Consider the following 55,489-nt stretch of genomic DNA (forward strand, 5'->3'; position numbering starts at 1 on the left):
ATCGCCCACCTTCAACCGGGCCGCGTAGGCCGCGAGTTGCCCGACCAGACGGTCGTACACGCCCCGCTGCGCCAGCACCCGCGTCGGCGCCGTGCAGATCTGGCCGCTGTAGAAGGAGAACGTCGTCCCGATCCCCGCCACCGCCGACCCGATGTCCGCGTCGTCGAAGACGACCGCCGCCCCCTTGCCGCCCAGCTCCATCAGCTGCCGCTTCATCTGCCGCCCGCACACCTCGGCGATGCGCTGCCCCACCGCCGTGGAGCCGGTGAAGCTCACCATGTCGACGTCGGGGGACGCCACGGCCTCCTCGCCGACCTCCACCGCCCGGCCCGAGACCACGTTCACCACCCCGGGCGGGACCCCGGCCGCCTCCAGCGCCTCCGCCATCCGGTAGACGGACAGCGGGTCCTGCGGTGCCGGCTTCACCACCACCGTGTTGCCCATGGCCAGCGCCGGGGCGACCTTTCCGGCCGGGTTCGCCCACGGGTTGTTGTAGGACGTGACGCAGGTGACGACACCGACGGGCTGGCGTATCGCCAGCGCGCCCATCACACCCGCCTTCCCCGCCCCCACTGCCTTAAGGGCGTGGGAGGTACCCCCACCCGCCTCGTTGATCTGCGGCGGGATCGCCCACTCGGCGGGTTCGACCCGCGCGTACCTGCGGAAGCGGGCCGCCGCCACCCCCACCTGCATCCCGCGTGCCGTACCGGTCGTGGCGCCGGTCTCCGCCTGGGCCAGATCCGCGTACGGGAGCAGTTGTCCGCGGATGATGTCCGCGGCCCGCCCGAGCACGGCCGCCCGCTCCTCCGGGGCCGTCCGGGACCACGGGCCGAAGGCCTCGCGGGCCGCGGCGCAGGCCGCGCGCACCTGCTGCCGCGAGGCCTCCGGCGCCAGGCCGACGGTCTCCTCGGTCGCCGGGTCGGTCACCGGGTGGTGACCCGCGTCCGGCTCCACCCAGGCGCCGCCGATGAACAGCCGCTGCCCTTCGGACGGGGAACTCACCGGGTGCTCACCGTCCTCGTGTCCCGCCCGGAGCGCAGCACCTTCCCGGGTACGGCCCGGCTGACCACGTCGTCCCGGATCGCCTCGACGCCGTTGACCCACACGGCCCGCACCCCGATCGCCCGGGAGTCCAGCCGCGGGCTGTCACCCGGCAGGTCGTGCACCAGGGTGGCCTGGCCCGCGTCGATCCGCTCCGGGTCGAACAGCACCAGATCCGCATGCCAGCCCTCCCGGATCCGGCCGCGTTCGCGCAGCCCGAACAGCCGCGCGGGGTCGTCCGTCAGCATCTTCACCGCCTGCTCCAGGCCCAGCAGCCGCCGGCCGCGCAGACAGTCACCGATGAAACGGGTGGTGTACGGCGCTCCGCACATGCGGTCCAGATGCGCGCCCGCGTCCGAGCCGCCGAGCATGACGTCCTCGTGCCGCCAGGTCTCCGCCCTGAGCGCCCAGGAGTCCGGGTCGTTGTCGGTGGGCATGGGCCACAGGACCGTACGGAGTTCGTCGGCGGCGCAGATCTCGACCAGGCAGTGGAAGGGGTCCTGGCCCCGCTCCGCCGCGATGTCGCGGACCACCCGGCCGGTCAGCCCGGCGTTCGCCTCGCTGTAGGTGTCGCCGATGACGTACCGCCCGAAGTTCGCCAGCCGCCGGAAGACGCCGGCCTCCTTCGACCCGGCGTGCCGGAGCAACTCCGCCCGCACGTCCGGGTCACGGAGCCGCGCGATCCGCTCGGGGACGGGGAGACCGAGGACCGGGCCCCACCCGGGGATGAGGTTGAGCGCGCAGAACGTGCCGAGCGACATGTTCATCGGCGTGAGGATCGGCATGGTGAGGGCGACGATCCGCCCGCCCGCCTTCCGCGCCCGCTCGCTCGCCGTCAGCTGCCTGGGCACCCGCTCCGGGACCGCCGCGTCGACCGTGAGGACGTTCCAGTTCAGGGGGCGTCCGGCGGCCGCGCTCATCTCCACGAAGAGATCGATCTCGTCGTCGCTGAACTGGTCCAGGCAGCCCGCGACGATCGCCTCGATCTGCGTGCCCTCGTGCTCCGAGACGGCCTTCGACAGGGCCAGCAGTTCGGCGGGCAGTGCGTGCCTCGACGCCACCGGCTGACCGTCACCGTCCGAGTGGGTCGAGGACTGGGTCGTGGAGAAGCCCCACGCACCCGCGTCCATCGCCTCGTGAAGGAGCCGCAGCATCTCGGCGAGCTGCTCCTGCGTCGGCTGTCCGCCCACCGCGTCCGGCCCCATGACGTACCGCCGCAGCGCGCAGTGCCCCACCATGAAGCCCGCGTTGACGGCGATGCGCCCCTCCAACGCGTCCAGGTAGTCCCCGAAGGTGTGCCAGCTCCAGGGCGCGCCCTCCTCCAGCGCGACCAGGGACATCCCCTCCACCTTGGACATCATGCGGCGGGTGTAGTCGGCGTCCTCGGGCCGGTCCGGATTGAGGGGCGCGAGGGTGAACCCGCAGTTCCCGGCCGCGACGGTCGTCACCCCGTGGTTCAGGGACGGGGTCGCGTACGGATCCCAGAAGAGCTGGGCGTCGTAGTGGGTGTGCGGGTCGACGAAGCCGGGGGCGAGGACGAGTCCGGTGGCGTCCTCGCTGGTCCGGAACTCCTCGGTGACCGTTCCGACGACGGCGATACGACCGTCACGGGTACCGACGTCGGCGGTGAAGGCGGGCACACCGGTCCCGTCGACGACGGTCGCCCCTTTGATGACGTGATCGAGCATGAACCTGGTCTCCTCAAACCTGCGATCCGGTGACCGACCTGCTGTCCTACGCCCCCGCCCCCGCCCGGAACCGCGTGGTCCGATGCACAGGATCCGTGTCGATCTTCGGAATCACGTGCTCCCCGATCAGCCGAATCGTCTGCAGCGTCTCCTCCTTCGGCACCCCCACCGGCAGCCCGAAGCTCAACTGGTCGGCCCCGGCCTGCTCCCACCGCTTGCACTGCCGCAGCACCTCGTCCGGGTCGCCGCAGATCAGCAGCTCCTCCTCGACCAGCAGCTCCACGAACTCCGGCGTGTACTCGGGAAGGGTCTCCGGCCAGACCGGGAAGCCCTCGGGCCGCGGGAACGTGTCGTGGTACCGGAACACCAGCGAGGGCAGATAGTGCAGCCCCCCGGACGCGGCGATCCGGATCGCCTCGTCGTGCGTCGGCGCGCAGATGGCCGTGGTCGTCACCATGACGTTGTCGTTCACGAAGTCCCCGACGGGCTCCGCGTTCACGACGGCGGTCTTGTACTGCTCCAGCACCCACTCCATGTCGGAGACCTTCTGGATGCTGAAGCCGAGGACGCCGAGCCCCTTGCGCGCGGCCATGGCGTACGACGGCGGCGACCCGGCCGCGTACCACATCGCCGGATGCGACTTGCCGTACGGCTTGGGCAGGACCTTCCTGGGCGGCAGCTGCCAGTGCTTGCCCTGGAAGCCGGCGTACTCGTCCTGGAGCCACATCTTGGGGAACTCGGCGATGGTCTCTTCCCAGATCTCCTTGGTGTAGTTCATGTCGGTCACGCCCGGCAGGAAGCCGAGGATCTCGTGACTGCCCGCGCCCCGCCCGCTGCCGAACTCGAAGCGGTTGCCGGAGAGGTGGTCGAGCATGGCGACCTTCTCGGCCACCTTCACCGGGTGGTTGACCTGGGCGAGCGGGTTGAAGATCCCCGAGCCGAGGTGGATGCGTTCGGTGGCGTGGGCCAGGTAGCCGAGGAAGACGTCGTTGGCGGACAGGTGCGAGTACTCGTCCAGGAAGTGGTGCTCGGACGCCCAGGCGTACTTGAAGCCGGACTTGTCCGCCTGGATGACGTACTCGGTCTCCTCCATCAGTGCCTTGTGCTCGGCCAGCGGGTCGGTCTCGGCGCGCTTGCCCACGTATCCCTGTACAAAGAGCCCGAATTCCAAGGCGGTTCACCGTCCCTGTAGTTCTTCGCCTGTTTCTGACACCTCGTCAGATTCAACTAGCGCCTGACTGTGGCACCACGGGGTTGCACCGTCAATAGCTGACGATTAGTCAGATCGTGCGGTCAGATCACACTCACGCCGGCCAGCCATCCGCCGTCGATCACGAACGGCTGCCCGGTGATGTACGAGGAGTCGTCCGAGGTGAGGAAGAGGGCCAGCCGGGCCACCTCCTCCGGCCTGCCGATCCGGCCGAGCGGCACGAGCTTGCGATACAGCTCGTCCAGGGCCCTGGTCATCTCCTCGGGATCGGCGTCCGGGTCGAGCCGGGCCGGGTTGGACATCGCGGTGTCGATGGCGCCCGGACAGATGGCGTTGACCCGGATCCGACGGCCGGCCAGCTCCAGGGCGGCGACCCGGGTGAGCCCCAGGACGGCGTGCTTGGTCGCCGCGTACGTGCCCACGGCCGCCATCCCGGTGAGCGCGGTGTACGAGGCGGTGTTGACGATCGTGCCCCCGTCGGCCATCTCGGGCGCCACGGTCTTCATACCGAGGAAGCAGCCGACCTGGTTGACCTGTATGACCTGCATGAACTCTTCGAGGGGCGTGTCCACCAGGGAGTTGAAGCGCAGGATGCCGGCGTTGTTGACCAGCCCGTCGACGCGGCCGTACGCCTTCTTGGCGGCGGTGAGGGCGCCCCGCCAGTCGGCTTCCTCGCCCACGTCGAGGTGGACGTACAGCGCGCCGAGTTCCTTGGCGAGCTCCTCGCCCCGGTCGTCCAGCACATCGGTCAGGACGACCCTCGCACCCTCCCCGGTGAACAGCCGCGCCTCCTGCTCGCCCTGCCCGCGCGCCGCTCCGGTGACGATCACGACGCGTCCGTCCAGCTTGCCCATGTCCACTCCTCAGCCTGGGTCGAGCCCGGGGGCGACCTCGGCCCCGAAGGCGGTCATCTGGTCGGTGAGCTCCGCGCGGCCGCGGCAGCGGAAGCGCACCTGGATCTGGTGCACGCCCATGGCCCGGTAGGCGCGCAGCGACTCGGCGAGGGCGTCGGGGGTGCCGGACAGGGTCCGGCGCCCGACGTCCCAGGCGGGCGTGCCGACGTACAGGGGCTCGGTAATGGCTCCGACGGTCAGGGGCGCCTCGATGCCCGCCTCGGCCCGCAGCCGCTTCAGCTCGGCGATCTGAGCGGGCAGCCGGTCCCGTGGATCTCCTTGCGGCAGCCAGCCGTCACCCTTGAGCGCGGCCCGGCGCACGGCGGCGGGCGAGGACCCGCCGACCCACACGGGGACCCGGGCCTGGGCGGGCCGGGGAAGCTGCCCGAGCCCTTCGAAGTCGTACAGCTTCCCGTGGTGCTCGGGGAACTCGTCCGGACCCAGCGCCGCCCTCAGCGCGTCGATCGTCTCGTCCAGCACGGCCCCGCGCTGCCGGAAGTCCACCCCGAGCGCCGTGAACTCCTCCTCCACGTGCCCGGCGCCGACCCCGAGGATCAGGCGGCCGCTCGCGAGGTGGTCGAGGGTGGCGTACTGCTTGGCGGTGAGGAGCGGATGCCGCAGGCCCACGATGGCGACATGGCTGAGCAGCCGCACCCGCTCGGTGACGGCGGCGAGATGGGCGAGGGTGGCGACGGGGTCGTACCAGACCGTGCTCATGGCCGCGGCCAGCCGCCGCGGGACGGCGACGTGGTCACAGCAGGCGATGTAGTCGAACCCGGCGCGGTCGGCGGTCCGAGCGATCTCGACGAGGTCGGCCGGGCCGGCGGAGGCCTCCCAGCCCTCGGCGTAGATCGTGCTCTGGGACTGGACGGGGAGCTGGATGCCGTAGGCGAGACTCACACGGACCCCTTCCAGAGTCCGTCGCGCGTGAGCCCCAGCAGCTCGATGGCGTTCCCGCGGACGATCCGCTCGACGACGTCCGCCGGGAGGTGGCCCATCTGGGCCTCGCCGACCTCCCTGGACTTCGGCCAGGTGGAGTCGGAGTGGGGGTAGTCGGTCTCGTACAGCACATTGCCGACACCGATGGAGTCGAGGTTGCGCAGCCCGAAGGCGTCGTCGAAGAAACAGCCGTAGACGTGCTCGGCGAACAGCTCGGAGGGCGGCCGGGGGACCTTGTCGGCGACCCCGCCCCAGCCCCGGTTCTCCTCCCACACCACGTCGGCGCGCTCCAGGATGTACGGGATCCAGCCGATCTGCCCCTCCGCGTACATGACCTTGAGGTTCGGGAAGCGCTCGAACTTCCCGCTCATCAGCCAGTCGACCATCGAGAAGCAGCAGTTGGCGAAGGTGATGGTGGAGCCGACGGCGGGCGGGGCGTCGGCGGAGGTGGAGGGCATACGGCTGCTGGAGCCGATGTGCATGGCGACGACCGTGCCGGTCTCGTCGCAGGCCGCGAGGAAGGGGTCCCAGTCGTCGGTGTGGACGGAGGGGAGCCCGAGGTGCGGGGGTATCTCGGAGAAGGCGACGGCGCGGACGCCACGGGCGGCGTTGCGGCGGACCTCGGCGGCGGCGAGGTGGGCGTCCCAGAGGGGGATGAGGGTGAGGGGTATGAGCCGACCGCGGGCATCCGGCCCGCACCACTCCTCCACCATCCAGTCGTTGTAGGCCTGGACGCAGAGCAGGGCGAGCTCACGGTCCTTGGCCTCGGTGAAGGTCTGGCCGCAGAAGCGGGGGAAGGTGGGGAAGCAGAGGGCGGACTGGACATGGTTGACGTCCATGTCGGCGAGCCGCTGCGGGACGTCGTACGACCCGGCCCGCATCTGCTCGTACGTGATCACCTCCAGCTTGATCTCGTCCCTGCTGTAGCCGACGGCGGTGTCGAGACGGGTGAGGGGCCGGTGCAGGTCTTCATAGACCCACCAGTCGCCGATGGGCCCGTCGTCCCCCTGCTTTCCCATCACGGGCTTGAACCGCCCGCCCAGGAAGGACATGTCCTTGAGCGGGGCGCGGACGATGCGCGGCCCGGTGTCCCGGTACTTGGCCGGCAGCCGGTCCTGCCAGACGTTCGCGGGCTCCACGGTGTGGTCGTCGACGGAGATGATCTCCGGCAGTTCTGTCCGGGTGTCCATGGCGCTCACGGTAGCGCCGATCTGACGACCCGTCAGCTACCGTGCGGGCGTCCGTGATGGTGAGGTGTGTGCGGAACTGTGCGGAGAGCTTGTGAGGGGCTTGTGGACTCCCGTGAGCCGGGCTGTGATCGGCGTCTCGCACGGCTGACGCATCCGCCATGAACAAGGCAAACTGACGGAGTGGTTCGGGATGTCTAGGGGGACGGGCATGGACGGTGTACCGCGGGTACCGGAGCAGCGGCGCCCCGGCTCCTTGGAGGAGCCGGCCGCGCTGCGCTTCAGCGTGCTCGGTCCGGTGCGCGCCTGGCGCGGCGAGGAGCCGCTCAACACCGGCTCACCCCAGCAGCGGGCGCTGCTCGCCGCCCTGTTGCTGCGCGAGGGCAGGACGGCGACCGCGGCCGAGCTGATCGACGCCCTGTGGGGCGCCGAGCCGCCCTCGCAGGCACTGGCGGCGGTACGGACGTACGCCTCACGGCTGCGCAAGGTGCTGGACCCCGGGGTCCTGGTGAGCGAGTCCGGCGGCTACGCGGTCCGTGACCTGGGCGAGGGCGCGCTGGACCTGGCGGCGGCCCAGGACCTGGCGGCGGACGCGGAGAAGGCGCGCGGCGCGGGGGATCTGTGCCATGCGCGGCACGTACTGAACCAGGCGCTGGGGCTGTGGGACGGCGAACCCCTGGCCGGCGTACCCGGCCCGTACGCGGACACCCAGCGCGTCCGCCTGGAGGAGTGGCGGCTCCAACTCCTCGAATCCCGCCTGGACATGGACCTGGAGCAGGGCTGCCACGCGGAGGCGGTGTCGGAGCTGACGGCACTGACGGCGGCGCACCCGCTCCGCGAGCGCCTGCGCGAGCTGCTGATGCTGGCGCTGTACCGCAGCGGGCGCCAGGCGGAGGCACTGGCGGTGTACGCGGACACGCGCCGCCTGCTGGCGGAGGAGCTGGGCGTCGACCCGCGCTCCGGCCTGAAGGAACTCCAGCAGCGGATCCTCCAGGCGGACCCGGCCCTCGCGGAACCCTCCGCTCCGGTGGCCGAGCCCGCGGCGGTCCCGGTACGGCCCGCCCAGCTCCCCGCGACCGTCCCCGACTTCACCGGCCGCGCCTCCTTCGTCTCCGAGCTGAGCGAGGTGCTGGCGTCGGCCGAGGGCCGGGTGATGGCCGTATCGGCGCTGGCGGGGATCGGGGGCGTGGGCAAGACGACGCTGGCGGTGCATGTGGCGCACCAGGCGCGTTCCGCCTTCCCCGACGGGCAGTTGTACGTCGACCTACAGGGCGCGGGCGCGAGGGCGGCGGAGCCGGAGACGGTACTGGGATCGTTCCTGCGCGCACTGGGCACCCCGGACTCCTCCATCCCCGACTCGCTGGCGGAGCGGGCGGCGCTGTACCGCTCGGTGCTGGACGGCCGCCGGGTCCTGGTCCTCCTCGACAACGCGAAGGACGCGGCACAGGTACGGCCACTGCTGCCGGGCACCGAGGGCTGCGCGGCGCTGGTGACGTCACGCGTGCGGATGGTGGACCTGGCGGGCGCCCACCTCGTGGACCTGGACGTGATGTCCCCGGACGAGGCGCTGTCCCTCTTCACGAAGATCGTGGGCGAGGAAAGGGTGAGGTCCGAGCGCGAGGCCGCCCTGGACGTGGTGGCGGCGTGCGGCTTCCTGCCGCTGGCGATCCGCATCGCCGCCTCCCGCCTGGCGGCCCGCCGCACCTGGACGGTCTCGGTCCTGGCGGCCAAGCTCGCGGACGAACGGCGCCGGCTGGACGAACTCCAGGCGGGCGACCTGGCGGTCAAGGCAACGTTCGAACTGGGCTACGGCCAGTTGGAGCCGGCCCAGTCCCGCGCGTTCCGCCTGCTGGGCCTGGCCGACGGCCCGGACATGTCACTGGCGGCGGCTGCGGCGGTCCTGGACCTCCCGCTGGAGGAGACGGAGGACCTCCTGGAGGCCTTGGTCGACACCTCACTGCTGGAATCGGCGGCGCCCGGCCGGTACCGCTTCCATGATCTGGTCCGGCTCTACGCGCGTGCTTGCGCGGAGAGGGACGAGCAGCCGGCGAGTGAGCGGGACGCGGCGATGTCGCGGTTGCTGGACTTCTATCTGGCGACGGCGGCGGGGGTTTACGCGATCGAGCGGCCTGGGGACCGCATGGTCGTCCACTTGGCGCCGACGTCCTACAGGGGCCTTTCGTTCACGGGGCGGGCGGAAGCCCTCGACTGGCTCTTCGCGGAGGCTCAGTGCCTACTGGCCTGTGCCAGGCAGCAGACGACCGGCAGCGGGCTCGGTCGAGCCGTTGATCTGCTGTGGGCCGCGAAGGATCTGGCGGAGTCGGGAGCGAACGCGAAGCAATACGAATCGGCAGCCGTGGCCCTGCGGGACGCCGCGCAGGAAGACACCGATGTCCGAGCGGAAAGCCGTGCCCGGACGGCGCTCTCCAATGTTCACCTGGCCGCCGGACGCTACTCCGAGGCGGACGAAGAGGCTCGCCGTGCCGTCGCGCTGGCCGCCGCAGCGGGAGACGCCGCACCCATCAGCTGGGCCTCCACCGACCGGGGGATCATCGCTCTCAGTCAGGGCCGTTACGAAGAGGCCGAGGAGTTCCTCACCACGGCCAGGGACGGTTATCGAGCGGACGGGAACCGGCCTGGTGAGGCCAGCGCGCTCTGCAACCTGTCGCGGCTCTACGAGCGCATGAACCGCACGTCCGACGCGGTCACTCTGGCGCAGCAGGGCGTCAACATCTTTCAGCAGCTCGGCCTTACTCTGCGCCTCGCAAATGGCCGCTACGCCCTCGGCGTCGCACTCATCCAAGCCGGACGCCTGTCCGAGGGGCTCGTGCAACTGACCGATGCACTGGTGATGTTCGGGAACAACCGGCAACGACTGTGGGAGGGGACGGCGCACTTCCGCATCGCACAGCTTCACCTGGCCGCTCGGCACCCGGCCCAGGCGGCCCAACACGCCGAGCAGGCTCTGGCCATCGGATTCATCGGCGGTGATTTAATCCGAGGCAGCGTGCTGAACACGCTGGGCAAGAGCCTGCACGCACTGGGCCAGTTGGACCGGGCACGGGCCTGCTGGCACGAGGCCCTGCTCCTCCTGGAACAGTCGGGAGCACCCGAGGCCTCCGAAGTACGCCTCCTGCTGGCGCCTCTGGACGCACCGTGAGCTCGCCGCCGTCGGCGTTCATCGAACGTTTATGACCACCTGACAAAGTCGACTCAACGGTTCGTCGTGTCGGGGGACATGAGGGCCGTACCGAGCCCACGGGGGGTGGGTCCGGCTCATGTCCTCTGTCCGGCGATACTCGGGGGAGTCGCCGGACAGAGGCATCTCACCACTTGAACATCACTCCCAGGGGGAGCCTGAACATGAGCAGCAGCGAGAAGCAGACGACGGACGTCACCACGATGGAGAACCACGCGCCCATGCCGCCGGCGCTCGACACGACAGCCACCACGGCAAAGGACACCCAGACGTCCACCCCCTCGACCGACGAGGAGATCACCACTCTCGAGAACCACGCGCCCGTGCCGCCCGCCCTGGACCTCAACGGCAAGTAAGCCTCGCCCCAAGGGGGATCGGCCGCGGCGGTGCGGAGGGGAGGCCGCCGCGGCCGAGGTGCGTCCAGGGGCAGGACCCAACCCCTCCAAGGCAGGTCGGCCGCAGGACCCGCCACTCACTCGGCTTCCGCCAACTCGCACCACACGGTCTTGCCCACCGCCCCCTGCTCCACTCCCCACCGCACCGTCACCGCATCCAGCAGGGTCAGGCCGCGTCCCGTCTCATCGTCAGGCGTGGCCGGCAGAGAGACGGGAAGGGCTCGCCCGGCCGGGTCCGAGACCTCGACGCGAATGCCGTCACCGTCCATGCGGGCCACCCGTACGCGGACGAGGGTGCCCACCCCCACATGCCGGATGACATTGCTGACGAGCTCGGTGACGCAGAGCTGGACGCCGGAACAGGGGGCGCCGAGATACCGGCGTACCGTACGGCGCAGGCCCGGCACCGCCTCGGGTACGGCGAGGAGATCCAGGTCCAGGGGCGGCGGACTCGGCACCCGGCCGTCACCCCACGACAACGCCGCGGTGAGCTTGCGCGCGGTCGCGGTGTTGCAGTTGCCGAGCGCGACCAGGCCCGCGGAAGCCTGAGACGCCGCCGCGAAGCTCGGCAGGTCCACTCGGAGCGAGGGCAGCTTGATGCCGTGGGCGGCGAGGGCGTCGCGCAGTCCCTCCACGCAGAGGGTCGTGTCGTAGACGCCGGAACCAGGGGAGGACGGCTGTGGGGGCACGGTCGCTTACACCTTCCAGTGCGTTCTGTGACGGATCAGTCACACCATGACGTCGAGCCGCGTAACGTTGAAGCCGTTTCGGCTGCGCAAACGCATCTGGCAAACGGCGGTGATGAGTTGTGCCCCCACGCAAAGACCCCGACGCCTCGGCGAACGTCCCCTCCTTCTACGGCGCCGAGTTGCGCTACCAGCGAGAGCTGGCCGGCCTCACGCTCGAACAACTGGCGGAGGGAAGCTTCCGAGGCGTCCCGTTCCTGAGCCAGATCGAACGGGGTGAGCGGCGCATGCCCCTGGATTTGGCACGGCACGTCGACAAGGTGCTGGGGACGGACGGCTTTTTCGAGCGGCGTTGTGAAGATGCGCGCAGGGCACGGCAGTCGGGGCATGCGGAGTACTTCGCAGATGTGGCGGAGATGGAGCAGCATGCGGAGTCCATTGAGGACTGGGCGCCGATGCTTGTGCCTGGGCTGTTGCAAACCCAGGCCTACGCCAAGGCTGTCGTTCGCACGTCACTCCCATGGTTGCCGCCCGAGACGGTCGACAAGCAGGTCCAGGCACGGTTGAAGCGCGCGGAGATCTGGAAACACGAAGAGCAGCCGTCGTTCTGGGCGGTCCTGCATGAGTCCCTCGTGCGCAAGCCGCTCCTGCCGTCGACCGAGATGGCCGTACAACTGGAGCACATCGCTCACGTGATCCGCTCCACGCAGGGCGTTCTGCAGATCCTGCCGGAAGCGGCGCACGCCCACCCGTTCATGATGGGCATGATGCGGGTCATGACCTTCCCGGATGCCCCACCGGTGGCCTACACCGAGGGCCTCCACAATGGCCAACTCATCGACTATCCAGCGCTCGTGAAGGACTACCGCAGGTCGTACGATCTGCTCAGGGCCGCGGCACTCCCGCCAGAGGCGTCCCTGGCCATGGTCGAACAAGCGGCAGAGGACTACCGAGATGGCAAGCACCGGGATTGACCTGAGCACCGCCCAGTGGCGCAAGAGCAGCTACAGCAACGGGAGCGGCGGCGAGTGCGTCGAAGTCTCGATCGCTCACCCCGGCATGGTGATCCCCGTCCGTGACTCGAAGAGGGCCCAGGACGGCCCCGTACTGCTCTTCCGCCCGTCCGCCTGGGCCACGTTCGTCGCCACCCTGAAGGGCTGACGGCACCGGGTTATCCACAGGGGCAAAGCGGCGGATCGCGGATTCTGCGATCTTGGCCGGGTGGAGGGAAAGGACTTAAGGACGCTGGCGGTGAGGGGCATCCTCATCACCGCACGAGCCGTCGAGGCCGACTGGCCCCGGCGGAGCCTCACGCGGGCGCTGCGCGGCGAGGGCTGGACCCTGCTCCGGCTCGGCGCCTGGGTCGAGCCCGGGCGGGACCTGGACCTCCTCACTCGGCTTCGGGCGACGCAACTCCTTGAACCCCGGCTGGTGGTGAGCCACCGGCAACTCATCGGGGCAACAGCCGGACAGCTTGCCCCCCCCCAGCCCCCAGCCACCAGTTCCCTCGCCCCCAGCGCCCGCGCCGCCCCCCTTACCACCCCCGCGCCCCTCCTCACCGCCCCCGCAACTCCCCCTTCACCACCTTCCCCCCGGCATTCCGCGGCAACTCCCCCACGAACTCCACCGCCCTCGGGACCTTGTAGTTGGCCATCTCGCGGCGGGACCAGGCGATCAGGTCGTCCCCGGTGAGCACGGCGCCCGGTCTGCGTACCACGAACGCCTTGCCGACCTCGCCCAGACGGGTGTCCGGGACGCCGATCACCGCTACGTCCGCCACGTCCGGGTGCAGGCCCAGGAGTTGTTCGATCTCCGCCGGGTACGCGTTGAAGCCGCCGACTATGAACATGTCCTTGATACGGTCCGTGATGCGCAGGTTGTCCGCCTCGTCCAGGACTCCCACGTCGCCCGTGCGCAGCCAGCCGTCCGGCGTCATCGTCTCCGTCGTCGCTGTCACGTCCTCGTAGTAGCCCCGCATGACGTTGAAGCCCCGGACCAGGACCTCCCCGGGAACGCCGCGAGGCACCCCCTTGCCCTCGGCGTCCACGACCTTCACCTCCGTGCCCGGTATCGCCCGGCCCGACGTCGACGCGATCACCGTCGGGTCGTCCCCTCGGCGGCACATCGTGACTATGCCGCTTGCCTCGGACAAGCCGTACGCCGTCAGCACCGTGTCCACGCCCAGTTCGCCCCGCAGGCGTTCCACCAGCCGCAACGGCACCACCGCCGCGCCCGTCACCACCAGGCGCAGCGCCGACAGGTCGTGGGCGTCCCGGGCCGGGTGGTCCAGGAGGGACTGGTGCAGGGTGGGTGGGCCGGGCAGGACCGACACCCGCTCCGCCGCGATGTTCGCCAGCACCGTGTCCACGTTGAACACCGGCTGCGGGATCATCGTCGCGCCCCGCATCAGGCACGCGATCATGCCCGCCTTGTAGCCGAAGGTGTGGAAGAAGGGGTTCACGATGAGGTAGCGGTCGCCCCTGATCAGACCCGCCAGGTCCGCCCACACCTCGTACGCCCGCAGCGTCTGCGCATGCGTGATCATCGCGCCCTTCGGCCGGCCCGTCGTACCCGACGTGAAGATGATGTCCGAGAGCGATGAGCCGTTCAGTTCGCCCGCCCGGCGTCGTACCTCCGCCCCTCCCACGCCCTCCCCGGCCGCCAGGAAGTCCTTCCACGTCCGGAAGTCGGCCGGTGCGTCGTCCGAGAGGACCACCACCTGTTCCAGGGCCGGCAGCCCCGGCAAGGGCCCGGCAAGCCCATCTGCATCCCCATCCCCATCCCCATCCCCATCCCCATCCCCAGCCCCTTCACCCGCCGCCCTCCTCAGCGAAGCCACATACGACGTCCCCAGGAACGTTCCCGTCACGAACAGGAGCCGGGTTCCGCTGCGCCGCAGTACGTCCGCCGCCTCCGTGCCCTTGAAGCGGGTGTTGAGGGGGACCAGGACCGCGCCCGCCGAGACCGCTCCCAGCGCCGAGACGATCCAGTCGAGGGAGTTGGGGGCCCAGACGGCCACCCGGTCGCCCACCTCCAGCCCGCTCGCGATGCAGGCCGCCGCCGCGCGTTCCACCCGCGCGCCCAACTCCGCGTAGGAGATCCTCGTACGGCCGTCCACCACCGCCTCGGCGTCCGCGTGCTGCTCCGCCGCCGACCGCACCAGGCCAGGGATGCTGCCCCATTCCACGTCACCGCGCACAACCGGCCTCCCCACGTATAGCTGACTGTCCGTCAGATTAGCTGTAGCCTGACGCCCTGTCAGCAGACGGTGACCGCCCCGGAGGTGTGCGCAGCATGGCTGGTGGATCGGGAGGAGCAGGAGGAGCAAGACGATCAGGAGGGTCTGGCGCATCGGGGATCAAAGACACCACCGCCATCGTCGGCATCGGACAGACCGCCTTCGCCAAGCACCTCCCCGAGGACGAGCGGACCCTCGCCTGCCGTGCCGTCCTCGCCGCCCTCGACGACGCCGGGATCGACCCCGGAGAGGTCGACGCGCTCGCCTCCTTCACCATGGAGGAGACGGACGAGGTCGAGCTCGCCAAGGCCCTCGGGCTCGGGGATCTGACCTTCTTCAGCAAGGTCGGGTACGGAGGGGGCGGCTCCTGTGCCACCGTCGCGCATCTGGCGGCGGCCATCGCGAGCGGACAGGCCACCGTCGGCGTCGCCTGGCGCTCGCGCAAGCGTGGGAGCGGGCCGCGGCCGTGGACAAACACCGCCGTTCAGCTGCCCACGCCCGCCCAGTGGACCCGGCCCTTCGGGCTGCTGAGGCCTGCCGACGAGATCGCCATGCTCGCCCGCCGTTATATGCACGAGTACGGCGCGACCCGGGACCATCTCTTCAACGTCGCCCTCGCCTGCCGCAACCGCGCCAACCAGAACCCCGCCGCGATCATGTACGAGCGGCCCCTGACCCGCGAGATGTACATGACCGCCCGCTGGATCAGCGAGCCGCTCTGTCTCTACGACAACTGCCTGGAGACGGACGGGGCGTTGGCGTGCGTGGTCGTCTCCGCCGAGCGGGCGCGGGACTGCCGGCGGGCGCCCGTGTACGTCCACTCCGCCGCCCAGGGGCTGCCCGCCCAGCACCACGGCATGGTCAACTACTGGAACGACGACCCCCTCACCGGCCCCGCCTGGACCGCCGCCCGCCACCTGTGGAAGCACGCCGACCTCACCCCCGAGGACGTGGACGTCGCCCAGATATACGACGCGTTCACCCCGCTCATACCGCTGTCGCTGGAGGGCTACGGCTTCTGCGGGAAGGGAGAGGGCGGGGCGTTCACCGAAGGGGGTGCCCTGGAGATCGGCGGGCGGCTGCCCCTCAACACGGGGGGAGGCGGGCTCTCCGAGGCGTACGTCCATGGCTTCAACCTCATCAACGAAGGTGTGAAGCAACTGCGCGGAACCAGCACCGCCCAGGTCCCGGGCGCCTCCACCTGCCTGGTCACGGCAGGCGAGGGAGTTCCCACGTCCGCTCTGCTGCTGAGGAGTTGACCTCCCATGCTGTCTCCGGTCACCGATGCCGACGGCGCCCCCTTCTGGGAGTACGCCGCCCGGGGCGAGCTGCGCGTCCAGGCGTGCGCCGACTGCGGTGAGCCCCGCTTCCCGCCCCGGCCCTGCTGCCCGCACTGCCGGTCCTTCGCCTGCGAGTGGCGGCCGACGAGCGGGCGGGGGCGCATCTGGTCGTACGTCCGTCCTCATCCGCCGCTGCTGGCCGGCTACGCGGAGCTGGCGCCCTACAACGTCATCCTCGTCGAGCTCGACGAGCTGCCCCGGATACGGCTCGTCGGGAATCTCGTCAGTGGGGCGGGCGCGTCCATCAACTCCGTTCCGGAGAGCCGGGTTCGGGTCGGGGCTCGGGTGCAGGTCGTCTTCGAGCCCGGGAGTGGTCTTCCGCAGTGGGTCCTGGAGCGGCCATGAGCGGCACCCTCCGGGTCACCACCGACAAGGACACCGGCGTTGCCGTCGTCACCCTCGACCGGCCCCGGAGGCTCAATGCCATCGACCTCGTCATGGCCGCCGAACTCGGGGACACGTGGCGGGCGTTGCGGTTCGACGACTCCGTGCGGGCCGTGGTGCTCACCGGTGCCGGGGAGCGGGCCTTCAGTACGGGGCTGGACCGGGACGCCGTCGTGCCGCAGCCCTCGTCGCCGTACATGCAGGACGATCCGCTGATCGCCATCGGGCCGAAGACGAACGACCTGTGGAAGCCCGTCGTCGCCGCCGTGCGCGGGATGGCCTGCGGGGGTGCCTTCTATCTGCTCGGGGAGTCGGACTTCGTCGTTGCCGACACCAGTGCGTCGTTCTTCGATCCGCACACGACGTACGGCATGGTCAGCGCGTACGAGTCCGTGCTGATGGCGCAGCGCATGCCGTACGGGGAAGTCGCGCGGATGGTGCTGATGGGCAACGCCGAGCGGATCGGGGCCGAGCGGGCGTATGCCATCGGGCTTGTCTCCGAACTCACCGAGCCTGGTGGCGCGTTGGCCGCTGCCGTGCGGTGCGCGACCGTCATCGCCGGGTATCCCGCCGAGGCCGTGCAGGGCACGGTGCGGGCGCTGTGGGCCGCCAAGGAGGCGGCCCGGGAACGTGGGTTCGCGCAGGCCCCGCATCTGATCGCGCTGGGGAATCTGCCGGGCGATCGGCAGGCGGAGCTGTTCGCAGACCGGCGGCCCGGCGGTTTCCGAACGCGGTGACGCGCGGGCCGGCCGGTGCGGCCGCTTCCAGGCCGCTTTCCAGGCCGTTTCCCGGCCGCTTCCAGGTCGCAAGGGTCGACGTGACGGCGACGGCGAACGTGCCCTCGCCGGCTACGTCGTACGGGCGGTGCCCGTCCCCTTCTCCGCGTCCAGGGCGTAGACGCAGCGGTCCTTGCTGCACGCGTACACGACCCCGTCCTTCACGACGGGCGATCCGGTGATCTCGCCGCCGGTCGCCAGCTTCCACCGCAGCCGGCCGTCGTCGGCCTTCAGGGTGTAGAGCAGGTGGTCGGTGGAGCCGAAGTGGATGCGGCCCTCGGCGACCGCGGGGGCGCCCACGATGTCGCCGCCCGACTGGAAGCGCCACTTGGGCGTGCCGGTGACCGCGTCCAGCGTGTACAGGCCCTTGCCGCTGCCGACGTGGACATGGCCCGCGGCCACCAGGACCGGTTCGATGGAGGCGCGGGACTCGGTGGCGATGCGCCAGCGGTCGCGGCCGTCGGTGGCGTCGAGGGCGTAGACCGTGCCGAGGTAGTCGGCGAGGTAGATGCCGCCGCCGGTGACCGCGGGGCCGGGGACGAAGGTGGGTGCGCAGAGGAAGACCGCGGGGGCCTCGAAGTGCCAGCGCACCATGCCGCTCGCCACTTCTATGGCCAGGACTCTGGAACCGGCCGAGACATAGAGGTAGCCGTCGGACGCATGGGTGAGCCGGACCGGGACCCCGCCGCAGGACGCGGCGTCGCCGATCGGGTACGACCAGCGCTCCTCGCCGGTGCGGGCCTCCAGGGCGCGCAGCCGGGCGTCCTGCCAGACGTAGACCGTGCCGTCGTGGACGGCGGGTCCGGCCTCGGGGGACTCGAAGTCGGTCTGGCAGCCGGTGATCTCCCAGAGTTTCTGCCCGTTCGAGGCCTCCCAGGCCTGCACGCCGCCGCCGCGGGTGCCGGTGACGACCGTGCCGCGGTCGGCGTGCAGCGAGTACACCCAGGCCTCGGTGGACAGCCGCCACAGATCGGCGCCCTCGCGGGCCTCCAGGGCGAACAGGGTGGGGCCGTCGGAGGCGTGGATACGGCCGTCCGCGACCGCCATCGACCAGGCCACGTCGCGGGTCTTGAAGCGGCGGCGGCCGGTGGCCACGTCCAGGGCGTGCACCTCGAAGGAGGTGACGTAGACGAGGTCGCCGTCGACGGACGGGGTGCCCCAGACGTCGTTGGACATGCGGAAGCGCCAGGGGCGCCAGCCGGACGCCGTCTCCGGGGGTACAACCGGGGGCGCCGGTACGGCGGGGTCGGCGCCGTTGACGCCGGGGCGGGGGCGGGACCAGTTGGCGACCAGGCCGGCCTCCGGCGGGGGTGCCTTGACGGCGGCGGCGCGGGCGTCGGCGACTCGCGGGCCTGGGCCGATGGGCACCTTGGCGCCGGCCAGCCGGACGGGACCGGCGTCGGGGCCGCCGGCGGGCGCGCCGACCGGGACGGGCGGGGCCGCGATCACCGGGTCGTGCGGCGGCGGGGGCGGCACCCCGGGTCCGCCGGGCAGGGCGGGTGCGGCCCGGCCGCCGCTGCGCGGGCCGGCGGGCGCGGGCTTGGCCGCCGGGCGGCCGCCGCGGCGGGACTCGATCATTGCGACCGCCTTCTCGGGCAGCCACGCCGACGCCGTACCGCTGTCGTCGGAGCCGGAGCCGAAGAGGTGGGGGGCGAGCTGGGCCTGGAGGTCGGCGGGGTTGGGCCGGCCGGTGGCCTCCATCTGCATCAGGGACTCGATCAGCGGGCGCAGCTCGTCCGGGAGCCCCTCCAGGTCGGGGCCCTCGCGCAGCAGCATGAAGACGGTCTCGACGGGGTTGGCGCCGTGGAAGGGCGGGTGTCCGGTGGCGGCGAACACCAGCATCGAGCCGAGCGAGAAGACATCGCTCGCACCGGTGACGCTGCGGGAGTCCTTCGCCTGCTCGGGAGACATGTAGGCGGGTGTACCGACGGCCACGTTCGTCATCGTCAAACGGGTGTTCGAAACACCGGACGCGATACCGAAGTCGATGACGCGGGGACCGTCCTCGACGACGAGCACATTGGAGGGCTTGAGGTCCCGGTGGACCAGCCCGGCGCCGTGGATGGACTGCAGGGCCTCCGCCACGCCCGCCGCCAGCCAGCGCACCGCCTGGGCCGGGAGCGGCCCGCAGTCGTTCACTATTTCTTCGAGGGAGGGCGCAGGCACGTACGCGGTGGCCAGCCAGGGCACGGCGGCGCGCGGGTCGGCGTCCACGACCGCGGCCGTGTAGAAGCCGGAGACCGCGCGGGCCGCCTCCACCTCACGTGTGAAGCGGACGCGGAACAGCTGGTCCTCGGCGAGCTCGGTCCGGACCGTCTTGATCGCCACGCGCCGGCCGGACGCCGAGCGCGCGAGATAGACGAGCCCCATACCGCCGGCACCCAGCCGTCCCAGCACCTCGAACGGCCCGATCCGCCGTGGGTCGTGCTGCGTCAGCTGATCCACCACTTGCCTGCCACCTCCCCGTACGGGCCGCGTCACCCACATATGTACGCGACCCCGTGCAGCGTCTCACCACCGCACCGCCGTGGCGGCACGCACCCCGATTCTTCCTGGCCCGGGCGCAGGTTGCGAACCCGGTGATAAATCGGGGTGTCTCGTGGTAAGTGAGACATTTCAGCGCCGCAACAGCGCGAACGACGCCCCCTGATTGTCGGTGACGACCGTCACTGTGCCGTACGACGTCTCGAATGGCGGAGCCTGCACCCGCCCGCCGAGCCGCCGCACCGCCTCCACCGAGTCCTCCATGTCCTCCACCCCGAAGTGGACGAGGAAGTGCGGCGGCATCTCGGCCGGGAAGACGTCGGAGACCGGAGCGCGGCCGAAGTCGGGCTCGGTGTCCGGGCCGAACAGGGCGTCGTGGAAGAGGTCGGCGTAGAAGTCGTTGGCCGCCCCGGTGTCCCGCGTGTACAGCTGGACCCAGCCGAAGGTGCCCGGGGAGTGCCGCTCCCCGAACCCGGGGTGGCTGCCCGGCTGCCACAGCCCGAAGACGGCGCCCTCGGGGTCGGTGGCGAGGGCGGCCGTACCCAGGTCGTCGACCGGCGTCGGAGCCGTGACCACCCGGCCGCCGGCCGCGAGGATCCGCCGGCACAGCGCCTGCACGTTCGGCGTCGCGAAGTACACCGTCCAGACGGTGGGCATACGGCCGTCCGTCTTGTGCGCGAGCGTGGCGACGGGCGAGCCGTCCTTGCGGGCCCATACGGCGGAGTCGTACGCCGTGGCGCCCTCCTCGAAGGTCCACCCGAAAAGCTCACCGTAGAACCGCTTTCCCGCCTCCACGTCGGGAAGCTGCGCGTCCACCCAGCACGGGACGCCCTCTCCGTACACCGATGCCCTGTTTTCGGCCATGCCGCCAAAGTAGCGGCGCCACGCGCACCCCGCAGACCAGGCACACCACTCTCCACACCCCCATGCACCCCATTTGCAGTCGGCCGAATCGCGCTCCCATCACCCCTCGGTAAGCTGACGGCATGACAGGACAAGTGCGTACCGTCGACGGCCGCGTGGCCGGCCGACGTGGGCAGGCGACCCGGCAGAAGCTGCTCGACTGCCTCAGCGAGATGCTCAGCTCCTCCCCTTACCGGGACGTCAAGGTCATCGATGTCGCCCGGAAGGCGGGCACTTCGCCCGCGACCTTCTACCAGTACTTCCCGGACGTCGAAGGCGCCGTCCTGGAGATCGCCGAGCAAATGGCCGCCGAGGGCGCCGGGTTGACCGCGCTGCTCGAAGGGCGTTCCTGGGTCGGCAAGGCGGGCTGGCAGACCGCCCAGGAACTCGTCGACGGATTCCTGGAGTTCTGGCGCAGGAACGACGCGATCCTGCGCGTCGTCGACCTCGGCGCGGCCGAAGGGGACAAGCGGTTCTACAAGATCCGCATGAAGATCCTGAATTCGGTGAACGACTCCCTTTCGGAATCCATTGCCGAACTCCAGTCCAAGGGCAGGATCGACAAGGACGTGAACCCGGCGGCGATCGCGGGCTCGCTGGTCGCGATGCTCGCGGCGGTGGCCGCGCACCAGAAGGGTTTCCAGACCTGGGGCGTCAAACAGGCCGAACTCAAGCCGAACCTGGCGCTGTTGGTACACCTGGGCGTGACCGGCAAGAAGCCGGCGAAGTAGCCCCGCGCGCCGGCGGACCACATTCCACGGCCCCACGTCCTGTCTGGCGGGCGGTAGTTCACAGAGGTGAGCTGCCGCCCGTTGCGCTGCGCCCCGTTCTTTCTAAGCGGGCAGCGGCCGGTCGCGCACCACGTGCTTCATCACCAGCGTGGACGTCAGCCGCTGCACGCCCGGCAGCGTCGCCAGCCGCTCGTCGTACAGCCGCTGGAAGGCGGCGAGGTCGGCGGTGGCCACCCGCAGCAGATAGTCCGGCTCGCCGAACAGCCGCTGCGCGTCGAGCACGTACTCCACCTCGCTCACCGCCCGCTCGAACTCGGCGACCGTGTCCCGGTCCTCCTGCCGCATGGACACGAAGACCAGCGCCTCGAAGTTCAGCCCGAGGGCGGCCGGGTCCACCACCGCCCGGTACCCCTGAATGGCCCCCGACCGCTCCAGCTCCCGCAGCCGCCGGTGGCACGGCGAGACGCTCAGCCGCACACGCGCGGCCAGCTCGGTCACGGTCAGCCGCCCGTCCTGCTGAAGCTCGGCAAGGATTTTCTGATCCACATCGTCCATGAAGAAGATATTTGCTCAGAACTCGCGATCATGGGCAAATTTCAGCAACACCTTTGGGTCATTCACGCCTAATGTCCCTGCCATGGATGCGGGAGCGTTGATTTCTTTCCTGGCCCTGGACCTGCTGCTGGTCTGTGTGCCGGGCGCCGACTGGGCCTATGTGATCGCGGCGGGCCTGCGCGGCCGCTCGGTGCTGAGCGCGGTGTCCGGCCTGGTCGCCGGGTACGCGCTGCACACGACGCTGGCCGCCGCGGGCCTCGCCGTCCTGGTCGCGGGTTCGCCCCAGCTGCTCACGGCCCTCACCGTGGCCGGCGCCGGGTACCTGGTCCGGCTGGGCTGGGGCGTACTGCGCAGGCCGGCGGCGCCCGAGGCGGCAACGGCGGACGCGCCGGACACCCGCACCTCCCGCGTCTTCCTGCGCGGCGCCACGATCAGCGGTCTCAACCCCAAGGGCCTGCTGCTCTACCTCTCCGTCCTCCCCCAGTTCCTCACCCTCAGGGGCGCCCACCTGCCCGTACCGGCCCAGACGGCCGCCCTGGGCCTCCTCCACATGGCCTGCTGCGCCGCCGTTTACCTGACCGTCGGCGTCCTCTCCCGCGTCCTGCTCTCCGCCCGCCCCACGGCCGCCCGCGCGGTGACCCGCACCTCGGGGGCGGCGATGCTCGGAATCGGCGCGTTCCTGCTGGTGGAACGGCTGGCGACGCTGTGAGGACTACCTCCGTACGATCCTGAAGATCCGGATCTCCCGCGCCACCCGTGCCTGGTACGTCGCATAGGGCGGCCAGAACACCAGCAGCGCCTTCCAGACCGCCGCCCGCTCCTCCCCCGCAAGGAGCCGGGCCGTGACGGGAATGTCCTCACCCTTCCAGCTCACCGTGGCATCGGGATGCGCGAGCAGATTGTGGGTCCAGGCGGGATGGTCGGTCCGCCCGAAGTTGGACCCGACGAGGATCCAGCCGCGCCCGCCCTCCTCGGGCATACAGGCCAGCGGCGTACGGCGCGGCAGCCCGCTGCGGGCACCGGTGGACGTCAGCACGACACCGGGCAGCAGCTGCGCGCTGAGCAGCACCTTGCCCCGGGTGACCCGGTGCACGGCCCGGTCGAGCGCGGGAACGACATGCGGGGCGACCTTCGCGAAGCCCCGGGTGGAGGACACCTTCTGCACCAGGCGCACACCCAGACCGGCCATCAGACCGCCACCTCCGCCCGCTCGAAGAGCCGCGCCGAGTCGGCCGCGCGGGCGCGCAGCCGGTGGACCGGCCCGAACAGCAGCTCGTCCCCCGCGGCCCGCTTGAAATAGAGATGGGCCTCGTGCTCCCAGGTGAACCCGATCCCGCCGTGCAGCTGGATCCCCTCACCGGCGGCCGTCCGCAGCGCCTCCAGTGCCTGCGCGAGAGCGAGCCCGCCCACCCGCTCGCCCCCTCGGACGGCCGTGGCCCAGGCCGCGTAGTAGGCGGCCGAGCGCGCAGCCTGCACCTGCACGTACACATCGGCCAGCCGGTGCTTGACCGCCTGGAAGGACCCGATCAGCCGCCCGAACTGCTCCCGCTGCTTCACGTACTCGACGGTCCGCTCCAGTGCCCGGCCGGCGGCCCCGACGGCCTCGGCGGCGAGCACCGCGGCGGCGGTGTCACCGAGGGCGGAGAGGGCGCCGAGCACGTCGGCGTCGGCCGACCCCAGCAACCGGGCCTCGACGTTGCGCAGTTGTACGCGCCCCTGCGGCCGGGTGGCGTCGAGGGCGGTCTGCCGGGTCCGCACCACACCCGCCGCGTCCCCGTCCACCAGGAAGAGCAAGGTCCGCGACCGGGCGAACCCCCCGGTGTGGGCGGCCACGACCAGCAGCCCGGCGCTGTGCCCGTCGAGCACCTGCGTGACCTCCCCGTACAGCCGCCACCCGTCCCCCGCCCGGATCGCCTGCACACCCCCCGCACGGCCGCCGCCGGCCCACTCCCCGTCGTTGTCGCCGGTCAGGGTGAGTACGGAGGCGAGGGCGTTGCCGGGCACGGCGAGGGCGGCGGTGAGCGCGCCCGAGGCGAGCCGGGGCAGCAGGCCGGCGCGCTGGGCGTCGGTCCCGAGGGCGAGGATCAGCGGCGCGGCGAGCACGGAGGTGGCGAGCAACGGGGTCGGGGCCAGCGCGCGGCCCGTCTCCTCGCAGGCGAGGGCGAGTTCGGTGGCCGAGCAGCCGACCCCGCCGTATGCCTCGGGGAGGGCCAGCCCCGGCAGGCCGAGCTGGTCGGCGAGGGCCGTCCACAGGACGGGGTCGTGTCCGGCGTCGGTGTCGAGGGCGGTGCGCAGTTCCTCCGGGCCGCAGCGTTTGTGGAGCAGTTCGCGCAGGGCGCGGCGGATCTCGTCCTGTTCGGCGGTGAGGCGCGTGTCCATGGCTGTTCCCTCCGGCCCGGTCCGACCGCCCGATCTGACCAATCCGATCTGACGGGCCGTCATGTTAGGGGGAGGAAGCCGGGATGCCCAGAGAGACGACACCTGCCACGCCGGACCGGATCTGATGTACCGTCAGATTCATGTCACCAGGGAGCAGCAGGAACGTGGCCGTGGTGGGCGTAGCCCTCTCCGACTGCGGCCGAGTGGACGAGGCCACCCCCTACGCCCTGCACGCCCAGGCGGCCCGCCGGGCCCTGGCCGACGCGGGCCTGGACCGCACCCATGTGGACGGCTTCGCCTCGGCGGGCCTGGGCACCCTGGCACCGGTGGAGGTGGCCGAGTATCTGGGTCTGCGCCCCACCTGGGTCGACTCCACCTCCGTGGGCGGCTCGACCTGGGAGGTAATGGCGGCGCACGCGGCGGACGCGATAGCGGCGGGCCACGCGAACGCCGTCCTGCTGGCCTACGGCTCGACGGCCCGCGCGGACATCCGGGCGGGCCGCCGCACGGGAAACCTGTCCTTCGGCGCCCGGGGACCGCTCCAGTTCGAGGTCCCGTACGGCCACACGCTGATCGCCAAGTACGCGATGGCGGCCCGCCGCCACATGATCGAGTACGGCACGACGATCGAGCAGCTCGCGGAGGTGGCCGTGCAGGCCAGGGCCAACGCGGCCCTGAACCCGGACGCCATGTACCGCGACCCGGTCACCACCGACGATGTCCTCGCCGGCGAGCTGATCGCCGACCCCTTCACCAAGCTGCACTGCTGCATACGCTCCGACGGCGGCGCGGCGGTGCTGCTGGCGGCGGAGGAATACGTACGGGACTGCCGGACCCCGCCGGTGTGGGTGCTCGGCACCGGGGAGCACGTCTCCCACGCCGCGATGTCCGAGTGGCCCGACTTCACGGTGACACCGGCGGCGGTGAGCGGCCGGCTCGCCTTCGAACGGGCGGGGGTGAGCCCCGGGGAGATCGACTTCGCGGAGATCTACGACGCCTTCACGTACATGACCCTGGTGACCCTGGAGGACCTGGGTTTCTGCGGAAAGGGAGAGGGCGGGGCGTTCGTGGAGAAGGGCCGGCTGCTGGTGCGGGGAGGGGAGCTGCCGGTGAACACGGACGGCGGCGGCCTGTCGGCCCAGCATCCCGGGATGCGGGGCCTGTTCCTGCTGGTGGAGGCGGTACGACAGCTGCGGGGGGAGGCCGGGGAACGCCAAGTGAGACGGCCGGGCGGCGCGTTGCCGCAGCTGGGGGTGGCTTCAGGCACCGGCGGCTGGTTCTGCTCGTCGGGAACGGTGGTGCTGGGCCAGGACTGAGCCCGCCGGCACGGCTCACGGAGCGGTCCGGCTCACGGAGCGTGCACGAGGATGCGTCCCTCCGCGGTGCCGATCATCACGAGCCCGTTCCCCGACACCGCCAGGCACAGGGGCGCGAAGACATGGCCGCCGACGGCGGTCGGGGTGCGGCGGATCTGCTTGCCGTCCTCGATGCGCAGGGTCAGCAGCTCACGTGCCCGGGTCACGGCATGCACCAGCCCCGCGTGCACATCGAGCCCCACGACCTCCGCATCGGCCCGGTGCGCCCACAGCACCTCACCACCGGGAAGGGCCCTCAGCAGCACATGCGGCCCCGTGGAGCCGTGGCAGGCGTGCAGGAGGCCGGGACCGTGGACCCCCGCGTCACCGTCCACGTACACGGCGGGCCCACTGCGCAGATACCCGGTGACGGAGGCGTCCCAGGCAAGCGGAAAGAGTGACTCGACACCGTCCGGCGTGACCTTCGAGACCCACTTGTCGAGAAGCTCCCGACGAGGGCTGTCACCGAGCCCCCGCAGCAGCAGGAGATACGGCGACCTGCGCACACGAAAGCCGTACGAGCCGTCGCACTCCCCCAGCGGGACCTCGGCCAGCCGTCTGCCCGAGGGCGTGAAGACCACGCTGTCGTACGGCGGCCACTGCGGACCGGGAAACAGATCCCGGGAATCGCGGGCGATCCAGGCGCCGTCCGTCCTGTCGACGATGTCGACGGGGAAGTCCAGCTCGCGATTGCCGATCAGGGTCCCGTCGGTGAGGGAGAAGCGCAGCAGCCGCGTACGGCGGTCGGCGCTGTCCCCCACGAAGTAGGGGACCCAGGCGGTCTCCTGGTCCGGAGCCACGTACACCTGCCGTCCGACGTGCCCGTGCTCGTCGGGCACCGGCACCGACCAGAGCGGCTCCCCGTCCCGCGACCAGCACTCCAGGAGGGTGCGGGAGCGCAGGACGGCGAGGACGCGTCCGTCACGCAGGGGTTCCAGGACCGTGACTCCGTCACGCGGGGCCCAGGCGCGGCCGCGACCGGCGGCCAGCTCTGCGAGATGGGCGCGTGCGTCGGGGATACGGGGAAGCCGCTCGGGGGCGTTCCAGTCGACCTCGACGGGTGAGCGCGGGCCGGGGGTCAGGGTCTCGGCGTCGACGACACAGGCGAGGTAGTGATCGAGCCCGTCGTGCTCGCCCTCCGTGTCCGGCACGGAGAGCGTGAGTTCGAGGTTCCGCCCGTCGTCGGTCCAACGGTGGGCGGTGACACCGACGTCGTCGAAGGCCAGGGTCGCGCGGACGCGGGTCTCCGGCTCGTAGAGGATCAGCTGCCCCTGGCGCTCGTACTCGTCGTCCCCCTCCTCCGTCCCGAGGGCCAGGACCGGCCGGCTCGGATGGAAGGCCAGGCACTCCACACCGTGCTCGAACTCCAGCTGCTCCCACAGGGCGAGGTCACTCAGCCGGTACACGACGACACGGCCACCGCCCGAGCCGCTGGCGTGACAGCTGACGGCAAGCCAGTGCCCGTCGGCACTTTCGGTGACCTGGAAGGGGAAACCGAGTTCCGGGAAAGGGGTGTCGGGAATCAGGTGCACTTGAGGAACGCGGTCCAGGTGGTGGGGGTGACGGTGAGGGTGGGGGCGTCGGGGGTGGGGAGGTGCTTGGAGTCTCGGATGTGGATGGCGGTGGGGGTGGTGGCTATTTCGAGGCAGGCGCCGCCCTCGTTGTTGCTGTAGCTCGACTTGCGCCAGATCAGTCCGGTCGTGTTCACAGCTGTGCCGCCTTCCTCCCGATGAGATCCGCGGACTCCCAAGGGTTGAGCGCCTGGGCCCGCAGGATGCCGAAGAGGTCGAAGAGATCCGTCACCTGCAATGGCTCGGAGATCAAGGTAACCGAGCCCTGCGCATCCACGTAGACAAGGCTCTGGCCTTCCTCGGTGACCATCAACTGCATGGGGCCGTTCAGTCCGGCGTGCGTGTGCCGCCGGGTCGGCATCACCTGGAGCATCAGATGGCTGAGCGACCGCGCGCACTCCAGCAGGTGGTCGAGCTGGCCCTTGAGCACCTCCGCCCCGCCCACCGGCCGCTCCAGCACCGACTCCTCGACCACCAGGCCGATACGGGGCGCCGGCTCCCGCCTCAGCAACGCCTGCCGTTCCAGTCGGGCCTGGACGTGCCGCTGGATCTCCTCCTCGCCGAACGCGGGCACGCGCGACTCGTACAGCGCCCGCGCATAGGCCTCGGTCTGAAGCAGCCCGGGAATCAGCATCGTCTCGTACGCACTGATCACCCGCGCCTCCCGCTCCAGCCGGACCCAACCCAGGAACTTGGGCGGGTACTTCTCCCTCTCCATCATCTCGACGCACGCGAGAAGCGCACCCCGCGCATCCAGCCCCTCGTCCGCGTGCTTCAAGAACTCCACGGGCGGAATGCGCTCGGCGCGCTCGTACGACCCGAGGCACGACTCGGAGACATGCAGCCGCTCGGCCGCCTCCTTCTGTGTGAGGCCGAGCCGCACCCGGTGGATGCGCAGCAGATCCCCCACCACGCGCCGAGCCACGGAAACCTCAGCGTTGGCCCCCACGACGACCACCTTCCTCCCCGCAAACGGCAATGTGGACCGCGTCCGTCTGGTGACGCTACGCAGTCACCGGGACCCTCATAGTCATGACGGGCAAACTGCACCCGAACTGGGTCCCTCGAACCGGCCTCCAACTCCGCCTTGCAGGCATCCATTTCGATGCGATCCGAGTCTGCGGGATCCGCGGAGAGGCGGTACTTCACCACTTGTCGACGCTGACGGACGGCCGGCCGGGTCCGGTGGTCCGCGAGCTGAGCGGCTGCCGCTGGACGTACTTCCTCCTGGCGCCCGGGGAGAGCGAGGAGCACGACTGGCCGCCGGGAGTACGGAGGTTCACGAGGTCGACGCGGGACGAGTACATCGGGGTGCCGGCGCCGGAGGGCAACACATATCCGCTGAGCTGGCGGGCCGGGCCGCCCGAGGTGGGCGAGTTCGTGGACGCGGAGCTGCTGCACGGGGTGCTTACGGCGCAGTTCGTCCTGCCGTGCGCGGCACCGGAGTAATACTCACCCCATGGCAGCAACGGATCTCCACGAACTCCTGAGGTCACTGCGGGTATGGGCGCCGGGCGTCACGGAGCTACCCCCTTTCGACCCGGACACGGCACCCCCGACACCCGTCCCGCTCTTCACGAGATGGTTCGCGGAGGCGGTGGCGGCGGGCCAGTACGAGCCGCACACCATGTCGCTGGCGACGACGGACGAGGACGGCCACCCGGACGTACGGATCGTGATGCTGCACGGCGCCGACGAGGACGGCTGGGCCTTCGCGACGCACGCGACGAGCAGCAAGGGCGGCCAGCTGAGGGTCCACCCGTATGCGGCCCTGGCCTTCTACTGGCCGGTGCTGGGCCGCCAGGTCCGGGTCCGGGGGCCGGTCACGTCGGCGCCGTCGGAGGAGAGCCAGGCGGACCTGCACGCCCGTTCGACGGGGGCGCTGGCGGCGGCACTGACGGGGCGCCAGAGCGAGGTCCTGGGGTCGGTGGAGGAGCTGAGGGAGGCGTCGGAGGCAGCGTGGGAGCAGGCACGCGAGAACCCGACGGCCCCGTCCCCGACGTGGACGCTCTACCGGCTCCACCCGAAGGAGGTCGAGTTCTTCCAGGGCGACCCGGACCGGAGACACGTACGCCTGCTGTACCGTCACGAGACGGAAGGCTGGACGAGGGAGTTGCTGTGGCCGTGAGCCACGGGAGACCTCGCCCGCTCAACCCCCCTCGCCCCCGAACCTGTACGCCGCGAAATCGGCAACCTCCCGGTATCCGATCCGCCGGTACAGCGCGTTGCTCGTCGGGTTTGCCAGGTCGGTGAAGAGGAGTACCTCCTTCGCCCCGGCCGCCCGGGCGGCTCTGCTCGCCTCGGCTGTCGCGGCGCCCGCGTATCCGCGTCCGCGGAGGTGTGCGGGGGTGTAGACGGGGCCGATTCTGATCTGCCCGGCGACCTGGCGGGTGACCCCGGCCAGGGAGACGGGTGTGCCGTCGGGGGTTTCCCAGAGGGTGGTGCCGCCGTAGGCGATGCGCGCGTCGGCCCACTCGTCGGGGGCGATGAAGCCGGGTTCTCCGACCGCCTCGGAGAACTCCACGACCCAGCGCCTCAGCAGGTCCCGGTCGGCGGGGCCGACGGACCTCGCCCGTCCCTCCGGCACCGGCTCCGGTACCGCCAGCTCCCCCAGCCTGTAGAGCCGTTGGCTCATGCGCAGTTCGCAGGTCGCGCCCGACCGCCGCTGCCAGGCTGCCACGAACGCCTCTGCCGACTCCCGCTCCGCGGCGACCGCGGGGACGGGGTGGCCGACGTCGAGCAGCCTGGCCGCGAGGGCGTCGGCCTCCTCGGCCGTGAGGGCGGTGAAGTGCAGCTGGTGCGGAGGCGTGTGCAGGAGGGTCGCCCGAACCGTGCCGTTCTCATCCGTCAGCGTGCCGAACAGCGGTGCCCCCTCGCCGTAGACATGCAGTCCACGCGTCCGGAGCACATCCGTCACCGTCAGCTGCACCGTGTGCAGAGCCGGCCGGGAGCGCAGGAAGCCGCCCGCTCGGGAGAGGAAGGCATCCAGGTCTTCGGTGAGCTGCCAGTCGTATGCAGGGGCCATACCTCATGATCCCGGCAAGACCCGCGTCGCGCCCGCAATTAATCCTCGTGCGCCTCGGGATCCGTGGCTATGCGTGCGTGCAGATGCACATCCCGGAACGCGTCGAGCCGCCCCGCCTCGAACATCGCCCCGCGCAGTGTCCCCTCGTACAGGAACCCGCACTTCCGCGCGATCCGGCACGACGCGTCATGCCCGACGGCGTGCCCCAACTCCAGCCGGTGCAGCCCCAGTTCCGTGAACGCCCAGTGTGAGGCGAGGGTCAGCGCCCGCGTCGCCACGCGTCGGCCGCGCGCCTCCGGGAGGACCCAGTAGCCGACACGGGCGGTACGCATGACGCGGTCGATCATGTTGAGGCCGATGTGCCCCAGCGCCGTACCACTGTCCGCGTCCGTGACGCAGAAGTGCGCGCAGTTGCCGTTGGCCTCGTTCTCCGCCTGCTTGTGCAGGGACGCCCTTGCGCCGTCGAGGTCGGCCACCGCCAACAGAGGGGTGTTCCAGCGCCGGAATTCGGGATCGGACCTGCCGCGCAGCCACGTCGCCGCGTCGGAGTCCGCGGTCGCGTCCCATCGGCGAAGGCGCAGGCCGTGGCCATCGAGCTCGGGACGCCGCCGATCGGGGATGCGTTCATTTGCGGTAGCCATGGGCCCATTCAATCGCCCCCGCCAACCCATCGGCCCATCTCACTCAGCGGCAGGCCGGAACCTCACTCACCCGCAGGCCGGAACACCGCGACCCCCTCCCGGAACACGACGGCCAGTTCGGCCCCCGCCCGCAGTGCCCCCGGCTCGCAGCCCACCACCTCGGTCATCATCCGTGGCCCCTCCGCCAGGTCGACCACGGCGGCGACGTACGGTGTGCGGTCCCCGAACGGCGGAAGGTCGTTCCGGTGGACCACCGACCAGGTGTAGAGGGTCGCCCGGCCGCTCGCCTCCTCCCAGGTCACGTCCTCGCCCCAGCAGAACGGGCAGAACTCGCGGGGGTAGTGGTGGGCACGTCCGCAGCCCGGGGCCCGGCAGCGGCGTATCAGCAGCCGGCCCTCCTTCGCCGCCTCCCAGTACGTGCTGGTGAAGGCGTCCACCTCCGGCACGTCGAATCTCGGCGATCCCATCAGAGCCGTCCCACCTCCCCCATCAGAACCATCCCAGCGCCGCGTCCACCGACCACGTCTGCCACGCCATCCCGAACAACCCCACCACCGAGATGAGCGCCATCATCGAGTTCTGCCCCTGCTCCGCCCAGTCGTGGATCATGAGGACGAAGTAGAGGAGGTTCAGGAGCAGGCCGCCGACCAGGGCCACCGGGGTCAGGAAGCCCGTGATCAGGCCGAGTCCCAGGGCCAGCTCCGCGTACGCGACGACGTACGCCATCGCCTTCGGGCGCGGCTTGACCACGACCTCGAAGCCGGAGCGCACCGCGTTCCAGCGGTGCTTCCCGGCTATGTCCGCCGCCCAGGCGATCCCGCTCCCCGTGAACCAGGTCTTCTTGTCCTTGTGCCGCCAGCTCTCCAGCCACCACAGGCCGAGGCCGATACGCAGCACCGCCAGCCACTGCGCGCCACTGAGCCAGATCGCATCCATGAATCTGACGGTACGTCAGATCAGAGGGAAAGCCGAGACCCCGTTGGAAATTGGCCGCGCACCCACAACCCCACCACCCCCACCCACAACCAGCTCGCCTACGTCACCGGTTCCCCCCACTCCTCCTACAGGCGTGATCTATCCGCAACCAATTCCGGTCTTGACCGAGACCCATCAACGTGGGATGTGGTTACGCTCGCGCTCATGGCCGACTCCAGCGACTCCAGCAAGCCCGCGAGATCCCTCCCCCAGTCCACAGCCCAGCCCACCGCACACCCCGCCGACCGCCCCGTCTACGTCATAGGCGGCGGCCCCGGTGGCCTGGCGGTCGCTCACTCGCTGCGGGCCCGGGGCATACGGGCCGTCGTCCTGGAGAAGTCCGACCGGGTGGGTGCCTCGTGGCGGCGCCACTACGACCGGCTCCGTCTGCACACCACCCGGCGGCTGTCCGCCCTGCCGGGGCTGCCGATGCCGCGGCGGTTCGGGCGCTGGGTGTCGCGGGACGACGTGGTGCGGTACCTGGAGAAGTACGCCGAGCACCATGAGCTGGAGATAGTCACCGGTGTCGAGGTCTCGCGCGTGGAGCGCTCGGCCGACGGCACGGGCTGGCTGCTGCACGCCTCCGGCGGGCGTGAGCTGACCGGGGGTGCGGTGGTCGTCGCCACCGGCTTCAATCACTCTCCGCGCGTGCCCGACTGGCCGGGGCGGGACGCGTACGCCGGGGAGTTCCTGCATGCCGGCGAGTACCGGAATGCCAAGCCCTACGCCGAGCGGGACGTGCTGGTCGTCGGGGTGGGCAACACGGGTGCCGAGATCGCCGTGGACCTGGTCGAGGGGGGCGCGTCGCGGGTGCGGCTGAGCGTCCGTACCGCTCCGCACATCGTGCGCCGGTCGACCGCCGGGTGGGCCGCCCAGTACTCGTCCGTGCTGATCCGGCGGCTGCCCGTGGGGCTCGTCGACCGGCTGGCCCGGCCGATGGCCCGGCTCAGTGTGCCGGATCTGTCGGCGCAGGGGCTGCCGCGACCGGACACGGGGCTGTACTCCCGGGCGAAGGAGGGGGCGGTCCCGGTCCTGGACGTCGGCCTCATCGACGCCGTGCGCAAGGGCCGGGTCGAGGTCGTGGCCGCCGTGGAGGCGTTCGAGGACGGCAAGGTCGTCCTGGCCGACGGCAGCCGGGTCTCCCCGGACGCGGTCGTCGCGGCCACCGGGTACGCCCGTGGACTGGAGGGGCTCGTCGGTCACCTCGATGTGCTCGACGGGCGGGGCCGGCCGGTCGTCCACGGCGGCGCCACCCCGAAGAACGCCCCCGGTCTCTACTTCACCGGCTTCACCAACCCCATCAGCGGCATGTTCCGCGAGATGGCGATCGACGCGGAGAAGATCGCGAAGGCCGTCGCCAGGACCTCCGCGGGACGGCTGTCCCGGATCCCGGGCTGATTGCGGGACGTATCAACTCACTTACGTGCACGCCTCGTTACTTGAGAGTCAGATGTGACGGGAGAGCTGTACGACGCCGCCGCACGGGGCCAGAATGTGAGCACTGCTCAACTTTCCAGCTCCACTCCCTCTCGCTCATGACGGAGGATGCACGTGGCACGCGAAAGACAGCTCTCCCGGCGCTCCCTGCTCGGCGGTGCGGCCGCCGGGGCCGTCGGTCTGACCGCCACCGCCGCCGGTACGGCGTCCGCGGCGACCACCCGTACCGTCGACGTGGCCGTCGTCGGCGGCGGGCTCGCGGGGCTCACCGCGGCCCGTGACCTGGTGGCGGGCGGCCGGTCCGTGGTCGTCCTGGAGGCCCGCGACCGGGTCGGCGGGCGGCTGGTGAACCTGAAGCTGGCGAACGGCGGCTTCACCGAGGGCGGCGGCGAGTTCATCGGCCCCACCCAGGACCGCATCAAGGCCCTCGCCGACTCCCTCGGCGTGGCGACCTTCGCCACCTACAACACCGGGAACAACCTCCTCTACAAGGACGGCAAGCGGACCCCGTACGACACGAGCGGGCTGCTCGGTTCCGTCCCGCCGGTGGACGCGGCCGGGCTCGCCAACGCCGCGATCGTGCAGTCAGAGCTCGACAGCATGGCCAAGCAGATACCGGTCGACGCGCCGTGGACCGCGGCCAAGGCCGCCGAGTGGGACAAGCAGACCTTCGAGAGCTGGCTGAACGCCCACGCCGTCATCCCCTCGGCCAAGTTCCTGCTCGACGTGGCCTGTACGTCGGTGTTCTCGGCGCAGCCGCGCGAGCTCTCCCTGCTCTACGTGCTGTACTACATCGCCGCCGCCGGCAACGCCTCCACCGCCGGCACCCTGGAGCGGCTGACCGACACCGCGAACGGCGCCCAGGACTCCCGCTTCGTGGGCGGCTCCCAGCAGGTGCCGATCAAGCTGGCGGCGACGCTCGGGGACCGGGTGGTGCTGGGCGCGCCGGTGCGCTCCATCGCGCGGTCGGGCGGCTCGTACCTGGTCACCGCGGACGGAATCACCGTGACGGCGAGCCGGGTGGTCGTCGCGGTGCCGCCGCCGCTGGCCGCGCGCATCTCGTACGACCCGCTGCTGCCCGCCGAGCGCGACCAGCTGTGCCAGCGGATGCCGATGGGGTCGATCGGGAAGGCGATCGCCGTCTACGACACCCCGTTCTGGCGGGCCGACGGGCTGAACGGGCAGGCGGTGAGCGACTCCGGGGTCGTGCGGTCGACGTTCGACAACTCGCCGCCCGACGCTTCGTACGGCGCGCTGATGGGCTTCATCGAGGCCGACGAGATGCGGGCGTACGACGCGGCGAGCGTGGACGACGTCAGGGCCGCCGTGCTGAAGGACTACGCGAACTACTTCGGGGACAAGGCCAAGTCCCCGACCTCCTTCGTCCTGCAGCGGTGGGACAACGAGGGGTTCTCGCGGGGCGGGCCGGTCGCCTACGCCCCGCCCGGGGTGCTGACCGAGTACGGCGCCGCGCTGCGCAAGCCGGTGGGCGGCATCCACTGGGCTGGGACCGAGACCTCCACGTACTGGAACGGGTACATGGACGGAGCGGTGCGCTCGGGCGAGCGGGCGGCCAAGGAGGTGCTGGAGGCGCTGTAGGGCGGGTACTCGGGCCCGGGGCTGGTCAGGGCGCCGTCGCGGCTGCCGGTGTGGATCGGGGCGAGCCGCTCGCGCCGCGGGAGCGGCCGCCGGCCACCGGGCGCAGGCGCACGGCGGCGTCCAGGCCGGCGCCCGGCGCCGGGCCGAGGGTGATCTCGCCGCCGGAGGCGTTCACCAGATGGCGGACGATGGGCAGACCGAGGCCGGTGCCGTCGTGGTGGGAGTCGGAGGCGCGCCAGAAGCGGTCGAAGGCGCGGGCGCGGTCGGCCTCGGACATGCCGGGGCCCTGGTCGACGACGTGGAGTTCGGCCCCGGCCGCGGTGCCTGGCGACCGGTGCAGGGTGATGGTGGTGCCGGGCGGGGAGACCCGCAGGGCGTTGGCGACCAAGTTGTCGATGACCTGCTCCAGCGCCCCCGGGAGCGCCCACACCCGGCCGGCGGGGCGGCCGGTGACGGCGAGGACCACGAACTGTTCGGCGGCCAGCGACTCCCACATGGCGACGCGGTCGGCGATGACGCTGTCCAGGTCGACCGGTTCCGGGGTGGTGGCGGAGTTCTCCAGGCGGGCCAGGGCGAGCAGGCCCTGCACCATACGGCTGAGGCGTTCGACCTCGCCGACGGATTCCTCCAGGCTGCCGTGGGCGCGAGGATCGAGGTAGGGCTCGAAGTTCTCCAGGCGCATGCGCAGTGCGGTCAGCGGGGTCTTCAGCTGGTGGGAGGCTTCGGAGGCGAACGCCTGCTGGGCCTTGAGGAGTTGTTGCAGCCGGGTCGCCGTGTGGGTGAAGGAGGCGGCGAGGCTGCGGAGTTCGGGCGGGCCGGTGGTGGCGTCCGGCGGGTCGGTGAGCCGGCCGTCGGCCAGCTGGGCGGTGGCGGCCTCCAGCGTGCGCAGGGGGCGGGTGATCCAGCGGGCGAGGGTGAAGGCGACGAGGGCCACGGCGGCCAGGACGCAGGCTCCGGCCAGGGCGAGGGCGCCCCAGATGCGGTGCACGCGGGCGTTGACCTCGGCCATGGGGTAGGTCAGGCGCAGGGTGCCCCGGACGGTGGTGCCGGAGGTGCCCGGCATGGTGGCCGACAGCAGGTCGTCTCCGGTGGCCACGGTCGGCCGGCCGCGCAGGGCACGGGAGATGTCCGGCTGGGCGGCGACGCTGACGCCCGTACGGCCCGACGGGTCGGAGTCGGCCAGCACGATGCCCCGCTTGTCGGTGACGACGACGTGTCCGCCGGTGCGGGTGGCGTAGTCACCGACGACATCGGGCAGGGCGTCGAGGTTGCCCTTCTCGATGTTCTCCTCGGTGACCTCGGCGAGCATCGAGGCGTCGCGTTCGACGCTCTGGGAGGCGCGGGAGACCTCTCCTCGGGCGTAGATCCAGCCGAGTGGTATCTCAAGGCCGGCCAGCACGAGGATCGCCAGGCCGAGATAGCTGAGCAGCAGACGCCGGGTCATCCGGCCGCCCCGGGTTCCGCGTCGTGGCCGGGAACGGTGAGACGGAAGCCGACACCGCGGGCCGTGGTGATCCAGGCCGGGTCGCCGAGCTTGCGGCGCAGCGCGGCGACGTGGGCGTCGAGGGTCTTGGTGGGGCCGAAGAAGTGCGGGTCCCACACCGAGTCCATGATCTGCTGTCGCGAGTGGACCGTGCCGGGGTCGTCGGCGAGGTAGGCGAGCAGGTCGAACTCACGGGGGGTGAGGAGCACTTCGGCTCCGTCGAGGCGGACCTGGCGGGTGCGGCGGTTGATCTCCAGCGAGCCGAGCAGCTGCGGTCCTGGGGGCTCGGGCGCCGCCGGATGCGCCGGCGCGGGGAAGGGCAGCGCGCCGGTGGTGCGCCGGGTGACCGCGCGGATACGGGCCACAAGCTCCCGTACGCCGAAGGGTTTGGCGAGGTAGTCGTCGGCACCCAGCTCCAGGCCGACGATGCGGTCGGCCTCCTCTCCCCTCGCGGTGATCATGATGATCGGGACGGCGGAGCGGGCGCGCAGGCTGCGGCAGACGTCGAGGCCGTCCATGTCGGGCAGGCCGAGGTCGAGCAGGACCAGGTCCGGTGATCCGTCGGTGCCGGCGAGTCCGTCGGCGCCGGTACGGACGTGGTCCACGGTGAAGCCGTACCGCCCGAGCCCTTCGGTGAGCGGGCCGGCGATTCGGTCGTCGTCTTCGATGAGCAGGAGCCGCATGGCGCAAGGCTCGCACAGCTGTGCCACGAGAGTTGGGCTGTTCATGGGAAGCCGCCTGGGACCTGGGTGTCGTGGGGACGGTGGGCCGGCGCGGGTGCCGCCCGGCCGGTCGACACGGGGCCGAGCGGCCGGGCGGCGGGGCGGTGGAGCGGGGCGGTGACGACGCCGACCGTGGGGAGTCAGTCGTCGGCGTGGTCACCGTCCTCGCGTCCCCGCTCCTCCTCCCCGTGGTGGTCGTCACCGCGGTCATCGGTGACGGGCGGCAGAGCGGTCTGCGTCGGCGGGGTGGCCGTGTTCGCGGTGCCGCCGGGCGGTTCGGCGGGGAGCGTCGCGTCCGGCGGGAGGGACGGCGAGCCGGGTGACCTGGGCGCGGAGACCTGGGCGGTGCCGCCGGGGTTCGGGTTGGAGGTGACCGTGTCGCTGACCGTGGACAGCGCGAGGCCGAAGCCACCGAGGAGGACGAGCGTGGCGACGGCCGTCAGGGCCGACCGGTGCCGTACGGCTGTCTGCCGCCACCCGTTCTCGTCCGGCGCCCGGCTCCGCCTGCTCCCGCTCGCCTCCGACTCGGCAACCGTGGTTTCGGCAGTGCCGGTCACGCCGTCGTCGGAGGACCAGGATTGGGAGGGGGAGGGGGAGGGCGAGGGGTAGTCGAACGCATCCTCCTCGAAGCGGTTCCCATACGCGCTCGGCATCTGTTTCTCCCTTCCGGCCGGTCGCCCGTGCGTCTCAGCCGTTGTTCTCCGTCTCCTCCGTGCCTTCCTCCTTGGTGCCGGTCACCTTGAAGGACTTGTCCAGGTACACCTCGACCGAGGTGCCGTCCGCCTTCTTCACCTCCACCGCGTACATGCCGGGCTTCTCCGCGTCCTCCTCGGACTTGATCACGGTGCCCGGGAAGGCGGCGACGGCCGCCGCCTCGGCCTTCTGCTTGATGTCGCCGGTCAGCGGCGGTTCCTTCTTGTCGTCGGTGTCACCGGCGGCCTCGCCCGCCGCGTCGGCACCGCCCGTGCCCTGGGCGGCCTGCTGGGTGTCGGACTTCGAGCTGCCGGAATCGGAGCCGGAGTCGGAACCGCCGCCGCAGGCGGCGAGGGCGAACATCAGCACGGCGGCGGGAGCGGCGAGGAGGGCACGGCGGGGCAGGGCACGCATGGACTGTCTCCAGATTTCGGGGATGCGGTGATCCAGGAGCCGGATCACCGGGGGACGACAACGACCCTAGGAAGACGCTGTCGAGAGCCGGCCCAGCAGACGGAGAGCGCAAGCCCAGCAGTTGTCCAAGGTTTCGCCACCGATGCCAGGACGCCCACGGTCCCCGGCGGCAGCGCGCAGGCCGGGAACCGGCTCGTCGTACCGTTCGTCAACCTTTGCATGCAGGACAGTTCCTGACGCTACGTCAGTTCAGTAATCTGACACTACGTCAGTTAATTGTGCTGTCACACAGGAGCGGGCGGACCGATGCTTGGATCAACCCACGGCACCCTCACCACCGACTCCCGCCGGGCCCGGGTCATCGCCTGCGGTGAGCTGCGTCCCGGGCCCGCAGTCCACGGCCGGGCCGCCGACGTGGACGACCTCGATGTGAGCGGACGGCCGCTGTATGCGGACGTACCGGATCTGGACCGGTTCTTCCGGCCCGAGTCCGTCGCCGTGATCGGTGCCTCCGACACCGAGGGACGGCCCAACACCGGGATCACCCGGCAGCTACTGGCCTGGGCCGAGCGGGTCGGGGCGCGGGTGCACCCGGTGCATCCCACCCGGCCGTCGGTCTTCGGCATCCCCTGCGTCGCCTCCGTCGCCGACCTGCCCGAGCAGGTCGACCTCGGCGTGCTGCTGGTCGCCGATCCGCTGCCGGTGGTCGAGGAACTCGCCGAGGCCAAGGTGAAGTTCGCCGTCGCCTTCGCCTCCGGGTTCGCGGAGACGGGCGAGGAGGGGGCCAAGGCCCAGGAACGGCTCGCGGCAGCCGTCCGGCGCTCGGGGCTCCGGCTGCTCGGGCCGAACACCAACCTCAACGCCTTCGAGCGGTTCCGGGATGGCCTGGAGGGACCGGCGATCGCCCTGATCACCCAGTCCGGGCACCAGGGCCGCCCCGTCTTCGCCCTCCAGGAGCTGGGCATCCGGCTCTCCCACTGGGCCCCGACCGGCAACGAGGCCGATCTGGAGACCGCCGACTTCATCTCCTACTTCGCCGAGCGGCCCGAGGTCGGGGCCATCGCCTGTTACGTGGAGGGCCTCAAGGACGGCCGCGCCTTCCTGCTCGCCGCCGACCGCGCCGCCCGCCGCAAGGTGCCCGTCGTCGCCGTCAAGGTGGGGCGCACGGAGGCCGGGGCCCGTACCGCCGCCTCGCACACCGGCAAGCTCACCGGGGCCGACGACGTAGTGGACGCGGCCATGCGGCAGTTCGGGGTCGTCCGGGTCGACGGGCTCGACGAACTCCAGGACACCGCCGCCCTGCTGGCCCGCGCGCGGGCGCCGCTCGCCGACGGGGTCGTCGTCTACTCCATCTCGGGCGGCACCGGCGCCCACGTCGCCGACCTCGCCGCCGGGGCCGGGCTCAGGCTGCCGGTGTTGTCCGAGGCGCGGCAGGCCGAGCTGCACCAGTGGATACCCGAGTACCTGAGCGTGGCCAACCCGGTGGACAACGGCGGCCATCCGGTCGGGGACTCGCGCGGCCGGAAGATCATCGACTCGATCCTCGACGACCCGGAGGTGGGCGTGCTGATCTGCCCGATCACCGGGCCCTTCCCGCCGCTCAGCGACCGGCTCGTGCGGGACCTGGTCGACGCGGCCGAGGCGAGCGAGAAGCTGGTGTGCGTGGTGTGGGGATCGCCGGTCGGCACCGAACCGGCCTACCGCGAGGTCCTGCTCGGCTCCTCCCGCGTGGCCACCTTCCGCACCGTCGGCAACTGCCTCACCGCCGTCCGCGCCTACCTCGACCACCACCGCTTCGTCCGCTCCTACCGCTCCCCCTTCGACGAGGCACCCCGCACCCCCTCCCCCTCCTTCAAGAAGGCACGGGCGCTGATGCAGCCGGGCCAGCAGCTGAGCGAGCACGCGGCGAAACAGCTGCTGCGCGCGTACGGCATCCGGGTGCCGCGCGAGCAGCTGGTGACCAGCGCGGCGGCCGCCGTACGCGCGGCCGGACAGGTCGGCTACCCCGTGGTCATGAAGGCGTCCGGCGCGCAGATCGCCCACAAGACCGAGCTGGGCCTGGTGAAGATCGGCCTGACCTCCGCCAGCCAGGTCCGGGACGCCTACCGCGAGCTGACCGACATCGCCCGCTACGAGGGCGTCTCGCTGGACGGCGTCCTGGTGTGCCAGATGGTCGAGCGGGGCGTGGAGATGGTCGTCGGCGTCACGCACGACGAGCTGTTCGGGCCGACCGTGGCGGTCGGTCTCGGCGGGGTGCTGGTGGAGGTGCTGCGGGACGCGGCCGTACGCGTGCCGCCGTTCGGCGAGGAGCAGGCCCGGGACATGATCGCGGAACTGCGCGGGCGGGCGCTGCTGGACGGGGTGCGGGGGCGGCCGCCCGCCGATGTCGAAGGGCTCGTCGAGGTCGTGCTGCGGGTGCAGCGCATGGCCCTTGAGCTCGGGGGCGAACTCGCCGAGCTCGACATCAATCCGCTGATGGTGCTGCCCCGTGGGCAGGGCGCGGTGGCGCTGGACGCGCTGGCGGTGTGCCGGTGACGGCCGAGGTGGAGCGGGCGACCGGCGAGGGGGTCTCACGCATCGCGCTCAACCGCCCCGAGGCGCTCAACGCCCTCACCCCGGACATGCGGGAGGGCGTCATCCAGCTGCTGTCGGAGGCGTCCGCCGACCCGGACGTACGGGCCGTCGTCCTGACGGGGACGGGGCGCGGGTTCTGCGCGGGGGCGGATCTGCGGGGCGGGACCGGCGGCGGTGAGCGGAGGGCCGGTGACGTCGCGCGCACGCTGCGCCTCGGGGCCCAGCGGCTGATCGCGGCCGTACTGGACTGCGAGAAGCCGGTTATCGCCGCCGTCAACGGTACGGCGGCCGGCCTCGGCGCGCATCTGGCACTCGCCTGCGATCTCGTCCTGGCCGCGGAATCCGCCCGGTTCATCGAGGTGTTCGTACGGCGCGGACTCGTACCGGACGCCGGCGGCGCCTACCTCCTGCCCCGGCTGATCGGCCCGCAGCGCGCCAAGGAGCTGATGTTCTTCGGCGACGCGCTGACCGCGCCGGATGCGGAGCGGCTGGGCCTCGTCAACCGGGTGGTGCCGGACGGGGAGCTGGACAAGACGGCCCGGGAGTGGGCGGCCCGGCTGGCCACCGGGCCCACCCGGGCGCTCGCCCTGACCAAGCAGCTGGTGAACGCCTCCCTCGACACCGACCGCGCCTCGGCCTTCGCCGCGGAGGCGGCCGCGCAGGAGATCAACATGACGACGGAGGACGCCCGCGACGGGCTCAGGGCCTTCGTGGAACGCAGAAGCCCGGAGTTCCGAGGGCGATGAGCATGCCGCCGCACCCCTTCCAATCTGACGTACCGTCAGCTTCAATGGGCGGTGTGATGGGACACGCAGGGATGGCGGCCGCCGCCGTCCGCTACCTCAGGTCGGTCGACGCCCCGCCCCCGGGGCCCGTCGAGGCGCTGCCGCGCCCGGAGCTGCGGTGCGTCGGGGAGGACGAGCGGGCGCCGGTCGACCAGGGCGAGTTCCGGCGCGTGCTGGGGCACTTCGCGACCGGAGTGACCGTGATCACGGCCCCTGCCGCCGACGGCGAGGACGGCCCCGCGGGCTTCGCCTGCCAGTCCTTCTCCTCCCTCTCCCTCGACCCGCCGCTCGTCGCCTTCATGGTGGGCCGTACGTCGACGACCTGGCCGCGGATCGCCCGCGCGGGCGTCTTCTGCGTGAACGTCCTGGGCGCCCACCAGGGCGAGTTGTGCCGGGGCTTCGCGGTGCGGGGCGCGGACAAGTTCGCGGGCGTCGAATACGGCGCGGCCCCCGTCTCCGGCTCCCCCCGCCTGGCCGGCACGCTCGCCTGGATCGACTGCACCGTCCACGCCGTGCACACCGGCGGCGACCATCTGATCGTCGTGGGCCGGGTGGACGCGCTGGGCACGGCCGACGAGGACGCGGCTCCCCTGCTGTTCCACAAGGGGCGCTTCCGCTAGGCCGCGACCGCCACGGGAACCGCCGCTCGCTGCCGGATCACCAGCGCCATCAGGGCAGCCGCCGCGCACAGTGCGCCGGAGGCGTACCAGACCATGTCGTACGACCCGAAGACGTCCCGTGCCACACCGCCGAGGAAGGCGACGAGGGCCGCGCCGACCTGGTGGGAGGCGAGCACCCAGCCGAAGACGATCGCGCTGTCCTCGCCGTAGTGCTCCCGGCACAGGGCCAGGGTGGGCGGGACGGTGGCGACCCAGTCGAGGCCGTAGAAGACGATGAAGAAGATCATCGGCGGGTGGACCGACGGGGCGAGCAGCATGGGCAGGAAGAGCAGGGAGATCCCGCGCAGCGCGTAGTACACGGCGAGCAGACGGCGCGGTTCGAAGCGGTCGGTGAACCAGCCGGAGGCGATCGTGCCGGCCACGTCGAACACCCCGATGACCGCGAGCAGCGAGGCCGCCGCCGTGACCGGCATGCCGTGGTCGTGGGCCGCGGGCACGAAGTGCGTCTGGATCAGGCCGTTGGTGGAGGCCCCGCAGATCGCGAAGGTGCCGGCCAGCAGCCAGAAGGGGCCGGTGCGGACCGCGGAGAGAAGGACCGTGACGGTGCGGCGGGCGGCGCCGGTGACGGGTTCCGGCTTCGGTACGAACTCCTCGGCGCCGTACGGCTTCTGGCCCACGTCGGCCGGGTGGTCGCGCAGCAGCAGCCAGACGAACGGGACGACCGCGAGGGCGGTCAGGGAGACCGTGACGGCGGCCGGGCGCCAGTCGTACGTCTCGACCATCCAGGACAGCAGCGGCAGGAAGATCAGCTGACCGGAGGCCGAGGCCGCGGTGAGGATGCCGCTCACCAGGCCGCGGCGCGTGGTGAACCAGCGGTTGGTGACCGTCGCGGCGAACGCGAGCGCCATCGAGCCGGAGCCCAGACCGACCAGCAGACCCCAGCACAGCATCAGCTGCCAGGCCGTCGTCATCCACACCGTCAGGCCCGAGCCGACCGCGATCACGGTCAGCGCGACGGCGACCACCCGGCGGATGCCGAAGCGGTCCATCAGCGCGGCGGCGAAGGGCGCGGTGAGCCCGTACAGCGCGAGGTTGACGGAGACCGCGGCGCCGATCGTGCCGCGCGACCAGCCGAACTCCTGGTGCAGCGGGTCGATGAGCAGACCGGGCAGGGAGCGGAAGGCGGCAGCGCCGGTGATCGTGACGAAGGTGACGGCGGCGACGAACCACGCCCGGTGGATGCGGGGCGATCGGCTGGACTTCGGTTCCTGTGCGGCTGCGATGGCCTCGGTTGTCTGGGGCACGCCATAAAGGGTCCGTTCTGAGCGCCCCGCCATCGAGTGGCCCGAGGGACAGCATTCATTAGGATCGGGCCACGTGGGTCGGAAATCGCCAGTCAGGTCGGAAATCGCCTGTCAGAAGGTGAGCACCCCCCGCGCCACCCTCCCCGCCTCCGCGTCCGCCCGTGCCTTCTCGAAGTCCTCGACCGGGTACGTCTCCGTCACCAGCTCGTCCAGCAGCAGCCGCCCCTGCCGGTACAGCTCGGCGTACAGGGCGATGTCGCGCTGGGGGCGGGAGGAGCCGTAGCGGCAGCCCAGGATGGACTTGTCCAGATACATGGAGGAGACCAGGAAGGAGGCCTCCGCGGAGGCCGGCGGGACGCCCAGCAGGACCGCCTGACCGTGCCGGTCGAGGAGATCGACGGCCTGGCGGATCAGCTCGGTCCGGCCCACGCACTCGAAGGCGTGGTCGGCGCCGGTGGGCAGGATGTCCCGCACGCCCTGCGTCGAAGTCAGGAAGTCCGTGGCACCGAACTGCCGGGCCACCGGTTCCTTCGCCGGGTTGGCGTCCACCGCCACGATCCGCGCCGCGCCCGCGATCCGCGCGCCCTGGATGACGTTCAGGCCGATCCCGCCGGTCCCGATGACCAGGACGGTGTCCCCGAGACCCACCCGGGCCCGGTTGAGCACGGCCCCCACACCGGTCAGCACACCGCAGCCCATCAGCGCGGCGGACGGCATCGGGATGTCCTCGGGGATGCGCACCGCCTGCACGGCCTTCACGACCGTACGTTCCGCGAAGGCGGAGTTGGAGGCGAACTGGTGGACCGGCTGCCCGCCCCTGCGGAAGGGCCTGCCCGGGCGGCCGATCGCCTTGCGGCACATGGTCGGGCGCCCCCGGTCGCAGTCCGCGCACGTACCGCAGTTCGCGAGGGTGGAAAGCGCCACGTGGTCCCCCGGCGACACATGACGGACACCCTCGCCGACCGCCTCCACCACCCCGGCGCCCTCGTGCCCCAGCACCACGGGAACGGGGAAGGGTATGGTCCCGTCCACCACGGACAGGTCGCTGTGGCAGAGCCCGGCCGCCGAGATGGAGACCAGCACCTCACCGGGCCCGGGATCCCGCACCTCCAGGTCGTCGGCGACCTGGACCTGCCCGCCGTCGAACATCACACCGCGCATCACACGACCCCCTTGGGTTCTCTCGGCAGTCCGAGCACGCGCTCGGCGATGATCGTGCGCTGTACCTGGTCCGAGCCGCCGTAGATGGTGTCGGCCCGGGAGAACAGGAACAGGTGCTGCGCCGCGTCGAGTTCGTACGGCGCCGAGGGCGACCAGTCCACGGGTCCCACGCCCGCCGCCGCGCCGCGCACCCGCACCGCCAGCTCCCCGAGCCGCTGGTGCCAGCCCGCCCACAGCAGCTTGGCCACGCTGGGCGCGCCGGGGTCGCCCGAACCGCCCAGGGTGCGCAGGGCGTTCCAGCGCATGGCGCGCAGCTCGGCCCACTGGCGCACGAGCCGGTCGCGGACGACCGGGTCGGCGGCGGCGCCGGTCTCGACGGCCGTGCGCAGGACACGCTCCAGTTCCTGGGCGAACCCGATCTGCTGGGCGAGGGTGGACACGCCCCGCTCGAAGCCGAGCAGGCTCATGGCGACCTGCCAGCCCTCGCCTTCCCCTCCCACGACGTGTTCCACGTGCGCGCGTGCGCCGTCGAAGAAGACCTCGTTGAAGTCGCTGGTGCCGGTCATCTGGCGGATCGGCCGCACCTCGATACGGCCCGGCTGGTCCATCGGCACCAGCAGGAAGCTCAGCCCGTGGTGCCGGCGCGAGTCCGGGTCGGTGCGCGCCAGCACGAAGCACCAGTCGGCCTCATGGGCGAGCGAGGTCCAGATCTTCTGACCGCTGATCCGGTAGTACGGATCCTGCGGTTCGCGTACGGCGGTGGTGCGCACCCCGGCCAGGTCCGAACCGGCACCGGGTTCGCTGTAGCCCTGACACCACAGTTCCGCACCGGCGGCGATCGGCGGCAGGAACCGGGACTTCTGGGCGTCGCTGCCGTGCGCGACGAGCGTGGGCGCGAGCAGGTTCTCCCCGATGTGCCCGGACCGCGGCGGCGCGGCGGACCGCGCGTACTCCTCGGCCCAGACGACCTGCTGGGTGAGACCGACGGTCCGATTGCCGTAGCCGTCCTCCGACCAGCCGAGCCCGATCCAGCCGGCCCTGCCGAGGGCGCGTTCCCAGCTGCGGCGGTCCGCTGCGGAGTCCGCGTGCTCCGACAGCCACGCCCTGGCCTCCGTGCGGAACGCCTCGTCCTCGGAAGTGAACTCAAAGTCCACGAACCTCTCCTCTCAGCACCGTTCGCACGAACCAACCCAGGGGCGCGGGGCTGTATCGATATGCGGCTCCGCCGCGTGGGCGCGAACGGCCACAACGAACCCGCAGCCGCCAACCCACAAAGGCTCCCGAGCTATTGGGCGTTGGGCCGAGAGCCTTCCCGCGCCGCCCTCTCCATCGCCTCCAGCTGCGCCAGCATCGGCATCGGATCCACCCCCACCGACCCAGGCAGAAAGTCGGCAATCCGCTCCGGCGTCCAGGAGCCCTCGCAGTAAGCCGAACGCAGTTCCCTCGGCTGGGCCCACACCGCGATCTTGGGCCCCGCAACGGTGTACACCTGCCCGGTCACCCCCGCCTCGCGGGCCCGCTCGGACAGCAGATAGACCACCAGCGCGGCCACGTCCTCCGGCTCGCCGATCTCCTTCAGCTCCATGGGAACCCCCGCCGACATCCGCGTACGAGCCACCGGAGCCACCGCGTTCGCGCTCACCCCGTACTTGTTCAGGCCCAGCGCGGCGCTCCGCACCAGCGAGATGATCCCGCCCTTCGCCGCGCTGTAGTTGGCCTGCGACACCGAGCCCTGGTGGTTGCCGCTGGTGAAGCCGATGAGCGTGCCGGACCGCTGCTTGCGCATGACCGCCGAGGCCGCGCGGAACACCGTGAAGGTGCCCTTGAGGTGGGTGGCGACGACGGGGTCCCACTCCTCCTCGGTCATGTTGAACAGCATCCGCTCGCGCAGGATCCCGGCCACGCAGACGGCCCCGTCGAGCCGGCCGTACGACGACAGGGCGGCGTCGACGACCCGCTGCCCGCCCGCCATCGTGGAGATGTCGTCGGCCACCGCGACCGCGTCGCCGCCCGTCGCCTCGATCTCCTTGACCACCGCCTCGGCGACCTCGCTGGTCGGTGCGGTGCCGTCGGTGGACACGCCGTGGTCGTTGACGACGACCCGGGCGCCCTCGGCCGCCGCGGCGAGGGCGACGGCCCGGCCGATGCCCCGTCCGGCGCCCGTCACGGCGACGACCTTGCCTGCCAAGAAGTTCCCCACGCCCGGCCCCTTCCCGTGGTTTCTGACGGACCGTTAGATTTTATGGCGCGTCGGACCGTGAAGGACAAGCCCCGGGGAGGCCCCGATGTCACTGCCGGACGAGTTCCACGACATCGCCAAGCGTGTGAACAACTGGGGGCGTTGGGGGGCGGACGACGAGATCGGCACCCTGAACCTGATCACCGACGAGGTGGTGCGCGAGGCGGCGGCGACGGTCCGCACCGGCCGCCGTGTGCCGCTCGCGCTGGCGCTGCGCGAGGACGGTGTGCAGACCGGGATGATCCCGGGGCGGGTCAATCCGCTGCACGCGATGGTGCAGATCAACCAGGAGATCTTCGGGCCGGGGACGGTGGCGTGCAGCGACGACGCGGTGACGATGGGGCTGCAGGCGGCGACCCACTGGGACGCGCTGACCCATGTCTCGCACTCCGGGAAGCTCTACAACGGCCGTCCCGCGCACACCGTCACCGCGCACGGCGGCGCCGAGTTCAGCGGGATCGACAAGGCGCGGCACATCGTCTCGCGCGGGGTGCTGCTCGACGTGGCACGCGCGCGTGGCGTGGACCGGCTCGACGGCGGGCACGCGGTCACCCCGGAGGATCTGGAGGCGGCCGAGGAGTTCGCCGGTACGCGGGTGCGGGCCGGTGACATCGTGCTGGTGCGGACCGGACAGGTCCAGGTGTATCTCGCCGGGGACAAGCGCGGGTACGGCTATCCGTCGCCGGGTCTTTCGGTGCGCACCCCGGAGTGGTTCCACGCGCGCGATGTCGCGGCCGTCGCGAACGACACGCTCACCTTCGAGATATTTCCGCCCGAGATCGAGAATCTGTGGCTGCCCGTGCACGCCCTGGATCTGGTGGAGATGGGGATGCTCCAGGGCCAGAACTGGAATCTCGAAGAGTTGTCCACAGCCTGTGGAGAAGCGGGGCGGTACGCGTTCCTGCTGTCGGCCATGCCCGAGCCGTTCGTAGGGGCGACGGGAACTCCGGTGGCGCCGGTGGCCGTTCTCTGAGCCGCCCTCCGCGCCGTTGCGCGCGGCCCTCGGTTGCTCCGGTTGGCGGCGCGGGCACCGTCTCACGCGCCGCCATCCGGTTCGACCCACACTCGACGAGGGCTTCCGTCACCGAGGCCCTCGCCGTCCCCTCGCGGCGAATCGCTGAGCACAAGCGTGATCAAACGGTCACGAGGCGTCAACACCGGTACGGCGATTTATTGCTTAACATCCTGTTTGGAACTGCCGCGCACGGATGCACACCCGGCGCATCACCGTGCACCGGAACTACACGGCTTCGAAGGCCAGCCCCTCGAACTCGGCGACCCCGCCCCCGTACGCCGCCGTGCTCTCCCCGCGCTCGGCGCAACGGTCCAGTTCGCACCAGATGCGCTTGCCGGCGCCGTCGGGGCTCCAGCCCCAGCGGTCGGCGAGGCCGTCGACGAGCGCCAGGCCGCGCCCCCCGGTCGCGTTCCCGTCCACACACCGCGGCACCGGGGCGCGGTTGCTGGTGTCGGCCACCTCCAGGCGCACCGTCGCCGACTCGACCTCCACCGAGGGCAGCGACAGCCGCAGCACGGCCGGACAGCCGGTGTGCACCACGGCGTTGGTGACCAGTTCGGAGACGAGCAGGATCAGGATCTCGGCCAGCGGCTCGTCCGCCGCTATCCCGGACCCGGCGAGCCGCGAGCGGGCCCACCTCCTGGCCCGTCCCACCTCCGCGGGGTCGGGCCGGATCTCCAGCTGCACTTGAAGCACCTGCACCGCTCACACCATCCGAACCGGCGGACACATGACCCCACGCCACGCGAACGCCACGACGAGGGTCGCGACGAGCACCACGACGAGGGCCACGATCGTAGCCATTTTCTGCATGGCCAGAACAACGGCCAGAGCAAGGGTCACGGAACGTGATTCCCTTACGAGACAGCATGGTTGACGTACAGTCACCCCAACAAGCGCTTCGGGCATATTCCAGCGCGAAGGAGTACGCGTGCGGCATACTGTGCGACGCTCGTTCAGGGGAGTCGAACGGGCGGGGGAACAAGCCCTTACCGCCCTGCAAGCGGCGGCGCGCACCGCCGAACGCGGGGCCGCCCCAGGGGCGACACCGGCATGGCGCGTGCTCGGAACCACTCGCATCCCACAGAAGGTACCGGAGCGGACAGCCGACTCCAGGCCGTGACGAGTCACGCGTTGGACACAACCCGGTATCAACGCTCCGTAGTTCCGGTATGCCACGATCCGCGACATCCGTCGCACCCGCCACACGGTTGCCGCAGCCCAGGGGCGGTTCGGGTGTCTCAGCGCAGCAGATCCAGGGCGAGCAGCTCCTCACTCTCCGTTACTCTGCCGCCACGCTGTGCCCGCACCCAGGCCCGCTTCAGATGCAGATGCACCTCGGCCTCCCAGGTGAAGCCCATGCCGCCGTGCACCTGGAGGCAGTCGCGGGCGCCGCGTTCGGCGGCCTCGTCGGCGAGCAGCCGGGCCGCCGCGATGTCCACCGGGTCGGCGGTGACGGCGGCCGCGTAGACGGCCGCCCGGGCCGTCTCGGCGCGTACCAGCATCTCCGCGCACAGGTGTTTGACCGCCTGGAAGGCCCCGATCGGCTGCCCGAACTGCTCTCGCGTCCGGGCGTGGCGCACGGCGAGCTCGCACGCGCGCGTGGCCGTGCCGAGTTGTTCGGCGGCGGTGAGGAGCACGGCGACGGGGTCGGTGGCGGCCGGGAGGGCGTCCGGGACCCGGTGCAGCGGGGTCAGCGGGTCCACCGACCGCAGCGGCACGGCCCCGGAGGCGTCCCCGAGCACCACGTCGGCCTCCCTCAGCCACTCCACCGGGCCGCCGTCGACGGCGGTCACGACGGTCTGCCCGGTCGCCGCGCCTGCCACGGTCCCGGCCGCGAGATGCGTGGCCACCAGCGGCCCGGGCAGCAGCGCCCGCCCGGCCTCCTCGAAGGCCAACACGGTCTCGGGCAGACCGAGTCCGACCCCGCCCCGGGCCTCCGGCAGCCGCAGCGCGAAGAAGCCCGCCTCGCCCAGCTCGCGCCACAGCGCACGGTCCAGGCCCGGTTCGGCCACGGCCGCCCGCAGCGCGTCCGCGTCGAAGCGCCGGGCCAGCAGCTGCCGTACACCGTCGCGCAACGCGCGCTGGTCCTCGGTGAGTTGGAAGCGCATGGTGCGTGTCACCGCCCCTTCGGCAGTCCGAGGATGCGTTCGGCCACGATGTTCCGCTGGATCTGCGAGGTGCCGGCGGCGATGGTGTACGAGAGGGAGGAGAGGCGGTCGAGGACCCAGGGCCGGCCGAGGTCGAGGGACTCCGCGCCGAGTACGTCCGCCGCCGCGTCGTACAGCTCCTGGCGGGCGTGCGAGTACCTGAGCTTGAAGACGGAGCCGCCGATGCCCGGCACCCCGCCGCCCGTCTCCGCCTCGCTCACGTTCCACTGCGTCAGCCGCCACAGCGCCCGGAACTCGGCGTTCAGCCGGCCCAGCCGGCGCCGCAGCACCGGATCGTCCCAGCGGCCGTTCTTGCGGGCCTCACGGGCCAGTTCGCACAGGACCCGGCGGCAGGCGACCACCTCGCCGACGAAGGCCGTGCCGCGCTCGAAGGACAGCGTCACCATGGTCACCCGCCAGCCGTCGTTCTCGGCGCCCACCCGGTTGGCCACCGGCACCCGCACCTCGTCCAGGAACACCTCCGCGAACTCCGCCGACCCGGCGAGGGTGCGCAGCGGACGTACCGTGATGCCCGGCGCGTCCATGGGCATGGCCAGCCAGGTGATGCCCCGGTGTCTGGGCGCCGCGGGGTCGGTGCGCACCAACAGCTCGCACCAGTCGGCGACTTCCGCGTGCGAGGTCCAGATCTTGGACCCGCTCACCACGTAGTGGTCGCCGTCCCGCCACGCGCGCGTGCGCAGTGCGGCGAGGTCGGAGCCGGCGTCCGGCTCGCTGAACCCCTGGCACCACACCTCGTCGCCGCGCAGCACGGGCGGCAGCCAGCGGGCCCGCTGCTCGGGCGTCCCCTCGGCGGCGATCGTCGGTCCGGCGTGCAGCAGCCCGACGAAGTTCGCCCCGACGTAGGGCGCGCCCGCCCGTTCCGTCTCCTCCAGGAAGATCAGGCGGACGCTCGGTGATCCGTCCCAGTGCACCTCCGCGTACCCGGCGTCGTACAGCGCCCGCTGCCACCCGAGGTCGTACGCGCGCCGGGCCGGCCAGTCGTCGGGGGACGGCTTCGGGGGCAGGCCGGGCAGCACCTCGGCCAGCCACTCCCGCAGCCGGGCCCGGAAGTCCTCCTCCTCGGGCGTGTACGACAGGTCCATTCCGGCCCCCACTTATCTGATGCTTCGTCAGATACTTGGGGCAGGCTAGCCCCGCGCCTCTGGACCGACAAGGCGCCCGGCCCTACGCTCTGCCGCACGATCTGACGTAGCGTCAGCTTGACGGAGGGTGCCGGGATGAACGCCACCGCACACGAACTGAGCACGTCCCGCACGCTCTGCGACCTGGTCGTGCGACGCGCCGAACTCACCCCCGACCGGCCGGTGTTCCTCCAGGACGACCGGGCGCTGACCTTCGGGGAGCTGCGCGGGCGCGCCGAGCGGGTGGCGGCGGGCCTGTACGGCATGGGGGTGCGGCCCGGCACGGTCGTCGCCTGGCAGCTGCCCACCAGGATCGAGACGGCCGTGCTGTCGTTCGCGCTGGCCCGGCTGGGCGCCGTGCAGTCCCCGGTCATCCCGTTCTACCGGGACCGGGAGGTCGGCTTCGCGCTGCGGGAGTCCAGGGCGGAGTTCTTCGCCGTACCGGGCACCTGGCGGGGCTTCGACCACACGGAGATGGCGCGGCGGCTGGGCGCGAAGGGCGTCTTCGAGGCGTACGACGCCCTGCCCGACGGCGATCCCGGGGTGCTCCCCGCCCCGCCCGCAGAGGGCACCTCGGTCCGCTGGATCTACTGGACCTCGGGGACCACCTCCGACCCCAAGGGCGTCCTGCACACCGACCGCTCACTGATCGCGGGGGGCTCCTGCCTCGCCCACGCCCTGCATCTGTCGGCGGCGGACGTGGGCTCGATGGCGTTCCCGTACGCGCACATCGCCGGGCCCGACTACACGGTGATGCTCCTGCTCTACGGCTTCCCCGCGGTGATGTTCGAGCAGTTCGCGCTGCCCCAGGCACTGGAGGGGTACCGCAGGCACGGGGTGACGGTGGCGGGCGGGTCGACGGCGTTCTACTCGATGTTCCTCGCCGAGCAGCGCAAACAGCCGGGCGAGAAGGTGATCCCGACGCTGCGGCTGCTCGCGGGCGGCGGGGCGCCGAAGCCGCCGGAGGTGTACCACTCGGTGGTCCGCGAGATGGGGGTGCAGCTCACGCACGGGTACGGCATGACGGAAGTTCCGATGATCACCATGGGGTCGCCGGACGACACGGCCGAGAACCTCGCGACGACGGAGGGGCGGCCGCCGCGGGGGATGGAGATCCGGATCGTCGACGGGGAGGTGCGGTTGCGCGGGGAGGCGGTCTGCCAGGGGTATCTGGACCCGGCGCAGACGGCGGAGGCCTTCGACGAGGAGGGCTTCCTGCGCACCGGCGACCTCGGGCAGCTGACCGGCAGCGGTCATCTGGTGCTGACGGGCCGGTCCAAGGACGTGATCATCCGCAAGGGCGAGAACATCTCCGCGAAGGAGATCGAGGACCTGCTGCACCGGCACCCGGCCGTCGGGGACGTGGCGGTCATCGGCCTGCCGGATGCCGAGCGCGGGGAGCGGGTGTGCGCGGTGATAGAGGCGGCGGCGCAGCCGGCGGAGGCCGCCGGGCTGACCCTGGACGCGGTGACCTCGTATCTGCGCGCGGAAGGGCTGTCGGTGCACAAGCTGCCGGAGCAGTTGGAGGTGGTGGACGCCCTTCCGCGCAACGAGACCCTGCGGAAGGTGCTCAAGTACAAGCTGCGGGAGCGCTATTCGGACACGGTGAAGTAGCGGGCGACCGCGGGCACGATCTCCGCCTCGCCCACCCGGCCGTCGCCGTCGGTGTCGAGCGCGCCGGCGGTCGACCGGGCGATGTCGTCCTGCACCCCGAGGGTCCTGAGCACCCGCGCGGTGTCCTCCACGGTGGCCGTGCCGTCCGGGGCGGCGGCGAGGTCCAGGGCCGCGTGCAGGAAGGGGCGGGCGATCTCGGCGAACCGGTCGGGGTTGTCGTGCAGCCGCTTGACCGCGCCGTTCACGAACTCCTCGCGAGTGATGCGCTGGTCGCCGTCGCGGTCCGCGATGCCCGCCATGCCCTGCCAGAACGCCTCGGCGCCCGCGTACAGGGCCTGCCCCTTGTCGGATCTGGCCGCGGTCCCGAACTCGGCGAGCAGCGCCTTGGCCGCTCCGCTGAAGTCCTCCCGGTCGATCCAGCCGTTGCCGTCCTGGTCGAAGGTGGCGAACCGGGCGGCGATCCTTCGCTCGTACTCGCTGCTGACCATGTCTCTTCGGGCCGCCTTACGTCACGTCGGGGTACGTCTGACCGGGAGCGTACGACGCTCCGCCCCACCTGGGGACGGAAAACCTACGGTTGTGCCAAGACCGGGGGAATTCCGGGACAACAGTGTGGCAGTGGCTTGATCCCGCGGACTCAGGCCGACAGTGGTTCCGTGTCCTCCGTCGTGGCGGATTCCAGGTCCGGGTAGACGTCGAACAGGCGGCGGACGCCCAGTGCGGCGAAGACCCGGTTGACGTGGGAGCCGTCCGCCGTGCCCAGGGCGGGGAGGATCAGCCGTAGTCTGCCCCGGCAGGAGCGGATCAGGCGGCGGGCGGCGATCAGTACGCCGACGCCGCTGGAGTCGCAGAAGAAGACCTCGGAGAGGTCGAGGACCAGCTCGTGATGGCCCTCGGCCACCACGTCGTGCACCCGCTGCCGCAGCACCGGTGATGTCACCAGGTCCAGTTCGCCCGACACCCGGAGCACGGCCCAGTCGCCCCGCTCGATGCCGGTCACCTTGAATGCCACGGCCCAGCCCTCCGCTCGCCGGATCTCATGGAACCGCCCGGAAATGGAAGCAGTTCCTACGTTTCTTTCCGCGCGGCTGCCCAGCGGCCGTTCCCTGAAACACCAGGTAACAAACCGATGGCGATCGACAAGGGTCTTGTTTCGGTCACTATCGATCCTGTTCGATCGGAAGGAGATTGGGCAGCAGCACAGCGACCCCTTATCACCCGCGGCCTCTCAGGGGGCGCACATTGGCACAAAGGGGCGTGCGTTCCCGAAGGTGCCGACTACATTCGAGGAGACGGTGGACACAGGCTGGACGCGGACATGGGGAGGAGGCCGGATGGCGAAGAAGGACGCACCGCCCCGCTGGGACCGCAAGATGCAGCAGCGGCTCGCCCGCGGCGAGGCGGCCGCCCTCGGTGAGCTCTACGACCGCTTCGCCTCGCTCGTGCACGGCCTCGCCCACCGCGTCCTCGGCGACGAACGCGCCGCCGACGGCATCACCCGTGACGTCTTCGCGCACGTCTGGGAGCACCCGGACACCTACGACCCCAGGCAGGGCCCCCTGCGCTCCTGGGTCGCCGCGCTGACCCACCGGCTCGCCGTACAGCGGCTGCGCGCCACCGAGACCGCCGCGCTCACCCGCGGCGACACCGGCTCCACGGAGGAACTGGAGCGCAAGGTGCACCACGCCTCGGTCGCCGCCCGCGCCGACTACATCGTCCACTCCATGCCCACCCCGCTGCGCGCCGCCCTGGAGCTGGCCTACTTCCAGCGCCGCGACTACCGCCAGACCGCCGTCGACCTCGGCGTCACCGAGGACGAGGCCCGCCGCCGGCTCCGCCTGGGCCTGCAGCTGCTGTCCACCGCCCACGACGCCGGCCGGCCGCGGGGATACGGGGGTGCGCTGTGAGCGGAGCGGGACGCTTCGAGGCGTACGACGAGAACGAGGGCTACGACGGCCCCTTCGAGGACGACTTCCAGGACGGCTCCGAGGACGAGAACGGGCCCGGCACACAGGACGACGGTCAGGGCGCCGCAAGCGGCGACGCACGGCCGTCGGAGCCGGGCGGCCCCGGCGGGAACGGCGGCGGCAACGGCGGGAGCGGCGACGGCAGGAACCCGGACCGGCCGCCCCGCATACCGATGCCCCGGATCTCCGTCGAGGACAGCGGGCTGCCGCTGCCCGAGCCCTCGGTCATCACACCGGCCCCACTGGTGCTGCCGCACGACGTCCTGAAGTCGCTGCTCGGAGCGTGGGCGCTGGCCGCCTGCTCGGCCGCGGAGGCGGCGGCCGTCGAGGAGCACCTCGGCGAGTGCGGCACGTGCGCGGACGAGGCGCTGCGGCTGCGGGCGGCGGTCGGTCTGCTGCACCAGCCGGAGAGCCTGGACCTGGACCCGACACTGCGCACCCGGGTCCTGGAGAGCTGCCTGGAGCTCCGGCAACCGGCCATCCCGGTGCCCGAGTGGACGACACCGTACGACGCCGAGACCGCCCGTCTCGACGCGCTGCTCCAGGACATCGGCGACTCCGAGTGGCACGCGCCGGTGCGGCTGCGGTGGTTCGAGCGCGACGTGGCGACGAGCCGCCGTACGACGGTCGCCGGGGTGATCGCGCACCTGATGTCGGTCGACGGCCTGGTCGCGGTCGCGTTGGGCCTCGACGACCCGCTGGGCGAGGCGGAGGGAGAGACCCCGCTGACCCCGGCCGCCCGCACCGAGGCGTTCTGGACGGCCTCGCGCTTCCCGCCGACCCGCTCCGTGCGGGCGCCGTGGCGGGAGCAGAGCCACAGCATCGTACGGACCGTGTCCTTCACCGGCGGCGGCGGACAACTGCCCGTCCCGTACGGCGACTTCGAGCTGCCGCTGCGCGACGCGATGCTCGACCGGGCCTTCGAGTGCTGGGTGCACGCGGACGACATCGCGGAGGCCGTGGACTACCCGTACG

Annotated in this window: 55 protein-coding genes (2 of these 55 only partly in view); 21 read left to right on the top strand and 34 right to left on the bottom strand. The window is 71.5% G+C overall.

The features are described 5' to 3' along the window. The 6 genes from AB0I54_RS24455 to AB0I54_RS24480 form a co-directional block, all read right to left on the bottom strand. Positions 1–1,002: the 5' portion of an aldehyde dehydrogenase family protein gene (locus AB0I54_RS24455; RefSeq protein WP_363298263.1), read on the bottom strand. It extends 489 nt beyond the left edge of the window; only the first 1,002 of its 1,491 coding nucleotides appear in the window; its start codon is at positions 1,000–1,002; its stop codon lies beyond the left edge, outside the window. Continuing rightward, the gene (locus AB0I54_RS24460) at positions 999–2,729 is read right to left on the bottom strand and encodes a D-aminoacylase (protein WP_363298264.1); all 1,731 of its coding nucleotides are present in this window, start codon (positions 2,727–2,729) and stop codon (positions 999–1,001) included. Before AB0I54_RS24460 ends, AB0I54_RS24455 begins: the two co-directional genes overlap by 4 nt. 46 nt (positions 2,730–2,775) lie before the next feature. Beyond that, complete coding sequence (locus AB0I54_RS24465) at positions 2,776–3,900, bottom strand: LLM class flavin-dependent oxidoreductase (protein WP_363298265.1); 1,125 nt, start codon at positions 3,898–3,900, stop codon at positions 2,776–2,778. A 122-nt stretch (positions 3,901–4,022) separates the two neighbouring features. Next, positions 4,023–4,793 (bottom strand): glucose 1-dehydrogenase, encoded by a 771-nt coding sequence (locus AB0I54_RS24470; protein WP_363298266.1) that lies wholly within the window; start codon positions 4,791–4,793, stop codon positions 4,023–4,025. A 9-nt stretch (positions 4,794–4,802) separates the two neighbouring features. Then, positions 4,803–5,732, bottom strand: a complete 930-nt coding sequence (locus tag AB0I54_RS24475) for an LLM class F420-dependent oxidoreductase (protein WP_363298267.1) — start codon at positions 5,730–5,732, stop codon at positions 4,803–4,805. Further along, positions 5,729–6,961, bottom strand: a complete 1,233-nt coding sequence (locus AB0I54_RS24480) for an amidohydrolase family protein (protein ID WP_363298268.1) — start codon at positions 6,959–6,961, stop codon at positions 5,729–5,731. Before AB0I54_RS24480 ends, AB0I54_RS24475 begins: the two co-directional genes overlap by 4 nt. Before the next feature lie 208 nt (positions 6,962–7,169). Here AB0I54_RS24480 and AB0I54_RS24485 point away from each other — a divergent pair, with 208 nt between their 5' ends. Both AB0I54_RS24485 and AB0I54_RS24490 read left to right on the top strand, forming a co-directional pair. Then, the gene (locus tag AB0I54_RS24485) at positions 7,170–10,118 is read left to right on the top strand and encodes a BTAD domain-containing putative transcriptional regulator (RefSeq protein WP_363298269.1); all 2,949 of its coding nucleotides are present in this window, start codon (positions 7,170–7,172) and stop codon (positions 10,116–10,118) included. Positions 10,119–10,321: 203 nt separating this feature from the next. Further along, the gene (locus tag AB0I54_RS24490) at positions 10,322–10,513 is read left to right on the top strand and encodes a hypothetical protein (RefSeq protein WP_363298270.1); all 192 of its coding nucleotides are present in this window, start codon (positions 10,322–10,324) and stop codon (positions 10,511–10,513) included. Positions 10,514–10,629: 116 nt separating this feature from the next. Here the strand turns inward: AB0I54_RS24490 and AB0I54_RS24495 are convergent, their stop codons facing one another. Then, a complete protein-coding gene (locus tag AB0I54_RS24495; RefSeq protein WP_363298271.1) occupies positions 10,630–11,241 on the bottom strand; it encodes an ATP-binding protein in 612 nt (203 codons plus the stop codon). A 119-nt stretch (positions 11,242–11,360) separates the two neighbouring features. On the opposite strand from AB0I54_RS24495, the gene AB0I54_RS24500 reads away from it, so the two are divergent. Both AB0I54_RS24500 and AB0I54_RS24505 read left to right on the top strand, forming a co-directional pair. Further along, entirely contained in the window at positions 11,361–12,212 is an 852-nt protein-coding gene (locus AB0I54_RS24500; RefSeq protein ID WP_363298272.1) for a helix-turn-helix transcriptional regulator, read from the top strand. Further along, positions 12,193–12,399: a DUF397 domain-containing protein gene (locus AB0I54_RS24505; protein WP_363298273.1), complete on the top strand. Its 207-nt coding sequence runs from the start codon at positions 12,193–12,195 to the stop codon at positions 12,397–12,399. The genes AB0I54_RS24500 and AB0I54_RS24505 overlap by 20 nt, the downstream gene beginning before the upstream one ends. Positions 12,400–12,793: 394 nt before the next feature. Here AB0I54_RS24505 and AB0I54_RS24510 read toward each other — a convergent pair whose 3' ends face one another. After that, entirely contained in the window at positions 12,794–14,437 is a 1,644-nt protein-coding gene (locus AB0I54_RS24510) for a fatty acid--CoA ligase family protein (RefSeq protein WP_363298274.1), read from the bottom strand. A 95-nt stretch (positions 14,438–14,532) separates the two neighbouring features. On the opposite strand from AB0I54_RS24510, the gene AB0I54_RS24515 reads away from it, so the two are divergent. The 3 genes from AB0I54_RS24515 to AB0I54_RS24525 are packed head-to-tail and all read left to right on the top strand — an operon-like array spanning position 14,533 to position 16,937. Then, entirely contained in the window at positions 14,533–15,735 is a 1,203-nt protein-coding gene (locus AB0I54_RS24515; RefSeq protein ID WP_363298275.1) for a lipid-transfer protein, read from the top strand. Positions 15,736–15,741: 6 nt separating this feature from the next. Then, positions 15,742–16,161, top strand: a complete 420-nt coding sequence (locus AB0I54_RS24520; protein ID WP_363298276.1) for an OB-fold domain-containing protein — start codon at positions 15,742–15,744, stop codon at positions 16,159–16,161. Continuing rightward, positions 16,158–16,937: an enoyl-CoA hydratase/isomerase family protein gene (locus AB0I54_RS24525; protein WP_363298277.1), complete on the top strand. Its 780-nt coding sequence runs from the start codon at positions 16,158–16,160 to the stop codon at positions 16,935–16,937. The genes AB0I54_RS24520 and AB0I54_RS24525 overlap by 4 nt, the downstream gene beginning before the upstream one ends. Before the next feature lie 111 nt (positions 16,938–17,048). Here AB0I54_RS24525 and AB0I54_RS24530 read toward each other — a convergent pair whose 3' ends face one another. Together AB0I54_RS24530 and AB0I54_RS24535 are read right to left on the bottom strand one after the other, a co-directional pair. Next, the gene (locus tag AB0I54_RS24530; RefSeq protein WP_363298278.1) at positions 17,049–19,424 is read right to left on the bottom strand and encodes a PQQ-binding-like beta-propeller repeat protein; all 2,376 of its coding nucleotides are present in this window, start codon (positions 19,422–19,424) and stop codon (positions 17,049–17,051) included. 168 nt (positions 19,425–19,592) lie between these two features. Continuing rightward, positions 19,593–20,324, bottom strand: coding sequence for a VOC family protein (locus AB0I54_RS24535; protein ID WP_363298279.1), 732 nt, complete (start codon positions 20,322–20,324; stop codon positions 19,593–19,595). A 134-nt stretch (positions 20,325–20,458) separates the two neighbouring features. Between AB0I54_RS24535 and AB0I54_RS24540 the strand changes: the two genes are divergently transcribed. After that, complete coding sequence (locus AB0I54_RS24540; protein ID WP_363298416.1) at positions 20,459–21,094, top strand: TetR family transcriptional regulator; 636 nt, start codon at positions 20,459–20,461, stop codon at positions 21,092–21,094. A gap of 102 nt (positions 21,095–21,196) precedes the next feature. Here AB0I54_RS24540 and AB0I54_RS24545 read toward each other — a convergent pair whose 3' ends face one another. Then, entirely contained in the window at positions 21,197–21,649 is a 453-nt protein-coding gene (locus tag AB0I54_RS24545) for an Lrp/AsnC family transcriptional regulator (protein WP_263209944.1), read from the bottom strand. An 82-nt stretch (positions 21,650–21,731) separates the two neighbouring features. Between AB0I54_RS24545 and AB0I54_RS24550 the strand changes: the two genes are divergently transcribed. Next, positions 21,732–22,358, top strand: a complete 627-nt coding sequence (locus AB0I54_RS24550) for a LysE family translocator (RefSeq protein WP_363298280.1) — start codon at positions 21,732–21,734, stop codon at positions 22,356–22,358. Positions 22,359–22,361: 3 nt separating this feature from the next. On the opposite strand, the gene AB0I54_RS24555 is transcribed toward AB0I54_RS24550, so the two are convergent. Further along, positions 22,362–22,838 (bottom strand): nitroreductase family deazaflavin-dependent oxidoreductase, encoded by a 477-nt coding sequence (locus tag AB0I54_RS24555; protein WP_363298281.1) that lies wholly within the window; start codon positions 22,836–22,838, stop codon positions 22,362–22,364. Next, positions 22,838–24,028 (bottom strand): acyl-CoA dehydrogenase family protein, encoded by a 1,191-nt coding sequence (locus AB0I54_RS24560; RefSeq protein ID WP_363298282.1) that lies wholly within the window; start codon positions 24,026–24,028, stop codon positions 22,838–22,840. The genes AB0I54_RS24555 and AB0I54_RS24560 overlap by 1 nt, the downstream gene beginning before the upstream one ends. A gap of 140 nt (positions 24,029–24,168) precedes the next feature. On the opposite strand from AB0I54_RS24560, the gene AB0I54_RS24565 reads away from it, so the two are divergent. Then, positions 24,169–25,344, top strand: coding sequence for an acetyl-CoA acetyltransferase (locus AB0I54_RS24565; protein WP_363298283.1), 1,176 nt, complete (start codon positions 24,169–24,171; stop codon positions 25,342–25,344). A 32-nt stretch (positions 25,345–25,376) separates the two neighbouring features. On the opposite strand, the gene AB0I54_RS24570 is transcribed toward AB0I54_RS24565, so the two are convergent. From AB0I54_RS24570 to AB0I54_RS24580, 3 genes are read right to left on the bottom strand one after another with little or no spacing between them, the layout of a single operon-like run. After that, positions 25,377–26,915: a hypothetical protein gene (locus AB0I54_RS24570; RefSeq protein ID WP_363298284.1), complete on the bottom strand. Its 1,539-nt coding sequence runs from the start codon at positions 26,913–26,915 to the stop codon at positions 25,377–25,379. Then, positions 26,906–27,091: a DUF397 domain-containing protein gene (locus AB0I54_RS24575; RefSeq protein WP_363298285.1), complete on the bottom strand. Its 186-nt coding sequence runs from the start codon at positions 27,089–27,091 to the stop codon at positions 26,906–26,908. Before AB0I54_RS24575 ends, AB0I54_RS24570 begins: the two co-directional genes overlap by 10 nt. Beyond that, complete coding sequence (locus AB0I54_RS24580; protein WP_363298286.1) at positions 27,088–27,903, bottom strand: helix-turn-helix transcriptional regulator; 816 nt, start codon at positions 27,901–27,903, stop codon at positions 27,088–27,090. Before AB0I54_RS24580 ends, AB0I54_RS24575 begins: the two co-directional genes overlap by 4 nt. Positions 27,904–28,106: 203 nt before the next feature. Between AB0I54_RS24580 and AB0I54_RS24585 the strand changes: the two genes are divergently transcribed. Both AB0I54_RS24585 and AB0I54_RS24590 read left to right on the top strand, forming a co-directional pair. Continuing rightward, positions 28,107–28,403 (top strand): hypothetical protein, encoded by a 297-nt coding sequence (locus AB0I54_RS24585; RefSeq protein WP_363298287.1) that lies wholly within the window; start codon positions 28,107–28,109, stop codon positions 28,401–28,403. A gap of 10 nt (positions 28,404–28,413) precedes the next feature. Beyond that, positions 28,414–29,082 (top strand): pyridoxal 5'-phosphate synthase, encoded by a 669-nt coding sequence (locus tag AB0I54_RS24590; RefSeq protein ID WP_363298288.1) that lies wholly within the window; start codon positions 28,414–28,416, stop codon positions 29,080–29,082. Positions 29,083–29,103: 21 nt separating this feature from the next. Here AB0I54_RS24590 and AB0I54_RS24595 read toward each other — a convergent pair whose 3' ends face one another. The 4 genes from AB0I54_RS24595 to AB0I54_RS24610 form a co-directional block, all read right to left on the bottom strand. Continuing rightward, positions 29,104–29,979: a GNAT family N-acetyltransferase gene (locus AB0I54_RS24595; RefSeq protein ID WP_363298289.1), complete on the bottom strand. Its 876-nt coding sequence runs from the start codon at positions 29,977–29,979 to the stop codon at positions 29,104–29,106. A gap of 38 nt (positions 29,980–30,017) precedes the next feature. After that, positions 30,018–30,620: a GNAT family N-acetyltransferase gene (locus AB0I54_RS24600; protein WP_363298290.1), complete on the bottom strand. Its 603-nt coding sequence runs from the start codon at positions 30,618–30,620 to the stop codon at positions 30,018–30,020. A 62-nt stretch (positions 30,621–30,682) separates the two neighbouring features. Further along, positions 30,683–31,087 (bottom strand): Zn-ribbon domain-containing OB-fold protein, encoded by a 405-nt coding sequence (locus AB0I54_RS24605; protein ID WP_363298291.1) that lies wholly within the window; start codon positions 31,085–31,087, stop codon positions 30,683–30,685. A 22-nt stretch (positions 31,088–31,109) separates the two neighbouring features. Further along, a complete protein-coding gene (locus AB0I54_RS24610; RefSeq protein WP_363298292.1) occupies positions 31,110–31,556 on the bottom strand; it encodes a DoxX family protein in 447 nt (148 codons plus the stop codon). A 204-nt stretch (positions 31,557–31,760) separates the two neighbouring features. Between AB0I54_RS24610 and AB0I54_RS24615 the strand changes: the two genes are divergently transcribed. Both AB0I54_RS24615 and AB0I54_RS24620 read left to right on the top strand, forming a co-directional pair. Continuing rightward, the gene (locus tag AB0I54_RS24615; RefSeq protein ID WP_363298293.1) at positions 31,761–32,993 is read left to right on the top strand and encodes an NAD(P)/FAD-dependent oxidoreductase; all 1,233 of its coding nucleotides are present in this window, start codon (positions 31,761–31,763) and stop codon (positions 32,991–32,993) included. Positions 32,994–33,140: 147 nt separating this feature from the next. Further along, positions 33,141–34,631 (top strand): FAD-dependent oxidoreductase, encoded by a 1,491-nt coding sequence (locus tag AB0I54_RS24620; protein ID WP_363298294.1) that lies wholly within the window; start codon positions 33,141–33,143, stop codon positions 34,629–34,631. Positions 34,632–34,656: 25 nt separating this feature from the next. On the opposite strand, the gene AB0I54_RS24625 is transcribed toward AB0I54_RS24620, so the two are convergent. The 4 genes from AB0I54_RS24625 to AB0I54_RS24640 form a co-directional block, all read right to left on the bottom strand. Further along, positions 34,657–36,075: a HAMP domain-containing sensor histidine kinase gene (locus AB0I54_RS24625; protein ID WP_363298295.1), complete on the bottom strand. Its 1,419-nt coding sequence runs from the start codon at positions 36,073–36,075 to the stop codon at positions 34,657–34,659. Continuing rightward, the gene (locus AB0I54_RS24630) at positions 36,072–36,797 is read right to left on the bottom strand and encodes a response regulator transcription factor (protein ID WP_363298296.1); all 726 of its coding nucleotides are present in this window, start codon (positions 36,795–36,797) and stop codon (positions 36,072–36,074) included. The genes AB0I54_RS24625 and AB0I54_RS24630 overlap by 4 nt, the downstream gene beginning before the upstream one ends. Positions 36,798–36,976: 179 nt before the next feature. Further along, positions 36,977–37,489 (bottom strand): hypothetical protein, encoded by a 513-nt coding sequence (locus tag AB0I54_RS24635; protein ID WP_363298297.1) that lies wholly within the window; start codon positions 37,487–37,489, stop codon positions 36,977–36,979. Positions 37,490–37,523: 34 nt separating this feature from the next. After that, a complete protein-coding gene (locus tag AB0I54_RS24640; RefSeq protein ID WP_363298298.1) occupies positions 37,524–37,943 on the bottom strand; it encodes a peptidase in 420 nt (139 codons plus the stop codon). 306 nt (positions 37,944–38,249) lie between these two features. On the opposite strand from AB0I54_RS24640, the gene AB0I54_RS24645 reads away from it, so the two are divergent. The 3 genes from AB0I54_RS24645 to AB0I54_RS24655 are packed head-to-tail and all read left to right on the top strand — an operon-like array spanning position 38,250 to position 41,922. Beyond that, complete coding sequence (locus AB0I54_RS24645) at positions 38,250–40,478, top strand: acetate--CoA ligase family protein (protein ID WP_363298299.1); 2,229 nt, start codon at positions 38,250–38,252, stop codon at positions 40,476–40,478. Next, positions 40,469–41,263: an enoyl-CoA hydratase-related protein gene (locus AB0I54_RS24650; protein ID WP_363298300.1), complete on the top strand. Its 795-nt coding sequence runs from the start codon at positions 40,469–40,471 to the stop codon at positions 41,261–41,263. Before AB0I54_RS24645 ends, AB0I54_RS24650 begins: the two co-directional genes overlap by 10 nt. 56 nt (positions 41,264–41,319) lie before the next feature. After that, complete coding sequence (locus AB0I54_RS24655; protein WP_363298301.1) at positions 41,320–41,922, top strand: flavin reductase family protein; 603 nt, start codon at positions 41,320–41,322, stop codon at positions 41,920–41,922. Here AB0I54_RS24655 and AB0I54_RS24660 read toward each other — a convergent pair. The 4 genes from AB0I54_RS24660 to AB0I54_RS24675 all read right to left on the bottom strand — a co-directional run bounded on the left by AB0I54_RS24660 (position 41,919) and on the right by AB0I54_RS24675 (position 46,587). Then, on the bottom strand, positions 41,919–43,226 hold the full coding sequence (locus tag AB0I54_RS24660; protein WP_363298302.1) for an MFS transporter: 1,308 nt from the start codon (positions 43,224–43,226) through the stop codon (positions 41,919–41,921). The genes AB0I54_RS24655 and AB0I54_RS24660 overlap by 4 nt on opposite strands. A 111-nt stretch (positions 43,227–43,337) precedes the next feature. Next, positions 43,338–44,387 (bottom strand): Zn-dependent alcohol dehydrogenase, encoded by a 1,050-nt coding sequence (locus AB0I54_RS24665; RefSeq protein WP_363298303.1) that lies wholly within the window; start codon positions 44,385–44,387, stop codon positions 43,338–43,340. Continuing rightward, a complete protein-coding gene (locus AB0I54_RS24670) occupies positions 44,387–45,541 on the bottom strand; it encodes an acyl-CoA dehydrogenase family protein (RefSeq protein WP_363298304.1) in 1,155 nt (384 codons plus the stop codon). Before AB0I54_RS24670 ends, AB0I54_RS24665 begins: the two co-directional genes overlap by 1 nt. Before the next feature lie 131 nt (positions 45,542–45,672). Continuing rightward, a complete protein-coding gene (locus AB0I54_RS24675) occupies positions 45,673–46,587 on the bottom strand; it encodes an SDR family oxidoreductase (RefSeq protein ID WP_363298305.1) in 915 nt (304 codons plus the stop codon). A gap of 85 nt (positions 46,588–46,672) precedes the next feature. On the opposite strand from AB0I54_RS24675, the gene AB0I54_RS24680 reads away from it, so the two are divergent. Then, complete coding sequence (locus AB0I54_RS24680) at positions 46,673–47,599, top strand: cyclase family protein (RefSeq protein ID WP_363298306.1); 927 nt, start codon at positions 46,673–46,675, stop codon at positions 47,597–47,599. Positions 47,600–47,866: 267 nt separating this feature from the next. On the opposite strand, the gene AB0I54_RS24685 is transcribed toward AB0I54_RS24680, so the two are convergent. From AB0I54_RS24685 to AB0I54_RS24700, 4 genes are all read right to left on the bottom strand, one after another. After that, positions 47,867–48,328, bottom strand: coding sequence for an ATP-binding protein (locus tag AB0I54_RS24685; RefSeq protein ID WP_363298417.1), 462 nt, complete (start codon positions 48,326–48,328; stop codon positions 47,867–47,869). Between the two features lie 18 nt (positions 48,329–48,346). Continuing rightward, positions 48,347–48,484, bottom strand: coding sequence for a hypothetical protein (locus AB0I54_RS24690; protein WP_363298307.1), 138 nt, complete (start codon positions 48,482–48,484; stop codon positions 48,347–48,349). Between the two features lie 398 nt (positions 48,485–48,882). Next, positions 48,883–49,752 carry an acyl-CoA dehydrogenase family protein gene (locus AB0I54_RS24695; protein WP_363298418.1) on the bottom strand — a complete coding sequence of 290 codons (870 nt, stop codon included), beginning with the start codon at positions 49,750–49,752 and terminating at the stop codon, positions 48,883–48,885. A gap of 8 nt (positions 49,753–49,760) precedes the next feature. Then, entirely contained in the window at positions 49,761–50,894 is a 1,134-nt protein-coding gene (locus AB0I54_RS24700) for an acyl-CoA dehydrogenase family protein (RefSeq protein ID WP_363298419.1), read from the bottom strand. Between the two features lie 135 nt (positions 50,895–51,029). On the opposite strand from AB0I54_RS24700, the gene AB0I54_RS24705 reads away from it, so the two are divergent. Further along, entirely contained in the window at positions 51,030–52,547 is a 1,518-nt protein-coding gene (locus AB0I54_RS24705) for an AMP-binding protein (protein WP_363298308.1), read from the top strand. Here the strand turns inward: AB0I54_RS24705 and AB0I54_RS24710 are convergent. Together AB0I54_RS24710 and AB0I54_RS24715 are read right to left on the bottom strand one after the other, a co-directional pair. After that, complete coding sequence (locus AB0I54_RS24710; RefSeq protein WP_363298309.1) at positions 52,526–53,035, bottom strand: EF-hand domain-containing protein; 510 nt, start codon at positions 53,033–53,035, stop codon at positions 52,526–52,528. The genes AB0I54_RS24705 and AB0I54_RS24710 overlap by 22 nt on opposite strands. A 149-nt stretch (positions 53,036–53,184) precedes the next feature. Further along, a complete protein-coding gene (locus AB0I54_RS24715) occupies positions 53,185–53,559 on the bottom strand; it encodes an STAS domain-containing protein (protein ID WP_363298310.1) in 375 nt (124 codons plus the stop codon). A gap of 322 nt (positions 53,560–53,881) precedes the next feature. Between AB0I54_RS24715 and AB0I54_RS24720 the strand changes: the two genes are divergently transcribed. Further along, positions 53,882–54,454, top strand: a complete 573-nt coding sequence (locus AB0I54_RS24720; protein ID WP_363298311.1) for a sigma-70 family RNA polymerase sigma factor — start codon at positions 53,882–53,884, stop codon at positions 54,452–54,454. Further along, a protein-coding gene (locus AB0I54_RS24725) for a zf-HC2 domain-containing protein (RefSeq protein ID WP_363298312.1) crosses the window boundary here: on the top strand, positions 54,451–55,489 show its 5' portion. 380 nt of this gene lie beyond the right edge of the window; the window shows 1,039 of its 1,419 coding nt (coding positions 1–1,039); the start codon lies at positions 54,451–54,453; its stop codon lies beyond the right edge, outside the window. Before AB0I54_RS24720 ends, AB0I54_RS24725 begins: the two co-directional genes overlap by 4 nt.

The sequence above is a fragment of the Streptomyces sp. NPDC050625 genome (assembly GCF_040654755.1).
Lineage (GTDB): Bacteria > Actinomycetota > Actinomycetes > Streptomycetales > Streptomycetaceae > Streptomyces.

What these genes read in the sequence shown, in the direction of transcription:
- AB0I54_RS24665 (WP_363298303.1), bottom strand. Translation starts at nt 44,387, where the DNA reads ATGCGCGGTGTGATGTTCGACGGCGGGCAGGTCCAGGTCGCCGACGAC.
- AB0I54_RS24600 (WP_363298290.1), bottom strand. Translation starts at nt 30,620, where the DNA reads ATGGCTACCGCAAATGAACGCATCCCCGATCGGCGGCGTCCCGAGCTC.
- AB0I54_RS24470 (WP_363298266.1), bottom strand. Translation starts at nt 4,793, where the DNA reads ATGGGCAAGCTGGACGGACGCGTCGTGATCGTCACCGGAGCGGCGCGC.
- AB0I54_RS24490 (WP_363298270.1), top strand. Translation starts at nt 10,322, where the DNA reads ATGAGCAGCAGCGAGAAGCAGACGACGGACGTCACCACGATGGAGAAC.
- AB0I54_RS24720 (WP_363298311.1), top strand. Translation starts at nt 53,882, where the DNA reads ATGGCGAAGAAGGACGCACCGCCCCGCTGGGACCGCAAGATGCAGCAG.
- AB0I54_RS24610 (WP_363298292.1), bottom strand. Translation starts at nt 31,556, where the DNA reads ATGGATGCGATCTGGCTCAGTGGCGCGCAGTGGCTGGCGGTGCTGCGT.
- AB0I54_RS24505 (WP_363298273.1), top strand. Translation starts at nt 12,193, where the DNA reads ATGGCAAGCACCGGGATTGACCTGAGCACCGCCCAGTGGCGCAAGAGC.
- AB0I54_RS24535 (WP_363298279.1), bottom strand. Translation starts at nt 20,324, where the DNA reads ATGGCCGAAAACAGGGCATCGGTGTACGGAGAGGGCGTCCCGTGCTGG.
- AB0I54_RS24705 (WP_363298308.1), top strand. Translation starts at nt 51,030, where the DNA reads ATGAACGCCACCGCACACGAACTGAGCACGTCCCGCACGCTCTGCGAC.
- AB0I54_RS24680 (WP_363298306.1), top strand. Translation starts at nt 46,673, where the DNA reads ATGTCACTGCCGGACGAGTTCCACGACATCGCCAAGCGTGTGAACAAC.
- AB0I54_RS24560 (WP_363298282.1), bottom strand. Translation starts at nt 24,028, where the DNA reads ATGGACACGCGCCTCACCGCCGAACAGGACGAGATCCGCCGCGCCCTG.
- AB0I54_RS24565 (WP_363298283.1), top strand. Translation starts at nt 24,169, where the DNA reads ATGTCACCAGGGAGCAGCAGGAACGTGGCCGTGGTGGGCGTAGCCCTC.
- AB0I54_RS24550 (WP_363298280.1), top strand. Translation starts at nt 21,732, where the DNA reads ATGGATGCGGGAGCGTTGATTTCTTTCCTGGCCCTGGACCTGCTGCTG.
- AB0I54_RS24700 (WP_363298419.1), bottom strand. Translation starts at nt 50,894, where the DNA reads ATGGACCTGTCGTACACGCCCGAGGAGGAGGACTTCCGGGCCCGGCTG.
- AB0I54_RS24645 (WP_363298299.1), top strand. Translation starts at nt 38,250, where the DNA reads ATGCTTGGATCAACCCACGGCACCCTCACCACCGACTCCCGCCGGGCC.
- AB0I54_RS24605 (WP_363298291.1), bottom strand. Translation starts at nt 31,087, where the DNA reads ATGGGATCGCCGAGATTCGACGTGCCGGAGGTGGACGCCTTCACCAGC.
- AB0I54_RS24480 (WP_363298268.1), bottom strand. Translation starts at nt 6,961, where the DNA reads ATGGACACCCGGACAGAACTGCCGGAGATCATCTCCGTCGACGACCAC.
- AB0I54_RS24525 (WP_363298277.1), top strand. Translation starts at nt 16,158, where the DNA reads ATGAGCGGCACCCTCCGGGTCACCACCGACAAGGACACCGGCGTTGCC.
- AB0I54_RS24615 (WP_363298293.1), top strand. Translation starts at nt 31,761, where the DNA reads ATGGCCGACTCCAGCGACTCCAGCAAGCCCGCGAGATCCCTCCCCCAG.
- AB0I54_RS24460 (WP_363298264.1), bottom strand. Translation starts at nt 2,729, where the DNA reads ATGCTCGATCACGTCATCAAAGGGGCGACCGTCGTCGACGGGACCGGT.
- AB0I54_RS24590 (WP_363298288.1), top strand. Translation starts at nt 28,414, where the DNA reads ATGGCAGCAACGGATCTCCACGAACTCCTGAGGTCACTGCGGGTATGG.
- AB0I54_RS24545 (WP_263209944.1), bottom strand. Translation starts at nt 21,649, where the DNA reads ATGGACGATGTGGATCAGAAAATCCTTGCCGAGCTTCAGCAGGACGGG.
- AB0I54_RS24485 (WP_363298269.1), top strand. Translation starts at nt 7,170, where the DNA reads ATGGACGGTGTACCGCGGGTACCGGAGCAGCGGCGCCCCGGCTCCTTG.
- AB0I54_RS24695 (WP_363298418.1), bottom strand. Translation starts at nt 49,752, where the DNA reads ATGCGCTTCCAACTCACCGAGGACCAGCGCGCGTTGCGCGACGGTGTA.
- AB0I54_RS24515 (WP_363298275.1), top strand. Translation starts at nt 14,533, where the DNA reads ATGGCTGGTGGATCGGGAGGAGCAGGAGGAGCAAGACGATCAGGAGGG.
- AB0I54_RS24655 (WP_363298301.1), top strand. Translation starts at nt 41,320, where the DNA reads ATGGGACACGCAGGGATGGCGGCCGCCGCCGTCCGCTACCTCAGGTCG.
- AB0I54_RS24640 (WP_363298298.1), bottom strand. Translation starts at nt 37,943, where the DNA reads ATGCGTGCCCTGCCCCGCCGTGCCCTCCTCGCCGCTCCCGCCGCCGTG.
- AB0I54_RS24555 (WP_363298281.1), bottom strand. Translation starts at nt 22,838, where the DNA reads ATGGCCGGTCTGGGTGTGCGCCTGGTGCAGAAGGTGTCCTCCACCCGG.
- AB0I54_RS24635 (WP_363298297.1), bottom strand. Translation starts at nt 37,489, where the DNA reads ATGCCGAGCGCGTATGGGAACCGCTTCGAGGAGGATGCGTTCGACTAC.
- AB0I54_RS24625 (WP_363298295.1), bottom strand. Translation starts at nt 36,075, where the DNA reads ATGACCCGGCGTCTGCTGCTCAGCTATCTCGGCCTGGCGATCCTCGTG.
- AB0I54_RS24620 (WP_363298294.1), top strand. Translation starts at nt 33,141, where the DNA reads ATGCACGTGGCACGCGAAAGACAGCTCTCCCGGCGCTCCCTGCTCGGC.
- AB0I54_RS24595 (WP_363298289.1), bottom strand. Translation starts at nt 29,979, where the DNA reads ATGGCCCCTGCATACGACTGGCAGCTCACCGAAGACCTGGATGCCTTC.
- AB0I54_RS24710 (WP_363298309.1), bottom strand. Translation starts at nt 53,035, where the DNA reads ATGGTCAGCAGCGAGTACGAGCGAAGGATCGCCGCCCGGTTCGCCACC.
- AB0I54_RS24630 (WP_363298296.1), bottom strand. Translation starts at nt 36,797, where the DNA reads ATGCGGCTCCTGCTCATCGAAGACGACGACCGAATCGCCGGCCCGCTC.
- AB0I54_RS24520 (WP_363298276.1), top strand. Translation starts at nt 15,742, where the DNA reads ATGCTGTCTCCGGTCACCGATGCCGACGGCGCCCCCTTCTGGGAGTAC.